This is a genomic window from Isoptericola sp. BMS4, assembly GCF_011634835.1.
GTDB lineage: Bacteria > Actinomycetota > Actinomycetes > Actinomycetales > Cellulomonadaceae > Isoptericola.
This window is the reverse complement of record NZ_SIRP01000001.1, coordinates 2,505,156-2,561,024: the sequence shown is the minus strand read 5'-3', so window position 1 is coordinate 2,561,024 and position 55,869 is coordinate 2,505,156. Positions and strand designations below refer to the sequence as shown.

52 protein-coding genes and 1 riboswitch (1 of these 53 cut by a window edge) are annotated in these 55,869 nt (G+C 75.3%); of the genes, 33 read left to right on the top strand and 19 right to left on the bottom strand.

The annotated features are described in order from the left end of the window. Positions 1 to 222 precede the first annotated feature (222 nt). The 10 genes from ruvC to EYB28_RS11425 all read left to right on the top strand — a co-directional run bounded on the left by ruvC (position 223) and on the right by EYB28_RS11425 (position 11,550). A complete protein-coding gene (ruvC, locus tag EYB28_RS11470) occupies positions 223 to 813 on the top strand; it encodes a crossover junction endodeoxyribonuclease RuvC (protein WP_166847910.1) in 591 nt (196 codons plus the stop codon). Positions 814 to 923: 110 nt separating this feature from the next. Further along, on the top strand, positions 924 to 1,574 hold the full coding sequence (gene ruvA / locus EYB28_RS11465; protein WP_166847907.1) for a Holliday junction branch migration protein RuvA: 651 nt from the start codon (positions 924 to 926) through the stop codon (positions 1,572 to 1,574). Then, complete coding sequence (gene ruvB, locus EYB28_RS11460) at positions 1,567 to 2,667, top strand: Holliday junction branch migration DNA helicase RuvB (RefSeq protein ID WP_205710897.1); 1,101 nt, start codon at positions 1,567 to 1,569, stop codon at positions 2,665 to 2,667. The genes ruvA and ruvB overlap by 8 nt, the downstream gene beginning before the upstream one ends. A 168-nt stretch (positions 2,668 to 2,835) precedes the next feature. After that, positions 2,836 to 3,282, top strand: coding sequence for a preprotein translocase subunit YajC (yajC, locus tag EYB28_RS11455; protein WP_240930514.1), 447 nt, complete (start codon positions 2,836 to 2,838; stop codon positions 3,280 to 3,282). A 115-nt stretch (positions 3,283 to 3,397) separates the two neighbouring features. Further along, the gene (gene secD / locus EYB28_RS11450; protein WP_240930513.1) at positions 3,398 to 5,530 is read left to right on the top strand and encodes a protein translocase subunit SecD; all 2,133 of its coding nucleotides are present in this window, start codon (positions 3,398 to 3,400) and stop codon (positions 5,528 to 5,530) included. Beyond that, a complete protein-coding gene (gene secF / locus EYB28_RS11445; RefSeq protein WP_166847901.1) occupies positions 5,530 to 6,627 on the top strand; it encodes a protein translocase subunit SecF in 1,098 nt (365 codons plus the stop codon). Before secD ends, secF begins: the two co-directional genes overlap by 1 nt. A 16-nt stretch (positions 6,628 to 6,643) precedes the next feature. After that, positions 6,644 to 7,270: an adenine phosphoribosyltransferase gene (locus EYB28_RS11440; RefSeq protein WP_166852235.1), complete on the top strand. Its 627-nt coding sequence runs from the start codon at positions 6,644 to 6,646 to the stop codon at positions 7,268 to 7,270. A gap of 50 nt (positions 7,271 to 7,320) precedes the next feature. Further along, the gene (locus tag EYB28_RS11435; protein ID WP_166847898.1) at positions 7,321 to 9,705 is read left to right on the top strand and encodes a bifunctional (p)ppGpp synthetase/guanosine-3',5'-bis(diphosphate) 3'-pyrophosphohydrolase; all 2,385 of its coding nucleotides are present in this window, start codon (positions 7,321 to 7,323) and stop codon (positions 9,703 to 9,705) included. Between the two features lie 55 nt (positions 9,706 to 9,760). Next, complete coding sequence (locus EYB28_RS11430) at positions 9,761 to 10,930, top strand: ATP-dependent DNA ligase (RefSeq protein ID WP_166847895.1); 1,170 nt, start codon at positions 9,761 to 9,763, stop codon at positions 10,928 to 10,930. Positions 10,931 to 11,010: 80 nt separating this feature from the next. Next, the gene (locus EYB28_RS11425; RefSeq protein WP_166852232.1) at positions 11,011 to 11,550 is read left to right on the top strand and encodes a dihydrofolate reductase family protein; all 540 of its coding nucleotides are present in this window, start codon (positions 11,011 to 11,013) and stop codon (positions 11,548 to 11,550) included. A gap of 79 nt (positions 11,551 to 11,629) precedes the next feature. On the opposite strand, the gene ligD is transcribed toward EYB28_RS11425, so the two are convergent. The 4 genes from ligD to EYB28_RS11405 all read right to left on the bottom strand — a co-directional run bounded on the left by ligD (position 11,630) and on the right by EYB28_RS11405 (position 16,056). Then, a complete protein-coding gene (gene ligD, locus EYB28_RS11420; RefSeq protein WP_166847892.1) occupies positions 11,630 to 12,706 on the bottom strand; it encodes a non-homologous end-joining DNA ligase in 1,077 nt (358 codons plus the stop codon). 9 nt (positions 12,707 to 12,715) lie between these two features. Next, positions 12,716 to 13,372 (bottom strand): hypothetical protein, encoded by a 657-nt coding sequence (locus EYB28_RS11415; protein WP_166847889.1) that lies wholly within the window; start codon positions 13,370 to 13,372, stop codon positions 12,716 to 12,718. 150 nt (positions 13,373 to 13,522) lie between these two features. Further along, positions 13,523 to 15,271, bottom strand: coding sequence for a DUF349 domain-containing protein (locus EYB28_RS11410; protein WP_166847886.1), 1,749 nt, complete (start codon positions 15,269 to 15,271; stop codon positions 13,523 to 13,525). Beyond that, on the bottom strand, positions 15,268 to 16,056 hold the full coding sequence (locus EYB28_RS11405) for a peptidylprolyl isomerase (RefSeq protein ID WP_166847883.1): 789 nt from the start codon (positions 16,054 to 16,056) through the stop codon (positions 15,268 to 15,270). Before EYB28_RS11405 ends, EYB28_RS11410 begins: the two co-directional genes overlap by 4 nt. A 126-nt stretch (positions 16,057 to 16,182) precedes the next feature. Here EYB28_RS11405 and EYB28_RS11400 point away from each other — a divergent pair, with 126 nt between their 5' ends. From EYB28_RS11400 to EYB28_RS11385, 4 genes are all read left to right on the top strand, one after another. After that, positions 16,183 to 16,944 (top strand): MBL fold metallo-hydrolase, encoded by a 762-nt coding sequence (locus EYB28_RS11400; RefSeq protein ID WP_166847880.1) that lies wholly within the window; start codon positions 16,183 to 16,185, stop codon positions 16,942 to 16,944. 77 nt (positions 16,945 to 17,021) lie between these two features. Beyond that, positions 17,022 to 18,413 (top strand): histidine--tRNA ligase, encoded by a 1,392-nt coding sequence (hisS, locus tag EYB28_RS11395; protein ID WP_166847877.1) that lies wholly within the window; start codon positions 17,022 to 17,024, stop codon positions 18,411 to 18,413. 370 nt (positions 18,414 to 18,783) lie between these two features. Then, the gene (locus tag EYB28_RS11390) at positions 18,784 to 19,368 is read left to right on the top strand and encodes a hypothetical protein (RefSeq protein WP_166847874.1); all 585 of its coding nucleotides are present in this window, start codon (positions 18,784 to 18,786) and stop codon (positions 19,366 to 19,368) included. 52 nt (positions 19,369 to 19,420) lie between these two features. Then, on the top strand, positions 19,421 to 20,482 hold the full coding sequence (locus EYB28_RS11385; RefSeq protein ID WP_166847869.1) for a hypothetical protein: 1,062 nt from the start codon (positions 19,421 to 19,423) through the stop codon (positions 20,480 to 20,482). 21 nt (positions 20,483 to 20,503) lie between these two features. On the opposite strand, the gene EYB28_RS11380 is transcribed toward EYB28_RS11385, so the two are convergent. Continuing rightward, positions 20,504 to 21,325 (bottom strand): phosphotransferase family protein, encoded by an 822-nt coding sequence (locus tag EYB28_RS11380; protein WP_205710896.1) that lies wholly within the window; start codon positions 21,323 to 21,325, stop codon positions 20,504 to 20,506. Positions 21,326 to 21,386: 61 nt separating this feature from the next. Here EYB28_RS11380 and EYB28_RS11375 point away from each other — a divergent pair, with 61 nt between their 5' ends. Continuing rightward, positions 21,387 to 22,514, top strand: coding sequence for an Rv2578c family radical SAM protein (locus EYB28_RS11375; protein WP_166847866.1), 1,128 nt, complete (start codon positions 21,387 to 21,389; stop codon positions 22,512 to 22,514). 39 nt (positions 22,515 to 22,553) lie between these two features. Here the strand turns inward: EYB28_RS11375 and EYB28_RS11370 are convergent, their stop codons facing one another. The 5 genes from EYB28_RS11370 to EYB28_RS11350 all read right to left on the bottom strand — a co-directional run bounded on the left by EYB28_RS11370 (position 22,554) and on the right by EYB28_RS11350 (position 27,022). After that, positions 22,554 to 22,847 carry a hypothetical protein gene (locus EYB28_RS11370; protein ID WP_166847863.1) on the bottom strand — a complete coding sequence of 98 codons (294 nt, stop codon included), beginning with the start codon at positions 22,845 to 22,847 and terminating at the stop codon, positions 22,554 to 22,556. Between the two features lie 50 nt (positions 22,848 to 22,897). Next, positions 22,898 to 23,728, bottom strand: a complete 831-nt coding sequence (locus EYB28_RS11365) for an energy-coupling factor transporter transmembrane protein EcfT (RefSeq protein ID WP_166847860.1) — start codon at positions 23,726 to 23,728, stop codon at positions 22,898 to 22,900. Then, positions 23,725 to 25,524: an ABC transporter ATP-binding protein gene (locus EYB28_RS11360; RefSeq protein WP_166847857.1), complete on the bottom strand. Its 1,800-nt coding sequence runs from the start codon at positions 25,522 to 25,524 to the stop codon at positions 23,725 to 23,727. Before EYB28_RS11360 ends, EYB28_RS11365 begins: the two co-directional genes overlap by 4 nt. Continuing rightward, entirely contained in the window at positions 25,521 to 26,225 is a 705-nt protein-coding gene (locus EYB28_RS11355) for an ECF transporter S component (RefSeq protein WP_240930511.1), read from the bottom strand. Before EYB28_RS11355 ends, EYB28_RS11360 begins: the two co-directional genes overlap by 4 nt. Before the next feature lie 93 nt (positions 26,226 to 26,318). After that, positions 26,319 to 26,439, bottom strand: a riboswitch (TPP riboswitch). Between the two features lie 112 nt (positions 26,440 to 26,551). Then, a complete protein-coding gene (locus tag EYB28_RS11350; protein WP_166847854.1) occupies positions 26,552 to 27,022 on the bottom strand; it encodes a PPOX class F420-dependent oxidoreductase in 471 nt (156 codons plus the stop codon). A gap of 142 nt (positions 27,023 to 27,164) precedes the next feature. Between EYB28_RS11350 and aspS the strand changes: the two genes are divergently transcribed. From aspS to galE, 3 genes are all read left to right on the top strand, one after another. After that, the gene (aspS, locus tag EYB28_RS11345; protein WP_166847852.1) at positions 27,165 to 28,949 is read left to right on the top strand and encodes an aspartate--tRNA ligase; all 1,785 of its coding nucleotides are present in this window, start codon (positions 27,165 to 27,167) and stop codon (positions 28,947 to 28,949) included. Then, complete coding sequence (locus EYB28_RS11340; protein ID WP_166847850.1) at positions 28,946 to 29,791, top strand: GNAT family N-acetyltransferase; 846 nt, start codon at positions 28,946 to 28,948, stop codon at positions 29,789 to 29,791. Before aspS ends, EYB28_RS11340 begins: the two co-directional genes overlap by 4 nt. Before the next feature lie 161 nt (positions 29,792 to 29,952). Further along, the gene (gene galE / locus EYB28_RS11335; RefSeq protein ID WP_166847848.1) at positions 29,953 to 31,050 is read left to right on the top strand and encodes a UDP-glucose 4-epimerase GalE; all 1,098 of its coding nucleotides are present in this window, start codon (positions 29,953 to 29,955) and stop codon (positions 31,048 to 31,050) included. Between the two features lie 25 nt (positions 31,051 to 31,075). On the opposite strand, the gene EYB28_RS11330 is transcribed toward galE, so the two are convergent. From EYB28_RS11330 to EYB28_RS11320, 3 genes are read right to left on the bottom strand one after another with little or no spacing between them, the layout of a single operon-like run. Then, positions 31,076 to 32,089 carry a TAXI family TRAP transporter solute-binding subunit gene (locus EYB28_RS11330; protein WP_166847846.1) on the bottom strand — a complete coding sequence of 338 codons (1,014 nt, stop codon included), beginning with the start codon at positions 32,087 to 32,089 and terminating at the stop codon, positions 31,076 to 31,078. A gap of 4 nt (positions 32,090 to 32,093) precedes the next feature. After that, positions 32,094 to 33,506 (bottom strand): HAMP domain-containing sensor histidine kinase, encoded by a 1,413-nt coding sequence (locus EYB28_RS11325; protein WP_166847844.1) that lies wholly within the window; start codon positions 33,504 to 33,506, stop codon positions 32,094 to 32,096. A 12-nt stretch (positions 33,507 to 33,518) separates the two neighbouring features. After that, on the bottom strand, positions 33,519 to 34,214 hold the full coding sequence (locus tag EYB28_RS11320) for a response regulator transcription factor (RefSeq protein WP_166847842.1): 696 nt from the start codon (positions 34,212 to 34,214) through the stop codon (positions 33,519 to 33,521). Between the two features lie 129 nt (positions 34,215 to 34,343). Between EYB28_RS11320 and EYB28_RS11315 the strand changes: the two genes are divergently transcribed. From EYB28_RS11315 to aroB, 11 genes are all read left to right on the top strand, one after another. Beyond that, the gene (locus EYB28_RS11315) at positions 34,344 to 35,735 is read left to right on the top strand and encodes a replication-associated recombination protein A (protein WP_166847840.1); all 1,392 of its coding nucleotides are present in this window, start codon (positions 34,344 to 34,346) and stop codon (positions 35,733 to 35,735) included. A gap of 219 nt (positions 35,736 to 35,954) precedes the next feature. Beyond that, positions 35,955 to 36,581, top strand: coding sequence for a 30S ribosomal protein S4 (rpsD, locus tag EYB28_RS11310; protein WP_166847838.1), 627 nt, complete (start codon positions 35,955 to 35,957; stop codon positions 36,579 to 36,581). A gap of 167 nt (positions 36,582 to 36,748) precedes the next feature. Next, entirely contained in the window at positions 36,749 to 37,144 is a 396-nt protein-coding gene (locus EYB28_RS11305; RefSeq protein ID WP_166847836.1) for a DUF948 domain-containing protein, read from the top strand. Continuing rightward, positions 37,144 to 37,566, top strand: a complete 423-nt coding sequence (locus tag EYB28_RS11300) for a hypothetical protein (RefSeq protein WP_166847832.1) — start codon at positions 37,144 to 37,146, stop codon at positions 37,564 to 37,566. Before EYB28_RS11305 ends, EYB28_RS11300 begins: the two co-directional genes overlap by 1 nt. Positions 37,567 to 37,683: 117 nt before the next feature. Continuing rightward, on the top strand, positions 37,684 to 40,383 hold the full coding sequence (alaS, locus tag EYB28_RS11295; protein ID WP_166847829.1) for an alanine--tRNA ligase: 2,700 nt from the start codon (positions 37,684 to 37,686) through the stop codon (positions 40,381 to 40,383). A 7-nt stretch (positions 40,384 to 40,390) separates the two neighbouring features. Further along, the gene (gene ruvX / locus EYB28_RS11290; protein ID WP_205710895.1) at positions 40,391 to 40,918 is read left to right on the top strand and encodes a Holliday junction resolvase RuvX; all 528 of its coding nucleotides are present in this window, start codon (positions 40,391 to 40,393) and stop codon (positions 40,916 to 40,918) included. A gap of 63 nt (positions 40,919 to 40,981) precedes the next feature. Then, a complete protein-coding gene (gene mltG / locus EYB28_RS11285) occupies positions 40,982 to 42,136 on the top strand; it encodes an endolytic transglycosylase MltG (protein ID WP_166847823.1) in 1,155 nt (384 codons plus the stop codon). Between the two features lies 1 nt (position 42,137). Continuing rightward, positions 42,138 to 43,019 carry a shikimate dehydrogenase gene (locus EYB28_RS11280; protein ID WP_166847820.1) on the top strand — a complete coding sequence of 294 codons (882 nt, stop codon included), beginning with the start codon at positions 42,138 to 42,140 and terminating at the stop codon, positions 43,017 to 43,019. Between the two features lie 141 nt (positions 43,020 to 43,160). Beyond that, a complete protein-coding gene (aroC, locus tag EYB28_RS11275) occupies positions 43,161 to 44,378 on the top strand; it encodes a chorismate synthase (RefSeq protein ID WP_166847817.1) in 1,218 nt (405 codons plus the stop codon). Continuing rightward, positions 44,375 to 44,914, top strand: a complete 540-nt coding sequence (locus tag EYB28_RS11270) for a shikimate kinase (protein WP_166847814.1) — start codon at positions 44,375 to 44,377, stop codon at positions 44,912 to 44,914. The genes aroC and EYB28_RS11270 overlap by 4 nt, the downstream gene beginning before the upstream one ends. Then, positions 44,899 to 46,041 carry a 3-dehydroquinate synthase gene (gene aroB, locus EYB28_RS11265; protein ID WP_166847811.1) on the top strand — a complete coding sequence of 381 codons (1,143 nt, stop codon included), beginning with the start codon at positions 44,899 to 44,901 and terminating at the stop codon, positions 46,039 to 46,041. The genes EYB28_RS11270 and aroB overlap by 16 nt, the downstream gene beginning before the upstream one ends. 69 nt (positions 46,042 to 46,110) lie before the next feature. On the opposite strand, the gene EYB28_RS11260 is transcribed toward aroB, so the two are convergent. Both EYB28_RS11260 and EYB28_RS11255 read right to left on the bottom strand, forming a co-directional pair. Continuing rightward, entirely contained in the window at positions 46,111 to 46,944 is an 834-nt protein-coding gene (locus EYB28_RS11260; protein WP_370459470.1) for a glycerophosphodiester phosphodiesterase family protein, read from the bottom strand. Next, positions 46,941 to 47,963: an alpha/beta hydrolase gene (locus EYB28_RS11255; RefSeq protein WP_240930510.1), complete on the bottom strand. Its 1,023-nt coding sequence runs from the start codon at positions 47,961 to 47,963 to the stop codon at positions 46,941 to 46,943. Before EYB28_RS11255 ends, EYB28_RS11260 begins: the two co-directional genes overlap by 4 nt. A gap of 109 nt (positions 47,964 to 48,072) precedes the next feature. Here EYB28_RS11255 and EYB28_RS11250 point away from each other — a divergent pair, with 109 nt between their 5' ends. Continuing rightward, positions 48,073 to 49,482, top strand: coding sequence for an MFS transporter (locus EYB28_RS11250; RefSeq protein ID WP_166847808.1), 1,410 nt, complete (start codon positions 48,073 to 48,075; stop codon positions 49,480 to 49,482). Here the strand turns inward: EYB28_RS11250 and sigJ are convergent. Further along, entirely contained in the window at positions 49,433 to 50,461 is a 1,029-nt protein-coding gene (gene sigJ, locus EYB28_RS11245; RefSeq protein ID WP_166847805.1) for an RNA polymerase sigma factor SigJ, read from the bottom strand. The two genes, EYB28_RS11250 and sigJ, sit on opposite strands and share 50 nt — an antisense overlap. A 191-nt stretch (positions 50,462 to 50,652) precedes the next feature. On the opposite strand from sigJ, the gene EYB28_RS11240 reads away from it, so the two are divergent. Beyond that, positions 50,653 to 51,171: a TIGR03668 family PPOX class F420-dependent oxidoreductase gene (locus EYB28_RS11240; protein WP_166847802.1), complete on the top strand. Its 519-nt coding sequence runs from the start codon at positions 50,653 to 50,655 to the stop codon at positions 51,169 to 51,171. Here EYB28_RS11240 and EYB28_RS11235 read toward each other — a convergent pair. Genes EYB28_RS11235 through EYB28_RS11225 form a run of 3 tightly spaced genes read right to left on the bottom strand, consistent with a single transcriptional unit; the run spans position 51,152 to position 55,096 of the window. After that, positions 51,152 to 52,558 (bottom strand): FAD-binding oxidoreductase, encoded by a 1,407-nt coding sequence (locus tag EYB28_RS11235; protein ID WP_166847800.1) that lies wholly within the window; start codon positions 52,556 to 52,558, stop codon positions 51,152 to 51,154. The genes EYB28_RS11240 and EYB28_RS11235 overlap by 20 nt on opposite strands. Positions 52,559 to 52,613: 55 nt before the next feature. Next, the gene (locus EYB28_RS11230) at positions 52,614 to 54,023 is read right to left on the bottom strand and encodes an MFS transporter (RefSeq protein WP_205710894.1); all 1,410 of its coding nucleotides are present in this window, start codon (positions 54,021 to 54,023) and stop codon (positions 52,614 to 52,616) included. After that, complete coding sequence (locus tag EYB28_RS11225) at positions 54,020 to 55,096, bottom strand: alcohol dehydrogenase catalytic domain-containing protein (protein WP_166847798.1); 1,077 nt, start codon at positions 55,094 to 55,096, stop codon at positions 54,020 to 54,022. Before EYB28_RS11225 ends, EYB28_RS11230 begins: the two co-directional genes overlap by 4 nt. Before the next feature lie 69 nt (positions 55,097 to 55,165). Between EYB28_RS11225 and soxR the strand changes: the two genes are divergently transcribed. Together soxR and EYB28_RS11215 are read left to right on the top strand one after the other, a co-directional pair. Next, positions 55,166 to 55,651, top strand: coding sequence for a redox-sensitive transcriptional activator SoxR (soxR, locus tag EYB28_RS11220; RefSeq protein ID WP_304599245.1), 486 nt, complete (start codon positions 55,166 to 55,168; stop codon positions 55,649 to 55,651). Positions 55,652 to 55,672: 21 nt separating this feature from the next. Then, positions 55,673 to 55,869, top strand: partial view of a type II 3-dehydroquinate dehydratase gene (locus EYB28_RS11215; protein ID WP_166847796.1) — the 5' end (the start) only. Its footprint extends 250 nt past the window's final position; only the first 197 of its 447 coding nucleotides appear in the window; its start codon is at positions 55,673 to 55,675; the stop codon falls past the right edge of the window.

Below are 55,869 nucleotides of genomic sequence, written 5' to 3'. Positions count from 1 at the left end.
CGAGGCACGCCATCCGCCGCTCGTTCCTCGCGGCTCCCGCCAGGCCCGACCAGCCTCTCGACACGGACCCTCCGGCACGCCCGCTTCGTCGCCTCGCGGGTGCCAGGCCTGCTCGACGAACCAGTCCTCGTGCCAGGGATGGCGCGGGGGAGCAGCTCCGGGCGCGCGGCTGTCCCGTCGTGCCTGCGGGGGAGTGTCCACGCCCCGTGAGATGGTGACGGCGTGCGTGTGCTGGGGGTGGACCCGGGACTGACCCGGTGCGGTGTCGGCGTCGTCGACTCGGCTCGAGGCCGGAAGGCTGTGCTGGTCGACGTCGGGGTGCTGCGCAGCGACCCGGGCACCAGCGTGGACCTGCGGCTGCTGGCGATCTCCGAGGGGCTCGACGCCTGGATGGACCGGCACGTGCCCGACGTCGTGGCCGTGGAGCGGGTGTTCGCGCAGAACAACCGGGGCACCGTCATGGGCACCGCGCAGGTCGCCGGGCTGGCGATGGTCGCCGCCGCCCGCCGCGGGGTGCCCGTCGCTATGCACACCCCGAGCGAGGTCAAGGCCGCCGTCACCGGCTCGGGGCGGGCCGGCAAGGAGCAGGTGCAGCGCATGGTCGCGAGCATCCTCGGCCTCGACGACCTGCCAAGGCCCGCCGACGCGGCCGACGCGCTCGCCCTCGGCGTCACCCACCTGTGGCGGCCCGCCGGGGCGCTGCAGGGCGGCGAGCGGAACGAGCTCACGCCCGCCCAGCGGGCCTGGGCGGCCGCCGAGCAGGCAGCGCGCCGCGGGTCCCACCGCGGCGCCCCGGCGAGCACCGGCCGCTGACCGCCGCGCGCCCGTCCGAGGCCCGCCCCGACGGCCGTGTCCTGGCCCCGCCTGTCGGCACCGGTTGTTAGAGTGACGGCTCGCACGGGTGTTCGACGGAAGGACCAGCGGTGATCGCCTCCCTGACAGGCACGGTCAGCCACGTGACCCTGGAGCGGGCCGTGCTGGACGTCGGCGGCGTCGGCTACCTCGTGCACGCCACCCCCGGCACCCTCGCCGGGCTGCGCGTCGGCGAGCGCGCCCAGCTGCACACCACCCTCGTCGTGCGCGAGGACTCGATGACGGTCTACGGCTTCGCGGACGCCGACGAGCGCGAGGTCTTCGAGACCGCCCAGTCGGTCTCCGGGGTCGGGCCGCGCATCGCGCTGGCCATGCTCGCGGTGCTCACTCCCGACGCGCTGCGCCGTGCCGTGGCCGAGGAGGACCTCGCGGCGCTGCGGCGGATCCCCGGCGTCGGGCCCAAGAGCGCGCAGCGGCTCGTCCTCGAGCTCGGCGGCCGGCTCGGTGCGCCGACCGGGGCCCCCGGCACGGACGGGACCCCGCCGTCGCCCGAGACGCCTCCCGGCGCGGGCGACCCGGGCCGCGAGCAGGTCGTCGAGGCCCTGGTCGGGCTCGGCTGGGCCGCCAAGGTCGCTCAGGACGCCGTCGACCGGGTCCTCGCGGACCGCCACGCCGGCGACCAGGACGGCACGTCCGGTCCGGTCGACGTCGCCGCCACGCTGCGCGCCTCGCTGCGTGCCCTGGGCGGGCACCGTGGTTGAGGACGCCGGCCCAGACCCAGCAGGGTACGGGGGAGAGCGGATCGTCTCCGGCGCTGCCGACGACGTCGAGCGCGCGGCCGAGGCCGCGCTGCGGCCCAAGAAGCTGGACGATTTCGTGGGCCAGCAGGTGGTCCGCGACCAGCTGTCCCTGGTGCTGCAGGCCGCCATGGCGCGCGACGCCGCCCCCGACCACGTGCTGCTCTCCGGGCCCCCCGGGCTCGGCAAGACGACGCTCGCGATGATCGTCGCGGCCGAGCTGGGGACGTCCCTGCGCGTCACGAGCGGACCCGCGATCCAGCACGCCGGCGACCTCGCCGCCGTCCTGTCCTCCCTCGAGGAGGGCGAGGTGCTCTTCATCGACGAGATCCATCGCCTCGCCCGCCCCGCCGAGGAGCTGCTGTACGTGGCGATGGAGGACTTCCGGGTGGACGTCGTCGTCGGCAAGGGTGCCGGGGCGAGCGCGATCCCCCTCACGCTCCCGCCGTTCACCGCCGTCGGCGCCACCACGCGCTCCGGGCTCCTGCCCGCGCCGTTGCGCGACCGGTTCGGCTTCACCGGGCACCTGGACTTCTACGAGGCGGCGGAGCTCGAACGGGTCATCCTGCGCTCGGCCGGGCTCCTCGGCGTCGAGATCGCGCACGGCGCGGCGCACGAGATCGCCGGCCGCTCGCGCGGCACCCCTCGCATCGCGAACCGGCTCCTGCGGCGCGTCCGCGACTGGGCGCAGGTGCGGGGCGACGGCGTGCTGGACCTGCGGGCCGCGCGGGCCGCGCTGGAGGTCTACGAGGTCGACCCGATCGGCTTGGACCGCCTCGACCGCGCCGTCCTCGACGCCGTGTGCCGGCGGTTCGCCGGCGGTCCCGTCGGCCTGACGACCCTGGCCATGACCGTCGGCGAGGAGCCGGACACCGTGGAGACCGTCGCCGAGCCCTACCTCGTGCGCGAGGGCCTCCTCGCCCGCACGCCGCGGGGCAGGGTGGCCACGGCCGCGGCCTGGCAGCACATCGGCATCCAGCCGCCTCCCGGGGCGTGGGGCGTGCCCGCCGCAGGCTCGCTCTTCGACGCCGCCCCGAGCCCGTCCCCGGACGCCTAGACTGGTCGGGTTCCGGCCCACCCGTGGGCGGGGACGGAACCCGACGGGCGCACGGCTCGTTGGGGCCCGTACGCGCACGACCTGCGCTCGGCGCGCCGCCCTGGCGTGCCCCGACGCTCGCCCGCTGGCCGACACCGGGCGAGCAGCGACGACAGACAAGGACGGACCGTGGACCCCACCCTCATCATTCTCTTCGTGGTGCTCGCCGGCCTCATGTTCTTCATGAGCTCGCGGACCCGCAAGCAGCAGCGCGCACAGCAGGAGTTCCGCTCGCAGCTCGCTCCCGGCCAGGAGGTCATGACGGGGTCGGGCCTGTTCGGGACCGTCGTGGAGATCGACGAGGCGAGCGACACCGTCACCATCGAGTCCACCCCGGGCAACCAGACCCGCTGGCTCCGCGCGGCGATCGCCAAGCGCGTCGACACGCCGGCCGAGGAGGCCGACGAGGTCGCCGACGAGACCGACGTCACAGAAGAGGGCTCGAAGACCGGTACGATCACCCCCGGCGACGATCCCGTCGACGTCCCCGACGACCTGTCCTCGCTGGACACCGCGCAGCGCGTGTACCGCGAGCAGCAGCGTCGGGACGACGACGAGCCCGGCGCCGGCAAGTAGCGGAACGCGAGGGCGGCGCACGAGGCCGTCCGCACTGACACCGCGCCGGTCGGGGTGACCCGGCCGGCGCCGCACGTGCCCGCCGCGGCGGGCACGCACACGGGAAGAGAAGAAGTTGGCCAACTCACGCACGAAGCGCTCGCGTCCGGTACGCACGCTCGTCGTCTTCACGATCCTGACGATCCTGCTGCCGTTCGTCGCCCTGGCCGCCGGGGTGTACTTCGACGGCAAGTCGGACGACAACCCGGACGGGGCGAGCTTCGCCCCCGGGCTGGCGCTGGACCTGCAGGGCGGGACGCAGATCATCCTCGAGCCCGTCACCACCGACGGCTCCGAGATCACCGACGAGACGGTGCCCGAGGCGATCAACGTCATCCGGCAGCGCATCGACTCCTCCGGTGTCGCCGAGGCGGAGATCACCAGTCAGGGGCAGAACAACATCGTCGTCGGGATCCCCGGTGAGGTGGACCAGGAGACGATCGACCTCGTCGCCCAGCCGGCGCAGATGCGCTTCCGCCCCGTCCTGACGTACAACGTCGGGACCCCCACGCCCGAGCCGTCCGCGGACCCGTCCACCGAGCCGAGCGAGGGCGCCGGCTCCGGCGACGGGAAGGACCAGTCGAAGGGCGACGGCTCGAACGACAAGGCGTCGAACGACGAGGCGTCGGGCGACGACGTCGACTCCAGCCCCAACGGCAAGGGCGCGGGCGGGCCGATCGTGGCCGCCACCGACGACGCCACCCCGGAGGCGACCGCGACGGCGACCGGGACGGGCGACGCGCAGGACGCGACGCCGTCCCCCGAGCCGTCCCAGGGCTCCGGCGACGCCGAGGCCACCGACCCGAGCGACCTCGCACAGATCACCCCCGAGGTCCAGCAGGAGTTCGAGGCGCTCGACTGTTCCGAGGAGAAGAACCTCGTCGGCGGCGGCGGGGACGACCCCGACAAGGTGCTCGTCACCTGCTCCGAGGACGGCTCGCTGAAGTACATCCTCGGGCCGATGGAGGTCGACGGCACCCACATCGCGTCCGCCAGCTCGGGCCTCGTGCCCGGACCCAACGGCACGGTGACCAACGAGTGGGGCGTGATGCTCGACTTCGACTCCGAGGGCACCACCGAGTTCCGCGAGACCACCGAACGCCTCATCACCCTCGAGCCGCCGCGCAACCAGTTCGCCATCGTGCTCGACGGTCTCGTGGTCTCCGCCCCGCAGGTCAACGACCCCATCACCAACGGTCAGGCGCAGATCTCCGGCAGTTTCACGCAGGAGACCGCCGCCACGCTCGCGAACCAGCTGAGCTTCGGCGCCCTGCCGATCGCGTTCGACGTGCAGAGCCAGGAGCAGATCTCCGCGACCCTCGGCTCCGAGCAGCTGCGCAACGGCCTGATCGCCGGCCTCGTCGGCATGGTGCTCGTGGTCGTGTACTCGCTCTTCCAGTACCGGTCGCTGGGCCTGCTGACGGTGGGCTCGCTCGTCGTGGCGGGCGCGATCACCTACCTGGCGATCGCGCTGCTGTCGTGGACGATGGGCTACCGGCTGTCCCTCGCGGGCGTCGCCGGACTCATCGTGGCGATCGGCTTCACCGCGGACTCGTTCATCGTGTACTTCGAACGCATCCGCGACGAGATCCGGGACGGGCGGACGCTCTCGTACGCCGTGGAGCGGGGCTGGAACCGCGCTCGACGCACGGTCCTCGCCGCGAAGTCGGTCACCCTGATCTCGGCGATCATCCTGTACTTCCTCGCCGTCGGCGGCGTGCAGGGCTTCGCCTTCACCCTCGGGCTGACGACGATCATCGACGTCATGGTGGTCTTCTGGTTCACGCACCCGATGATGGAGATCCTCACGAAGATCCCCTTCTTCGCCGGCGGCCACCGCTGGTCCGGCCTCTCCCCGGAGCGCCTGCGTGTCGGCAGCGGCCCACGGTACGTGGGCGCCGGTCGCGTGCGGACACCCGAGCCCGTCCCCGCGGGGCCCGCCGCACCGGCGGGCGTGCCCTCGACGCCGGCGGAGCCGGCCGACGAGCCGGCGCGGGAGCCCGCCACGGCGTCCGTGTCCGGTCCCGCACCGGGCACCGCGTCCGGCACCGCACCGCGGACGGACGCGAGCGGACGACGTCTGACCATCGCCGAGCGTCGGGCCGCGGAGCGCAAGGCCGCCGAGGCGGAGGCGGCCGGCACGCCGGCCGCCGACGAGCCCACGACCACCGAGCCGGTGGCCGTGGACGAGAACGAGGAGAGCCGCTGATGGCGGGCATGACCTTCGCCCAGTGGGGCAACGACCTGTACACCGGCCGCCGGTCCTACCCGATCGTCCAGCGACGCAAGCGCTGGTTCACGATCGTGGGCCTCCTCGCGATCGCGTCGATCCTGGTGCTGGGCATCAAGGGGCTGACCCTCGGCATCGACTTCCGCGGCGGCAGCGAGTTCACCGTGTCCGGTGTCTCGACCACCGACCAGGACCCCGCCGTCGAGGCGGTCCAGGAGGTGCTGCCCGGCGAGGAGCCGCGCGTGGCCGTCGTCGGCGGCAGCGCGGTGCGGGTGCAGACCGAGCAGGTCACCGGGGACGACGAGACCGCCCTCGTCGACGCGCTGGCAGGCGCGTACGACGTGGAGCCTTCCGCCGTGTCGACGTCGTTCGTCGGCCCCACGTGGGGTGCCGGCGTCTCGACGCGGGCGCTGTGGGGCACGGTCGTCTTCGTCGTCGCCGCCGCGCTGTTCATGGCCGTGTACTTCCGGGCGTGGCGGATGTCGGTGGCGGCCATCGTCGCGATGCTGTCCGACCTGCTGATCTCCGCCGGCGTCTACGCGCTCATCGGCTGGGAGGTCACGCCGTCGACCGTCATCGGCTTCCTGACGATCCTCGGCTTCTCGCTCTACGACAAGATGGTCGTCTTCGACAAGGTGCGCGAGAACACCGCGGACCTGCTGACGCAGTCCCGCAGCACGTACGAGGAGCGGGCCAACCTCGCGGTCAACCAGACCCTGGTGCGGTCGATCAACACGTCCGTCGTGGCGCTCCTGCCCGTCGCGGGGATCCTCTTCGTCGGCGCGCTGTGGCTGGGCGCCGGCACGCTGCGGGACCTGTCGCTGTCGCTGTTCGTCGGGATCGCGGTGGGCGCGGCGTCGTCGATCTTCCTGGCCACCCCGCTGGACGTCGCCCTGCGGGCACGGGAGCCGAAGATCGCCGCGCACACGCGCTCCGTCCTCGCAGCCCGCGCCGAGCTCGCGGCCGAGGGCGGGCACGAGGCCGAGCTCGCGGCGTCGGCGACCGGGTCGGCGCAGCTGATCCCTGGCAGCCACCAGGGGCAGGGTGCGCAGCCGCGACGCCGGCGCGGGAACTGACGGCGTGGCCGAGCCGATGGCGCACGACGACCGCGCAGCCCCCACGGCCGACGACATCGCGCTCGACGCGATCGTCGGCCTGGGGGAGGGCCGGGCCGCGGAGATCAGGGCGCTGATCCGCGACGTGCCGGACTACCCGCACCCGCCGGTCGTCTTCCGCGACATCACGCCCCTGCTCGCCGACGGGCCCGCGCTGGCCGACGTCGTCGAGGCGTTCGCCCGCCTCCACCTGCCCGGGCCGGACGGGACCGAGCCGCTCGACGGGCGGGTCGACGTCGTCGCCGGCATGGAGGCGCGGGGGTTCCTCCTGGGTGCCCCGCTGGCCACCAGGCTCGGCGTCGGGTTCCTGCCGCTGCGCAAGGCCGGCAAGCTGCCCCCGCCGGTGGAGCGCGTGGACTACGCCCTCGAGTACGGCTCGGCGGCGATCGAGCTGCGCACGGGAACACTGCGCCCGGGCTCGCGTGTTCTCCTGGTGGACGACGTCCTGGCGACGGGCGGCACCGCGGAGGCCGCAGCCGAGCTCGTGGAGCGGTCCGGAGGACGGGTCGTCGGCCTGGCGTTCCTGCTGGAGCTCGCGGGCCTGCGGGGACGCGACAGGCTCGCCGGACGGACGGTCGAGGCCCTGTTGCGCGTAGGGACGTAGACTTGCCGTCCCGGACGTCGAGCACGCCGCGGTGGCGGAAGGAGGCGCTGATGAGCGACGAGACGAAGGTCGCGCGCGCTTCCGACTCGCAGACGCCCGCGGCGGGCTCGCGGTCCGGTGGCTCGGGCGCCTGGATGCGCAACCGGCTGGTGCGTCTCGGCGTCCGCGGCGCCCCGTCCACGACGCCGGCGCTCGAGCCGGTGCTGCAGGCGGTGCGCACCAACCACCCGAAGTCCGACCTGGCGCTCCTGGAGCGCGCGTACGCGACCGCGGAGAAGATGCACCGCGGCCAGCAGCGCAAGTCCGGTGACCCGTACATCACGCACCCGGTCGCCGTGTCGACCATCCTCGCCGAGCTGGGCTTCGAGGGCACCACCATCGCCGCGGCGCTGCTGCACGACACGGTGGAGGACACCGACTACACGCTCGACACGCTGCGCGCGGAGTTCGGTGCCGACGTCGCGCTGCTCGTCGACGGCGTCACCAAGCTCGACAAGGTGAAGTACGGGGACGCGGCGCAGGCCGAGACCGTGCGCAAGATGGTCGTGGCGATGGCCAAGGACATCCGCGTGCTGGTCATCAAGCTCGCCGACCGCCTGCACAACGCCCGCACCTGGAAGTACGTCTCGGGGTCGTCGGCGCAGCGCAAGGCGCGCGAGACGCTGGAGATCTACGCCCCGCTGGCGCACCGCCTCGGCATGAACGCCATCAAGTGGGAGCTGGAGGACCTGTCCTTCCACACGCTGTACCCCAAGGTGTACGACGAGATCGTGCACCTGGTGGCGGAGCGCGCTCCGGCGCGCGAGGAGTACCTGTCGGTGGTGCGCGAGCAGATCACGGCCGACCTGCGCGGCGCGAAGATCAAGGCGACCGTGACGGGCCGGCCCAAGCACTACTACTCCATCTACCAGAAGATGATCGTGCGGGGCCACGACTTCGCGGAGATCTACGACCTGGTGGGCACGCGCGTCCTCGTGGACTCCGTGCGCGACTGCTACGCCGTCCTCGGCGCGCTGCACGCGCGCTGGAACCCGGTGCCCGGCCGGTTCAAGGACTACATCGCGATGCCGAAGTTCAACATGTACCAGTCGTTGCACACGACGGTCGTGGGCCCGGGCGGCAAGCCGGTCGAGATCCAGATCCGCACGCACGACATGCACCGGCGCGCGGAGTACGGCGTCGCGGCCCACTGGAAGTACAAGGAGATGGCGCGCTCGGGCCAGTCCGACGACCCGCGCGCCAACGACATGGCCTGGCTGCGCCAGCTCGTGGACTGGCAGCGCGAGACCGCGGACCCGAGCGAGTTCCTCGACTCCCTGCGCTACGAGATCGGCGGCGCGGAGGTGTACGTGTTCACCCCGAAGGGCGAGGTGATGGCCCTGCCGTCGGGGGCGACGCCGGTCGACTTCGCCTACTCCGTGCACACCGAGGTCGGGCACCGGACGATGGGCGCGCGGGTCAACGGGCGGCTCGTGCCGCTGGACTCCCCGCTGCAGAACGGCGACACGGTGGAGGTCCTCACCTCCAAGGCGGAGTCCGCGGGCCCGTCGCGTGACTGGTTGGCGTTCGTCAGGTCGCCGCGGGCGCGGAACAAGATCCGCCAGTGGTTCACCAAGGAGCGCCGCGAAGAGGCGATCGAGCACGGCAAGGACGCCATCACCAAGGCGATGCGCAAGCAGAACCTGCCGATCCAGCGCCTGCTCAGCCACGAGGCGCTCGTCGGCGTGGCCTCCGACATGCGCTACGCCGACGTCTCCGCCCTCTACGCGGCCGTCGGCGAGGGCCACACGTCGGCCCAGCACGTCGTCGACACCCTGGTGAAGTCCCTCGGCGGTGCCGAGGGGACCGAGGAGGACGCCGCCGAGGTGGCGCGACCCGGGCGCCCGGTGCGTCGTGGTCACACCGGGGACCCGGGCGTGGTCGTCAAGGGTGTCGAGGACATCTGGGTCAAGCTCGCCAAGTGCTGCACGCCCGTGCCCGGCGACGACATCGTCGGGTTCGTGACCCGCGGGGCGGGCGTGAGCGTGCACCGCGCGGACTGCGCCAACGCCGAGCAGCTGACGCTGGCCCAGCCGGAGCGCATGGTGGACGTCGGCTGGACGACGGGCGCCAACACGATGTTCCTGGTGCAGATCCAGGTCGAGGCGCTGGACCGGTCGCGGCTGCTGTCCGACGTCACCCGGGTGCTGTCGGACCTGCACGTGAACATCCTGTCCGCCACGGTGTCGACGACGACCGACCGGATCGCCATGTCGAAGTTCGTGTTCGAGATGGCCGAGCCCGCGCACCTGCAGCAGGTGCTCGCGGCCGTGCGCAAGGTCGACGGGGTGTTCGACGTCTACCGGATCACGGGGACGAAGGCGGCGGAGGTCCATCAGATCCCCGAGGCGCCCGGAGCCCCGGCGGGCTCCCGTAACGGCGCCGGCGAGGGCTGAGCGCCCGCCTGAGGTTGCGGAGGTGCGGCGCGGTCCGCCGGAGTAGGTTCGCCGCATGACGTTCCCGCTCGAGCCCCCGATCCTGCCGATGCTGGCCAAGTCGGTGCCCGACGTGCCGGACCAGCCGGACGACGGCGCCGGCTGGGTGTACGAGCCCAAGTGGGACGGCTTCCGCGCCCTCGTGTTCCGCGACGGCGACGACGTGCGGATCGACTCGCGCAACGGCCGCCCCATGCAGCGCTACTTCCCCGAGGTCGTCGACGCGGTCCGCCGCGAGCTGCCGCCCCGGTGCGTGGTGGACGGCGAGATCGTCGTGGCCCGGCCGGGCACCGGCGACGGCGGCGCCGCGGCGGCGCACCTCGACTTCGACGCCCTCGGGCAGCGCATCCACCCCGCGGACTCGCGCGTGCGCCTCCTGGCCGCCGAGACGCCCGCCAGCCTGGTCGTCTTCGACGTCCTGGCGCTGGACGGCGACCTGACGGACCGCCCGCTGCGTGAGCGGCTCGACGCGCTGGACGGGTTGCGCCTGGCCGGCCCGCACGTGCACGCGACGCCGCGGACGACCGACGCCGAGGTGGCCCGTGACTGGTTCGAGGCGTTCGAGGGCGCGGGTCTGGACGGCGTCGTCGCCAAGCGCCTCGACCAGGAGTACCAGCCGAACAAGCGCGCGCTGCTCAAGGTCAAGCACGCTCGCACGGCCGACGTCGTCCTGGCGGGGTTCCGGCTGCACAAGACCTCGACGCCCGAGCGGCCCCTGATCGGCTCGCTGCTCCTCGGGCTGTACCGCGACGCCGAGGACGACGGGGACGGCGCTCCGCGGCTCCAGTTCGTCGGCGTCGCCGCGTCGTTCCCGGCCGCGCGCCGCGCCGCGCTGCACACCGAGCTCGCGCCGCTCGCCGTCGAGCCCGGGACGGCGGACGCCGCCGCGCACCCGTGGGCCGACTGGCAGGACCCCGCCGTCGCCGACGGGAGCGCGGGGGATCGGCGGCCCGGTGCCCAGTCGCGCTGGAGCGCCGGCAAGGACCTGTCCTTCACGCCCCTGCGGGTCGAGCGGGTGCTGGAGGTGGGCTACGACCACATGGAGGGCGGCAGGTTCCGGCACACGGCTCAGTTCAAGCGGTGGCGGCCCGACCGGGACCCGGCGTCGTGCACGTACGCGCAGCTGGAGGAGCCGGTGGGCTACGACCTGCAGGGCCTGCTGCCGGGGGCGCCCGGTACCCGGTGAGGCCGCGGGCCGCCGGGGCTCCGATGAGTCGGGACGCCCGGGGCCGTCCTCAGGGGATGGGAACACTCAGGTACGGACTGATGAGCTGCTCGCTCGACGGCTACGTGGCGGATGCCGAGGGCGGTTTCGACTGGGGCGCCCCGGACGAGGAGGTGCACGCGTTCATCAACGGCCTCGTGCGGGACGTGCGCACCTTCGTCGTGGGCAGGCACATGTTCGACACGATGCGCGTGTGGGACACGTGGCCGTCGGGCCAGAGCGCGGCGGAGGACGAGTTCGCCGAGATCTGGCGCGGGATCGACAAGGTCGTGTGCTCCGACGGCCTCGACCCGTCGGCCGTCGTCGACGCGCCCCGCACGACGCTCGAGCCACGGCTCACGGCGGCCAGGATCGCCGAGATCGTGGCGGCGACGGACGGCGTCGTGGAGGTCTCCGGCCCGACGACGGCGGCCGTGGCGCTGCGGGCGGGGGTCGTCGACGAGATCGCCGTGCGCATCGTGCCGGTGGTGGTCGGGTCGGGGCTGCGGCTGCTGCCGGACGGCATGCACGCCTCCCTCGACCGCGCGGAGTGCCGGCCGCTGTCCGACGGGTCGGTGTTCCTGCGCTACACCCGCCGCTGAGGCGTCGTGGGCGCGGGACCGGCGCCGGTCTCCCCAGGAACGACGCCGACCCCGCGCCCACGACGGTGTGAGGGGGCGCTCAGCCGCCGCCCTTGCGGTCCCGGTCCCGGCTCGGCTGCACCCGCTTGGGCTCGCCGGGCTGCTTCGGGTACTCCGGGGGGTAGGGCAGGTCGCCCAGGCCGTGCTCCTCCTCGTCGCGGCGCGCGAGGGCGAGCGCCGCGTCGAGCGAGCAGTCGAGGTCGGGGTCCCGGTCGGCGCGCAGGGGCGCGAAGAGGTCGCCGCGCTCCGCGAACCGCTCGGGCACGGTGGTGACGTCGAAGTCGTCCGGGTGGACCTGGTCGACCTCGTCCCACTCGAGCGGTGTCGAGACGGTGGCGCGGCGGTTGGGGCGCACGGAGTACGCGGACGCGATGGTGCGGTCGCGTGCCATCTGGTTGTAGTCCACGAAGATCCTCTCGCCGCGCTCCTCCTTCCACCACTTCGTGGTGACCCGGTCGGGGAGGCGGCGCTCCAGCTCGCGGCCGATCGCGATCGTGGCGCGCCGGGCCTGCTGGAACGACCAGCGGGGCGCCAGGGGCACGAACACGTGCAGACCGCGGCCCCCGGACGTCTTCGGGTAGCCGACCAGGTCCAGCTCGCCGAGGAGCTCGCGCAGGTGCGGGGCCACCGCCGCCGCGTCGTCGTAGTCGGTGCCCGGCTGCGGGTCGAGGTCGATGCGCAGCTGGTCGACCGCCTCCACGTCGTCGCGCCGCACCGGCCACGGGTGGAACGTCACCGTGCCCAGGTTCGCGGCCCAGGCGACGACGGCGAGCTCCGTGGGCGCGACCTCGTCGGCGGTGCGCCCGCTCGGGAAGGAGATCGTGGCCGTCTCGACGTAGTCCGGCGCACCCCGCGGGACGCGCTTCTGGTAGAAGGCATCACCACGGTTGTCCGCCCGGGTGGCCATGACCGCGCCCTCGAAGACGCCCTTGGGCCAGCGCTCGAGCGTCGTGGGGCGGTGCAGCAGCGCGCCCAGGATGCCGTCGCCGACAGCGAGGAAGTACTCGACCACCTGCAGCTTGGTGATGCCGCGGTCCGGGAACACGACGCGGTCCGGGCTGGAGACCCGCACGGGTCGCCCGGCGGCGTCGACCTCGACGGCGTCAGCGGTGGGCATGGCCTCAACCTAGAGCAGGTCGTCGGCCACCGCACGCAGGACGTCGCGCGCCCGCGGCCGCCCGACGGCCCGGACACGGCGCTCGAGGCGCCGGCCGACGTCCGCGAGCTCGACCCCGCAGGCCCGCACGAGCGTGCCGACCCGTCGCGCGGCATCGTCGGCCGGCACCACGTGCAGGGCGAGGTCGACGGCCGTACGCACCGGGTCGGTGACCCGCACCTCCGCGAGGTCGACGACGTCGTCGGCGAGGAGCGGCGACTGCCAGCACAGGCCCTGGCCCCAGACGGCGGGGCGGTGCCCGCCCGCGCGGTAGGTGAGGTCCAGGCGGCCACCGTCGTCCGCGGCGGGGCCGGCGTGCACCCAGGCCGCGGTGCGCGCGGCGACGACGGCGCCGGACGGCACGCGGGCGCGGAGCAGACTGGCGCGCGTCGCGGGGCCGGTCGGGGCGTCCACGACGACGGCGGCGTCCTCGTCACGGCGGACCACCTCGAGGACGCCGTCACGCACCAGCACGCTCCACGCGGCGCGCCCGCCGACGTCGCGCGGGCGCACGACCCTCGACCGCACGTCGGGGCGCGGCGGGACCTCGAGCAGGTCGCCGAGCCGGCGCGCCGCGGGCGGATCGGGACACGCGACAGCGGCGGTCGGAACAGGGATCGGCTCCACGCCCGCGAACCTACCCGGCGCCGGAGCCGCGCGTGCGGGCCCTGTGGACGGCGCGGGACGGCGTGGGCGAGGCCCGCCACCGCACGACCTTCCCGGATACGCGACGGGGGCGCCGGGCCTGTCCGGCCCGGCGCCCCCTCTCGCCGCACGTCAGCCGCGGGTGTCCTCCGCGGCGCGCACCACCTGCTCGAGCCAGGAGCGGCGCGCCTCGATCGCGGTCTCGAGCTCGTCGACCCGCCGGGCGTCGCCCGCGGAGCGCGCGCGGTCGAGGTCGGCCCGCAGGCCCTCGATCGCGGTCTCGAGCTGGGCGGCCGCGCCCTCGGCACGCGCCCGGGTCTCCGGGTTGGTCCGGTCCCAGCGCGCCTGCTCGGCGTCGCGCACGGCCGACTCCACCGCCCGCAGCCGGCCCTCGACCCGCTGCAGGTCGCCACGCGGCACCTTGCCGGCCTCCTCCCAGCGCTCCTGGATGCCACGCAGGGCGTTCTTGGCGGCCGCGAGGTCGGACACCGGGAGCAGCGCCTCGGCCTCGGTGAGCAGCTCCTCCTTGACCACGAGGTTCTGCGCGTACTCGGCGTCGATGGCGGCGTTCTCGGCGTCGCGGGCCCCGAAGAACGTGTCCTGCGCGGCGCGGAACCGTGCCCACAGCGCGTCGTCGTCCTTGCGGTTGGCCCGCCCGGCGGCCTTCCAGCGCGCCATGAGGTCCCGGTAGGCCGCCGCCGTCGCGCCCCAGTCCGTGCTGTGCTGCAGGGCCTCGGCCTCCGCGACCAGCTTCTCCTTGGCGGCCTTGGCCGCCGCGTTGCGCTGCTCCAGCTCGGCGAAGAAGTGGCGGCGCTCGCGGTCGAACGCGGTCCGCGCGTGGCTGAACCGCTTCCAGAGCGCCTCCTCGGTCGGCCGGTCGATGCGCGGGCCGGACCGCTGGGCCTCCTTCCACCGCTCCAGGAGGGAGCGGAGCTCCTCGCCGGCGGGCCGCCACTGCATCTTGGCGGGGTCGGTCGCCGCGATCTTCTCCGCGGCCTCGACGATGCCGGTCCGGGCGTCGACGGCCTCGGCCTTCGCGGCGGCCCGCTCACGCTCCAGGGCCGTACGGCGCTCGGCGGCGGCGCCCCGCAGGGTCTCCACGCGCGAGCGCAGGGAGTCGAGGTCCCCGACGGCCGCGGGCTCGGCGGTCTCCTCGGTCAGCTTGGCGAGCGTCTGGTCGATCTCGCGCACCGACAGGTCGGCGCTGGTCAGCCGGGTCTCGAACAGGCCGACCTTGGCGACCAGGTCGAGGTAACGCCGCACGTACAGGCTCATCGCCTCGCGCGCGGAGACCCCCGGGAACTGGCCCACGGCCCGTTCCCCGGACGCCTCGCGCACGTAGACGGTGCCGTCCTCGGCGACACGGCCGAACTCCTCGGCAGCGGCCGTCTCGGCGGCGTCGTCCACGACGGGCGGCACGGGCACCGCGGGCGGGGCGGGCGGCGTGCCGGGCTCGGCGGCCGGCGACGTAGCGGCGGGGGCCGAGCGGGGGGAGGGGCGGCGCAGGGCCGACGGCTTGGGCGCCCCGGCGAGCGCGGACGGCTTCGGGACGCCCGGCTTCGGGGCGGCCGGCCGGGGCGCGGCGGACCGAGGTGCCTGCTCCGGCGCGGCGGGCGCCTCCGGCCCCGACGCCTCCTCGGGCGCGGGGGTGGCGGCCTCGGGGGACTCCTCGGGAGCGGGCGCCTCCGGCTCTGTCACGGCAGCCGCGGGCGTCTCCGGCTCGGGCGCCTCCGGCACCTCGGGCTCGGCGGCTCGCGGGCCGGGCGCGGGCGACGCAGCCTGCTTCGCCTCGTCGGTCTCGGGGGCAGGAGTCTCGGCCTGCTCGGTCTCGGCGGCCTCGGGCTGCTCGGGGCCGGTCGAGCCGGGGGTGCTCTCGCTCACTGGGTCTCCACTCCTTCGATGATGACGGGGCTGGCGGGGGCGCCGTCGCCGGCACCTCCCGCGACGCCCGCGTCAGCGACTGCCTGGACGGCGTCCAGGCCGGACGTGACGGTGCCGAGCACCGTGTACCCGCCCGCGGCGTCGGACGGGATGGTCGAATCCTCGTACACGACGAAGAACTGCGAGCCCATCGACGCGCCGTCGCCGCCGACGCGCGCCATCGCGATCGTCCCGGCCGGGTACACGTCGTCCTCGGGAGCGTTCTCGATCGGGCCGTACGAGTAGCCGGGACCGCCGGTGCCGGTGCCCGTCGGGTCACCGCACTGCAGCACGTAGATGCCCGATGTCGTGAGGCGGTGGCACCCGGTGCCGTCGAAGTAGCCCTGGTCCGCCAACGACACGAAGCTCGCGACGGCCTGCGGCGCCGCGGCACCGTCCAGCTCCACCACGAGGTCGGACTCGCCGGAGCCCGTGCACAGCTGCACCGTCGCGGTCCAGGAGCGGTCCTCCGCCGCGGCCGGGTCGGGCAGCTTCCCGCCGGAGCGGGCCTGCGTCGACGCCGTGGGGCAGTCCGCGGCCGCCGGGGTGGGGGTCGGGTCCGCCGCGCCGCCGAGCCCTCCTGCGACACCGCTCACGACCAGGGTGCCGCCGAACAGGGCCACGACCGCCACGACGGCGACGAGCGCGAACACCCGCCGCCGGCGGGCACGCACCTGCGCCTGCCGCCGCTCCCACTTCTCCTGTCGCTTGCGCGCCTGCTCGCGTTCGCGCTTGGTGGCCGCCACCGTCGGGGCACCTCCTTGGTCGTCCGGTCACCGCACGGCGGATCCGCGTGCGGGGGACAGTCTAAGGCGTGTCGACCTGCCCTCACGGGGCGTCGCGGACCCGTCGCCGGCCGCTACGGTGGCCGCGTGCAGATCCTCCAGGTCGTCGCCCCCGTCTTCGGCACCAACTGCTGCGTCGTCGTCGCGGACCACGACGGCGACGGACCGCGCGACTGCGTCGTGGTCGACGCCGGCGCCGGCGTCGCCGACGAGGTCGCCCGCCTCGTCGACCGTCACGAGCTCGTGCCCCGCGCCGTCCTCGCCACCCACGGGCACGTGGACCACACCTGGGACGCCGCCAGGCTCGCCGCGCGGTACGACGTCCCCGTCCGCCTGCACGCCGCCGACGCCCACCGGCTGGCGGACCCGTTCGGCACCCTCGCGCCGGCGGGCGTCCGGGCCGGCGGGGTCTCGGACGCGCTGGCCGCGGCGCTCGCGGCGACCGGGCGGGACGTCGCGGACTACCGGGAGCCCGCGGTCGTGCGACCCTTCGGCGGGTCCCTCGTCGGCGGGGCGCCGGGCCCCGGCACCCGCGAGGGACTCGACCTGGTGGTGGGCGCGGTGCGGCTGCGGGCCCTGCCGGCGCCCGGCCACACCGAGGGCTCGACGCTGTACGTGCTCGAGGGCTCCGACGGCCCGGGGACGGTCCTGGCCGGCGACGTCCTCTTCGCGGGCGGCGTCGGCCGCACGGACCTGCCCGGCGGGGACCCCGGCGCGATGGCGCGGACGCTGCGCGACGTCGTCGGCGCACTCGACCCGTCGCTGCGGGTCGTGCCCGGGCACGGTCCCGCCACCACCGTCGCCCACGAGCTCGCGACGAACCCGTACCTGCGCGCCGCGCGGCGCTGACCACGCTGAGACCACCGCCGCGTACCGGTCCCCGGGCGGGTTCCCGGACCGACCGTGCGGTCTGGGAAGATGTGCGCATGGCACGCCCCACTCCGCTCTCCGGCTTCCCCGAATGGCTCCCCGACGGCCGCGTGGTCGAGCAGCACGTGCTCGACGTGCTGCAGCGCACGTTCGAGCTCCACGGGTTCGCCGGCATCGAGACGCGGGCCGTGGAGCCGCTCGACCAGCTGCTCCGCAAGGGCGAGACCTCCAAGGAGGTCTACGTGCTGCGGCGCCTGCAGGAGGACGCCGACGACGCGGCCGAGGGGTCGGCGCCGCAGGACAAGCAGCTCGGCCTGCACTTCGACCTCACGGTGCCGTTCGCCCGCTACGTGCTGGAGAACGCCGGCCGGCTCGCCTTCCCGTTCAAGCGCTACCAGATCCAGAAGGTCTGGCGGGGCGAGCGCCCCCAGGAGGGCCGGTTCCGCGAGTTCGTCCAGGCCGACGTCGACGTCGTGGGCGCGGGCGACCTGCCGTACCACTACGAGGTCGAGCTGCCCCTGGTGATGGCGGACGCGCTCGCCGCGCTGCGCGACGTCGGCGTGCCGCCCGTGCGGATCCTCGTCAACAACCGCAAGGTCGCCGAGGGCTTCTACCGCGGCCTCGGGCTGGAGGACGTCGAGGGCGTCCTGCGCCAGGTCGACAAGCTCGACAAGGTGGGGCCCGAGGCCGTCGCCGAGCTGCTGCAGGCCGAGCAGGGCGCCACGCCCGAGCAGGCCAAGGCGTGCCTCGAGCTCGCCGGCATCTCCGGCGACGACGCCTCGGTCGTCGACCGGGTGCGGGCGCTCGCCGCGTCGTACGGCGCCGGTACCGACCTGCTCGAGACCGGCCTGGGCGAGCTCGCCGCCCTCGTCGAGGCCGCGGCCCGCCGGGCGCCGGGCGTCGTCGTCGCGGACCTGCGGATCGCTCGCGGGCTCGACTACTACACCGGGTCCGTGTACGAGACCGTGCTGGTCGGCCACGAGCAGCTCGGGTCGATCTGCTCCGGCGGCCGGTACGACACCCTCGCCTCCGACGGCAAGAACACCTACCCCGGCGTCGGGCTGTCGATCGGCGTCTCGCGGCTGGTCTCCCGCCTGCTGTCCGCGGGCCTCGTCACGGCCACGCGCGGCGTCCCGACGGCCGTGCTGGTCGCCGTCACCGACGAGGCGACGCGCGGTCACTCGGACGCGGTCGCCGCCGCGCTGCGTGCCCGCGGCATCCCCGCCGACGTGGCACCCACCGCGGCGAAGTTCGGCAAGCAGATCAAGTTCGCCGACCGTCGCGGCATCCCGTTCGTCTGGTTCCCCGGCCAACCCGGCGACGACGGCGAGGCGGACGGAGCCGACCAGGTCAAGGACATCCGGTCGGGCGAGCAGGTGGACGCCGACGCCGCGACATGGGAGCCGCCCGCCGAGGACCGGCATCCGCGCGTCGTCCCCGCCGGCTGACCGGACCCACGAGTCCTCAGGTCGGCAGTCCGTCCCCGGGTCGGCACACGTGGCTGCCGCCCCGGGGACGGACTGCCGACCTGGCGGCCTGTCGAGCCCTCAGCCCTCGGTGCCCGAGGTCGGGCCGAGCCGGCACTGCGCTCCGGCTCAGCCCTCGATGATCGCGAGGACGTTGCGCGCCGGGTCGCGGAACCACCCGATCGTCGGGCCCCGCCGCGGGTCGTCGCACGGTCGGGATGATCGGTCGGTGGCCCGCCGGAGCGCTCCGCGGGGGGTGTCCCCCGAACAACCCTGAGGAATCCCTGAGATCGCCCCTGATTCGCCCGCTGATCAGTACGAACGGGGCCCGGGCGCCGCTAGGTTGGGCACCGTGAGCGTCTACGTCGTCCTCTCTCGCAGCACCACCGTCCCGTCCCGCCTGATCCGCATGGTGACCCGGGACGAGTTCACGCACGCGGCGCTCGCGCTCGACCCTGCACTGGACCTCATGTTCAGCTTCGGGCGGCGTGGGGTGCTCAACCCGTTCGCGGGCTGCTTCAAGCGCGAGCGGTTCGACGACGCGCTCTACCGCGGCATGGACGAGCTGCCCGGCCTGGTGCTGGAGGTGCCGGTGACCCCGGCGCAGCAGGACGCCGTGCGCGCGCGGGTGGCGGAGATCCTGCTGGACGGTCACACGTACCGGTACAACTTCCCGGGCGTCCTCGCCCGCGGGCGTGTGGGGCGCGAGGACGACCGCCGGTACTTCTGCTCGGAGTTCGTCTACGACGTCCTGCGCGGCGCGGGCGTCTGCGACCTCGGCATGTCGCGGGCGAGCGTCCGCCCGCAGACCCTGCTGGACCTGCCCGGGCGCGTCGTGTTCCAGGGCAACCTCAAGGCGTACCCGCGCCGGGTGGCGACCCCCGCGCCAGTCGCACCGCTCGTGTTCGACGACGGGCGGGTGCGGGTCGCGGCCTGACCCCGCGACGCGCCTCCCGGCGAGCCGGGAGGCGCCGTGGCAGCGTGGGACCATGCCGAGGCACGTCCACCTGCACGTCGGAGCACCGAAGTCGGGCACGACCTACCTCCAGTCGCGGCTGCAGGCCAACCGCCGCTCGCTGGGCCGGCACGGCCTCCACTACCCGCTCGGAGCGCTCGCCGACCCGCGCACGCAGTACTGGGCCGCCCTCGACGTCACGGGCACCGACCACGGCGTGCCCGTGCGGCGCGTCCGCGGCGCGTGGGGCCGGCTGCTGCGACAGGTCCGCCGGACGAGCGGCGACGTCGTCCTGAGCCACGAGGTCCTCGCGAGGGCGACCCGGGACCAGGCGGCACGCGTGCTCGACGACCTGGCGTCCACGGGGGCCGAGGTCCGGATCGTCCTCACGGCTCGCGACCTCGGGCGCGAGCTCACCAGCGGCTGGCAGGAGACCCTCAAGTTCGGCGGGCGGGCGACGTACGCGCGCTACCTCGCCGGCGCGCGCGAGGGCCGGTCCGCCTTCATGGCCGGCTTCGACCCCGTGCGCGTGCTCACCACCTGGGCGCGGGACCTCCCCGGCGAGCGGGTCCACGTCGTCACCGCGCCGCCCCCCGGCGCGGCGCCCGACCTCCTGTGGCACCGATTCCTCGACGCGATCGGCGCCGACGCCGCGTGGGCGCCGCGGGAGGCGACGCTCGCGAACGAGTCGGTCGGCGTCCCCGAGGCGCAGCTCCTGCGCCGGCTCAACCGCCGGCTCGGGCAGGACGCCCGTCGTGGGGGAGAGCTGTCGGGCCTCGTCGACGGCGTGGTCGTGCGCGAGGCGCTCGCGCCGCGGGACTCGCCACGGATCACGCTCGGCCCCGACGACCACCCGTGGGTGGCCGCCCGCAGCGACGAGTGGATCCGCTGGCTCGGCGAGCGGGGCGTGCGGGTGCACGGGGACCTGGAGGACCTGCGCCCCGCGCCCCCGGGCGACGACTGGGTCGACCCGGACGCGCCGCTGCCGCGTCAGGTGACGGCCGCGGCGCTCGACGTCGCGGAGGTGCTGCTCGCCGAGGCGCACCACGGCCGGACCCGGCACCCCGTGCGCCGGCTCCTGGCCCGCCTCCGCTGACGGAGGTCAGGCTCGCCGACGTCAGCGCAGGAGCGCGAGCACGTGGCGGGCCTGCATCTCGGTGGTCCCGGGCGGGTTGCGGCGGTACCCACCGTTCCCCGGCAGAAGCATGGCGAGCCAGAACGTCGCCCACACGGGGCGGTACGCATGCCACCGGTCGACTTCGTCGGGTGACAGCCCGGTCGCATGAACCAGCGCACGCGGATCGGCGAACCTCGCGAGCCGGCCCGCGAGGTGCTCGGTATGGTCCGCGAGCTCGAAGGCGGGGTCCGTGAGCCCGCCGTCCTCGAAGTCGACGAGCCGGCACGTGCGACCGTCCCACAGGACGTTGGCCGGGTTCAGGTCGGAGATGCCGAGGGACACCAGCCGGGGGCTCGGGAGCTCGCCGCCCGCCGCCAGCCACTCGCGCGCGGCAGCGACGGCGGTGCGCACGAGCCCGGCGTCCTGGCACGGCGAGAGGTCGTGCGGGCCGGAGAGCCACCGGCCGAGCGCCCCTGGGAGGGTGGACGGTCCGTACGGGCGCTCACCGAGAGCGGTCTCGCGGACGGCCGCGAGCGGGACCGAGTAGAGCCTCCGCAGCACCCCTCCCAGAGACGCGGTCTGAGGTGTCGTGAGCGGTGCTCCACCCAGGGGCGTGCCCGGGAGCCGCTCCATCACCACGACCGGGGCATCGTCCTCGGTCTCGCGCCGAAGAGGACGGGGAGCGACTCCCGGTGCGTGAGCCGCGAGCAGGGTCAGGCATGTCCACTCGCGGTCGGCCTCCCCGCGCGACCACGAGACGTAGCGCTTGCGGACCTCGGTCTCCCCGACGGTGATCGCGTGGGTGTGGATCGAGGGCGGCACGCACTCACGCTATCGGGGAGGCGTCGTTGACGGCACGTCGAACGCGTGTTCGAATGCGTGGATGAGGTGGGACGGGCAGTCGATCGACGCCGACGACGGGGCGCTGCCGGGGCTGGAGCGGCCCGGGCTCGCGCGCCTGGGGCTGGTGCGCACGGTCCGCACACCGGAGTTCGCCGGCGTGCAGTTCCACGAGGTGATGGCCAAGAGCGCGCTGAGCAAGGTGCCGGCCGCATCGCGCATGCCGTTCCGGTGGACGATCAACCCGTACCGCGGCTGCTCGCACGCCTGCCTCTACTGCTTCGCCCGTCCCACGCACGAGTACCTCGACCTGGATGCCGGCGCGGACTTCGACTCGCAGGTCGTGGTGAAGATGAACGTGGACACCGTGCTGCGCTCGGAGCTCGCCAGGACGTCGTGGCGCCGCGAGCCCGTGGCGCTGGGCACCAACACCGACCCGTACCAGCGGGCCGAGGGGCGCTACCGGCTGATGCCCGGGATCATCGGGGCGCTCGCGGACTCGGGCACGCCGTTCTCCATCCTGACCAAGGGCACGCTGCTGCGTCGCGACCTGCCGCTGCTCGTGAAGGCCGCGGAGCGCGTCGAGATCGGTGTCGGGGTGTCGCTGGCCTTCGCGGACTCCCGCCACGACGCGGAGCTGCAGCAGCGGGTGGAGCCGGGGACGCCGACGCCCCGGGCCCGGCTCGACCTGGTCCGGGCGATCCGCGCCGCGGGGCTGCCGTGCGGGGTCATGGTGGCTCCCGTCCTGCCGTGGCTGACCGACTCGACCGACCACCTGCGGCGCCTCCTGGACGCGATCGCGGACGCGGGCGCGACGGGCGTCACCGTGGTGCCGCTGCACCTCAAGCCTGGTACCCGTGAGTGGTACATGCGCTGGCTGGAGAAGGACCACCCGCACGCGGTGCCGGGATACCGCCGGGTCTTCCGCGGCACGTACGCGCACCAGGAGTACCGGGCGTGGCTGTGGGAGCGGGTGCGCCCGCTGCTGGACGAGCGCGGGTTCGGGGCCTCCGGGCACCGGTCGGGGTCCGGCGCCACCGGCCGGTTCTCCGACGAGCTCCGCGCGCACGACGACGGCGACTATCCCGCGGGCTCGATGGTGGAGCCGGGCCCCGAAGCCGTGCCGGGGATGCCGCGCGACGCGGCGGGCGTGGACCAGCTGCTGTTCTGACTGTCCGACTGCGGGCCCTGCTCGCGGGCGGCCGTCGCGTCAGGCGACCGGGGTGCCCCGCACGATCTCGGTCCGTGCGATCGCGCGGTCACGGACGTCCAGCCGGGCGGCTCGTTCCGGGTCTGCCATGTAGGCGGCCAGCGCGTCCTCGCCGGGCATCTGGATCACCTGGACCTCGGTCGGCAGGTCGCCCGCCGGGGAGTCGGCGCGTACCCGCGAGACCACCCGCCCGCCGTGCCGCGGCACGAGCGCGAGCACGTGCGACTCGTACTCGGTCAGCAGGTCCTCGGCGCCGGGTCGCGCCCACAGCAGCACGCACAGCGTGATCGTCACGGAGTCCTCCCGGGTCGCGGCGTCGTCGAACCACACCTTACGGCGCCACGTCAGCCCGGGGTCAGGGCCGCGGGGCCCGCCAGCCAGCCGCCCCACCACCCGGCCAGGACCACCGCGCCGACGAGTACCAGCGCGCCCGCCCCGGCCACGACGTCGCCGGCCCGCAGCGGCACCGGGTGCGCCACCGTGCGCGGCCCGGCCCCGAGCCCGCGGCTCTCCAGCGCGACGGTGGCACGCTCCGCACGACGGACCGCGGCGACCAGCAGCCCGAAGGTCGCGGCGCCGAGGGCGCGTGGTGACCGGGGCAGCGGCGAGCCGGGCGTCCGACGCGGGTCCCGCACCGCCTGGGCGCACCGGATCGCGTGCCACTCGGCGGGCAGCAGCTCGACCATGCGGTGCGCGGCCAGGACGGCGTACGTGGTCGGCGCGGGCAGCCGGGCGTGCTGGTGCAGGCTCACCATCAGCCGCACCGGGTCGGTCGTCGTGAGCAGCAGCACCGAGACGGTCCCGAGGTACAGCGTGCGGGCCGCGAACGACGTCGCGACCGCGAGCGCCCCGCTCGTCACCTCCACGGGGCCGACGACGGCGAGCACGTCGCCGTCGTGCCGCAGGAGCAGGTTCGCGGAGAACACCGACACGGAGAACGCCGCGAGCGCGAGCTGTGCCCGCGCCACGGTGCCCGCGGGGACGCGGCCGAGCGTGAGCGCGGCGAGAACGGCCGCCACCCACAGGACCGTCGGGGTCACGGGGTCGGTGACGAGCATGACGGCGGCCCCTGCCAGCAGCAGCGTCCCGAGCTTGACGGTCGGGTTCCAGCGCGCGAGCGCCGAGCCGCGGGGTCCTGGGGCGGTGGCCGTGGTGCCGGCGGGGCGGGCGCTCATGCGGGTGCCCCCGTCCGGTCCGGCAGGCCCGAGCGGGCCGCCGCCGCGACGGCCGCGTCCAGACCGGTGAGCAGGCGGCGCAGGCTCGGGCGGGGGCGGGGCCAGCCCGCCCACCGTTCCAGCAGTGGCCCGCGCTCGAGGCCGGCGGCGTCGAGGAGCTCGCCGTCGGCGAGGACGTCCTCCGCCGGGCCGGTCCCCAGCGGCCGCCCGTCGTGCAGGACGAGCACGTGGTCGGCGACGCGGCCCAGCAGCTCCAGGTCGTGGCTCACCACCACGACTCCCGCCCCGTCGTCGGCCTCGGCGCGCAGGATCGCGGCCGTGTCGAGGGTGCCGGCGCGGTCGAGGCCGAAGGTCGGCTCGTCGGCGAGGACCACGTCGGGGTCGCCACCGACCGCGGCCGCGAGGGAGAGCCGCCGCTGCTGGCCGCCCGAGAGCCGGTACGGGGAGCGGTCGGCGAGGCCGTCGAGCCCGAAGCGCCGCAGCGCGGCCGCCACCGCGGCCTCGACGTCGGTGTCGGCGAGGCCGGCGCGGCGCGGCCCGTACGCGAGCTCGTCGGCGACGGTGCGGCACAAGAAGCCCTGCTCGGGGTGCTGGACCGCGAGGGCCGTGCGACCCGCGCGCACCGACCCGCCGGTGGGTTCGAGCCCGGCGAGCCCACGCAGCAGCGTCGACTTGCCGCTGCCGTTGGCGCCGACGACGCCCAGCACCCGGCCTCGCGGGAGGCTCAGGTCGACGCCGTGCACGACGTCGACCCGCCGGGCGCGGGACCACGGGCCGCCGGCCCGCCGCGTGCGGCGCACGCGCAGGCCGCGGGCGTGCAGCGCGAAGCCGCCGTCCGGGCGGCGGCGACGCGCGCCCGGCCGGTACGGGTCGGGTGTCTCGGGCTGCGTGCCGCGGCGGTCGGCGAGGTCGCGGAGCCAGTCGTCGGTGGCGGGGGTGCCGAGCGGCCCGGGCGCGCCCGCGGTCGCGAGGAGGGTGCGGGTCGGCACCCAGCACCCGCCGGCGGCCAGGCGGGCGCCGTGCTCGGCCAGGACGTCCGGCGTGGGCCCGCAGGCGAGCACCCGGCCGTCGGACAGCACGAGGGTGCGGGCAGGCAGCGGGGCGAGCGTGTCGAGGCGGTGCTCGACCACGACCGTCGTCGTCCCGCCCGCCGCGACGTGGCCGACGAGAGCTCCCACCTCGCGGGCCGCGCGGGGGTCGAGCATCGCGGTCGGCTCGTCGGCGAGCAGGACGCGTGGCCGGCCGGCGAGCGCGGCGGCGAGCGCGACGCGCTGGAGCTCCCCGCCGGAGAGCTCCGCGGTCCGCCGGTCGGCGAGACCCGCGGCGTGGGCGTCGGCGAGCGCCTCCGCGGCCGCGGCGGGGATGCGCGCCGCGGGGACCGCGTGGTTCTCCAGCACGAGCTCGACCTCCGCGCGGACGGTGTCGAGGCAGGTCTGGGCGATCGGATCCTGCTGCACGAGCGCGGCGACCCGTGCGGCGTCGAGAGGCCCGCCGGCGGTGACGTCGACCCCGGCCACCAGCGCGGTGCCGTGCACCTGCGCGTCGAGGGTGTGCCCCAGGACCCCGGCCAGGGCGCCGAGCAGCGTCGACTTGCCCGACCCGGACAGGCCGACGACGAGCAGCGCCTCACCCGGAGGCACGCGGGCGCTCACGTCGTCCAGCGCGGGGCGGGCGGCGCGCGGGTACGCCACCGTGAGCCCCGTGACGTCGAGACCGGCGTCGTCGTGCCCGGCGTCGACGCCCGCGGTCGCAGGCTCTTCGGGCTCTGCGGTCCCGACGGTCCCGTGCGCCGTCACGCGAGCCGGCCCACGGCGTAGTTGTCCAGCACGCCGGTGCGCAGCAGGGCCAGGCCGAGGACCCGGGCCGCCAGGCCGGACAGCAGCACGCAGGAGACCACGAGCACGGCGAAGCGCAGCAGGTACAGGTCCTGGCCGAGGTACCCGAACGCGAACGACTGGTAGGCGTAGGTGACCACGGCGGCGGTGACCCCCGAGAGGGCGAACGTGCCCCAGCCCCAGCGGCGGTACCGGGTGAGCGTGAACGCCAGCTCGGCCCCGACGCCCTGCACCAGGCCGGAGACCAGGACCATGGGCCCGAACGGCGAGCCGAAGACGACCAGCTCGGCGCCGGCGGCGAGCACCTCGGCGAGGACGCCGGCCCCGGGGCGGCGCAGGATGAACAGCGCGAGGGGCGCGACCACGATCCACGCCCCGCCCAGGACGGCGTCCGCGAAGCCGCCGAACGGGCCGAGCGCCAGCATCAGCGGCGCGTACACCTGGTCGGCCACCCAGAAGACGAACCCGAACACCACCGCCAGGACGGCCATGAGCACCGTGGCGTGCAGCCCGGAGCGACGGGCGCGGCCGCCCGGACGGTCCGGGCGGACCGGTGCGTCGGGAGAAGGGGCGGCGGGGTGCGGGGCGGTGCCGTGCCCGGTGGGGCGCTCGGTCTGCTGTGCGGTCCGGGGTGCGGTCTGCTTGTCGGTCGGCTCGGCCACGAGGTCCTCCTGCGTCGGGCCCCACGGTGGACACGCAGAAGACGGGCCCGCCCGGGGCCCGGGCGCCGTCGCGCGAGCACGACGACACGCGGGACGGCACGAACCGCCCTGCTCCCTTCGCTGGCACGAACCAGATCAGGTTCCACGGGTCTGCGGGTAGACGAGGTCCGTCCGGCCGCACTCTCAGCGCTCTGGCGCTCCCCGGGGGCTGTGCCCGCGACACTAGAGCCTCTGGTGGCCGCCCACAAGACTCCGAGGCGCTCGTCTCGGCAGGCGAGCCGGCGCCGTCGCCGCGCGTCGCGCACACCCGGGAGGCGACGGGCGCGTCAGCCGTCCGCCAGCCGCGCCGGGAAGCCGCCCGTGGCGACCGGCCCCCAGTCCTCCACGGTGATCCGCACGACGCTCTTGCCCTGCTCCACCATCGCGGCGCGGTACTCGTCCCAGTCCGGGTGCTCCTTCCCGGCCGCGGCGCGGTAGTACTCGACGAGCGGCTCCACGGCCTCGGGGACGTCCAGCACCTCGGCGGTGCCGTCGACCTGGACCCAGGCGTCGTCGAAGTCGTCGCCCAGCGCGAGGAGCGACACCCGGGGCCGGCGGCGCAGGTTGCGGACCTTGGCGCGCTCCGGGTAGGTCGAGACGACCACGCGCCCGGCCTCGTCGATGCCGTACGTGACGGGGCTGGTCTGGGGGCGGCCGTCCGCCCGGGTCGTGACCAGGATCCCGTGGCGCCGCGAGCGCAGGAACGTCACGAGCTCGTCGCGGTCGACGGCGGTGGTGGTGGCGATGCGGCGCGGCATGGGTCTCCTCGAGGTCGTGCGTATTTCGCTCGTGGGCAGGGTGTCGGCACCGACTAGACTCGCACAGGCGCGCCACCGGCTGGTGGGCGCCCTGCCGGCGCGAGACGACCGGCGAACCCCGACCCGTTCGAAAGGACACTCCGTGCTCCGCACCCACCAGGCCGGCTCTCTGCGGGCCGAGCACATCGGCCAGACCGTCACCCTCACCGGGTGGGTCGATCGTCGCCGGGACCACGGGGGAGTGGCCTTCATCGACCTGCGTGACGCCTCGGGCATCGCCCAGGTCGTCATCCGCGACGAGGAGGTGGCGCACCCGCTGCGCGCCGAGTTCGTGCTGCAGGTGACGGGCGAGGTCGGCAAGCGTCCGGACGGGAACGCCAACCCGAACCTCGCCACGGGCGAGATCGAGGTCGTCGCGTCCGACGTGGTCGTGCTCAACGAGTCGGCGCCCCTGCCGTTCCAGGTGTCCACGGCGCTTGCGGAAACCGAGACGATCGGGGAAGAGGCGCGCCTGAAGCACCGCTACCTCGACATGCGCCGTCCCTCCCAGGCGCACGCGCTGCGGCTGCGCTCGAAGCTGAGCCAGGCGGCGCGCCGGGTGCTGGAGTCGCACGACTTCGTCGAGGTGGAGACGCCGACGCTGACGCGCTCGACGCCGGAGGGCGCGCGCGACTTCCTGGTGCCGGCCCGTCTGGCGCCCGGGTCCTGGTACGCGCTGCCGCAGTCGCCGCAGCTGTTCAAGCAGCTGCTCATGGTCGGCGGCATGGAGCGCTACTACCAGATCGCGCGCTGCTACCGGGACGAGGACTTCCGCGCCGACCGGCAGCCGGAGTTCACCCAGCTCGACGTCGAGATGAGCTTCGTCGACCAGGACGACGTCATCGCCCTGACCGAGGAGCTGCTCGCGGAGATCTGGAAGCTCGTCGACGTGCAGGTCCCGACGCCGATCCAGCGCATGACCTACGCCGACGCCATGCGCCTGTACGGCACGGACAAGCCGGACCTGCGGTTCGGCAACCCGCTGGTCGAGCTCACCGACTACTTCGCCGACACCCCGTTCCGGGTGTTCCAGGCCGAGTACGTCGGCGCCGTCGTCATGCCGGGCGGGGCGTCGCAGCCCCGCCGCCAGTTCGACGCCTGGCAGGAGTGGGCCAAGCAGCGCGGCGCCAAGGGCCTCGCGTACGTCACCTACGCCGAGGACGGCACCCTCGGCGGGCCCGTGGCCAAGAACCTGTCCGACGCCGAGCGCGAGGGCCTGGCCGCCGCCACCGGCGCGCAGCCCGGCGACGCGGTGTTCTTCGCCGCGGGCAAGACGGCGGCGTCCCGCGCCCTGCTGGGTGCGGCGCGTCTGGAGATCGCGGAGCGCACGGGCCAGCTCGACGGGCTGGAGGGCGACGACGCGTGGTCGTTCGTGTGGGTCGTGGACGCGCCGCTGTTCAAGCCCACGGGCGAGGACGACGACGTCGCGGTCGGGCACTCCGCCTGGACCGCCGTGCACCACGCGTTCACCTCCCCGAAGCCCGAGTGGCTGGACTCCTTCGAGTCCGACCCGGGTGCCGCTCTGGCGTACGCCTACGACATCGTGTGCAACGGCAGCGAGATCGGCGGCGGCTCCATCCGTATCCACCGCCGCGACGTCCAGGAGCGCGTGTTCGACGTCATGGGCATCGCTCCGGACGAGGCGGCGGAGAAGTTCGGCTTCCTGCTCGAGGCGTTCAAGTTCGGCGCCCCGCCGCACGGCGGCATCGCGTTCGGCTGGGACCGCATCGCGGGCCTGCTCGCGGGCGCGCCGTCGATCCGCGACGTCATCGCGTTCCCGAAGTCGGGCGGCGGCTACGACCCGCTCACGGACGCACCGGCGCCCATCACCCCCGAGCAGCGCAAGGAGGCCGGGGTCGACGCCCCACCGGAGGCGCGGCAGGCGTGACCGCCGCGCACGGCGCCGGGAGCGTCGCCCTCGCCGGGGTGACGCTCCCGCCGCGGTGGGCGCGCCACCCGGTGGTGGCCGCCGAGAACGTGCGGCCCGGGTGGGACGCCAGCCACGTCTGGTTCGACGACGACGCCCTGCTGGTGCGGCTGCGCTGGCGCGAGCGTACGGACGCCTGGCGGTGGAGCCAGCACACCCTCGCCGTGGAGGTCGACGACGCCGGCCACAGCCTGCTGGCGGTCGGCTCACCGGCCGGTGCGGCGCGCCTGCTGCTGCAGGCCGCGGACCGGCTCGCCCCCGTGGTGCGCACGTCGGTGCCGCGCGGCACCCACGCGGCCGTGCGCCGCGCGGCGGCCGAGCACGGGCTCGCCGTCCCCGCGCCGTTCCTGCACGACCCGGTGAACTCCTGGGACTGGTTCTCCGTGTCGGAGCCCGTGCCGGTGCCGGACGGCGGCGAGCGGGTCACCGAGCTGGTCGGCGACGCCGGCCGGTCGGTCGCCGCCGACTGCCTCGCCGTGGCGAACCCGGGCGGGGAGCTCGACCCGGACGAGCCGCGGTCGCGCTGGTGGGGCTGGCTCGACGACGACGGCCGGGCGCGCGCGGTGTGCGGTGCGTCCCGGCGGGTGCCCGGGCAGCCGTGGGTGCTGGGCTCCATCGGCACGGACCCCGCGTGGCGCGGCAGGGGCCTGGCGGGGGCGGCGACCGCGGTGGCGGCCCGCGCCGGCGTGGCCGAGACCGGCGCGGTCACCCTCGGCGTGTACGCGCACAACGCCGCCGCCCTGCGCGTGTACCGGCGCCTCGGGTTCGTCCTCGGGCAGGACTTCGAGAGCTGGCGCGCCTGAGCCGGCCCGTCCGGGCCGCACGGCCGGCTTCCTCTGGTCCACCTCAAGTCGGTGTCGCCCGGCGCACCGTTCCCGCCATGATGGCGGTGCGACGACGACGTCGGGGGGCGTCGTCGTCGGCGGACCGGTCGGTCGAGGTGAGTTGAGGTGAGAGGTCGACGATGCGCATCCTGGTGACCGGAGGCGCGGGGTACGTCGGGTCTCACACGGTGGTGGCGCTCGCGCAGGCGGGGCACGACGTGGTGGTGGTCGACGACCTCTCCACGGGAAGCTCCGCCGCGGTGTCGCGGGCCGAGATCCTCACCGGGCGCCGGATCCCGCTGCACGTGGCCGACGTGGCCGACATCGACGCCCTCGAGCGGATCTTCGACACCGAGCGTGTGTCGGCGGTCGTGCACCTGGCGGGACGTCGGCCCGTCGGCCACCGTGCCCACGGCCCGCTCGACTACTACGAGACCAACCTCGGCGCCACGTTCACGCTGCTGCGCTGCATGGTCTGGTACGGCGTGCGGCGGCTCGTCGCGGCGTCGTCGTCGGCCGTCTACGGTACGGCCGCCGAGGTGCCGTCGGCCGAGGACCACGGCCCGGGGGCGCAGTCCCCGTTCGGCCGGACGGCCCTCATGACCGAGCAGGTGCTGGCGGACGTGGCGCGCTCGCAGCGGGGCATGCGGGTCGGCGTGCTGCGCTGCTTCACTCCGGCCGGGGCGCACCCGTCGGGCACGATCGGGGAGCACCCGGTGCGGACCGGGAGCCTGCTGGGCATGGTCGGGCAGGTCGCGCTCGGGCTGCGGGACCGGCTCGACGTGCACGGCGGCGACCACCCGACGCCCGACGGCACGCCGATGCGGGACTACGTGCACGTGGACGACCTGGCCGAGGCGTTCGTCGCCGCGCTCGACGTCCTCGGCGAGCCCGGCCCCCCGTTCTCGGTCTGGAACGCGGGCTCCGGGCGCCCGGTCAGCGTGCTCGAGCTGGTGCGCACCTTCGAGTCCGTCTCCGGGCGCCGTGTGCCGTTCCGGCTCGCGGAGGCCCCGGACGACACCGTGGCGGTGGCGTACGCGGACCCGTCCCTGGCGGAGGACGAGCTCGGGTGGCGCCCGGCACGCAGCCTCGTCGACGTGTGCACGGACCATTGGCGCTGGCAGGTGCGCAACCCCACCGGCTACCCGGGCACCCTGGGCACCGAGCGCCCGTGGCGCGGCGGGGTCGGTCACCGGCTGCGCCTCGTGGGCGCGGCCACGCAGCCCTACGGGGCGTGACGCGGGGCCCCGGCACCGCGCCGCCTCACTCCTTGGTCTCCCGGTAGTACCGCAGCGCCCCCGGGTGCAGGCCGACGGGCTCGGTGAAGATCGCCCGGGCCCGGTCCAGGTGGGCGGCCGCCGGGACCGTGCGCGCCACCTGCGAGCGGGCGTCGAAGAGGGTGGCCACGAGGGTCCGCGCGACCGGCTCCGGCATGTCGGTGGGGACCACGAGGAAGTTCGGCACCGCGAGGGTCGCCACCTCGTCGTTCGCGCCGTACATGCCCTGCGGCACCATGCCGTGCCGGTAGCCCCCGCCGTGACGCTCGCGCATCGCCTCCACGAGGTCGCCCAGCGGGACCAGGCGGATCGGCGTCTCGGCCGCGAGGTCGGTGAGGCCCGGCGTGCGCAGGCCGCCGGACCAGAAGAACGCGTCGACGTCGCCGGACCCGAGGGCGGCGATCGACCGGCCGAGGTCCAGGTCGCGGACGTCGATCCGGTCGACGGGGACGTCCGCCACGTCGAGGAGGCGGTGGGCGATGAGCGCCGTGCCCGACCCCGGCGCGCCGAGGGACACGGTCCGCCCGCGCAGGTCCTCGATGGACCGGATCGACGAGCCGGCCGGCACCACGAGGTGCACGAAGTCGTCGTAGACACGGGCCAGGGCGCTCACCTCGACGGGCTCGTCGAAGCTCCCGCGGCCCGCGACGGCGTCCGCGACGGCGTCCGCGGCGCTGAACGCCACCTGCGCCGAGCCGTCCGCGAGCCGCTGCAGGTTCTCGACCGAGCCGCCCGACTCGGCGATCTCCACGGGGATGCCGTGGCGCTCCGTGAGCACGTCCCCGACGGCGACGCCGTACCCGTGGTAGATCCCGGAGGTGCCGCCGGTCGCGATCGTCAGGCGCTCCGGCGCTGCGCCCTCCCAGGGGTCGTCGTGCCGGGCGCCGAGGGCTCCGGAGACCACCAGCACGGCGGCGACCGCGACGGCCAGGGCCGCGGCGGCGAGCGTGACGAGCCGCGCCCGGCGCGGGGCCGGCCGGCGGGACGGGGACGGTGGCACGGGGTCAGCCCTCCAGGGGGTGCGGGTCGTCGGTGGGCGGGTGCAGGTGCGGCACCCGCAGGCGCACCCGCAGGCCGCCGTCGTCGGGCAGCTCGAGGCGGACCTCGCCGTCGCCGGTCGCGAGCAGCTCGGAGGCGATCGCGAGCCCCAGGCCCGACCCGCGCACGGCCGAGTGCTCCGGCCCGCGCCAGAACCGCTCGGTGAGCAGCGCGAGCTGGCCCGGAGGGACGCCGGGGCCGTGGTCGCGCACCGCCACCTCCACGACGCCGTCCGCGCGCTCGTCCGCCCGCCCTGCCGGCGGCCCGGAGACGGACACCTCGATCGGCTCGCCGGGGGGCGCGAACTTCACGGCGTTGTCGATCACGGCGTCGACCGCGCACTCGAGCGCCGTGCGGTCGGCCCTCGCCCACCGCGCCGCGTCCGGGGAAGTGAGGACCAGGGGATGGTCGGGGGCGAGCATGCGCCACGAGTCGACGCGGCGCGCCACGAGGTCGGCGACGTCCACGGGGCGCACCCCGGAGCCCTGGTCCACGTCGTCGGCCAGGAGCAGCAGTGCGTCGAGGATGCTGCGCATCCGAGCGGCCTCGGCCCGCACGTGCGCGACCTCGTCGGCGTTCTCCGGCGGCACGGTGAGGGAGAGGTCCTCGATGCGGAGCATGAGGGCGTTGAGGGGGTTGCGCAGCTCGTGCGACGCGTTGTGCACGAAGTCCTGCTGGCGGTGCATGAGGTGCTCGACGCGTGCCGCCATCTCGTTGAACCGTGCCACGACGGCACGCAGCTCCGGCGGGCCGGTGGCCGGGGGGATGCGGGCGTCGAGCCGCCCGGCGCCGATCTGGGCCATCGCGGCGTCGACGGCGCCCACCGGGCGCAGCACCCACCCGGCGGTGCGGTGGGCGACGACGACCACCAGCAGGCACAGCACGAGGCCGGCCGCCACGAGCACGCCCCAGCTCAGCCACACCCCGCGCGAGAGGTCCTGGGAGTCCGACACGGTGACGACGGCACCCACGAGGTCGCCGCCGTCGAAGACGGGCTCGGCCACCACCACCCGTTGCACCGTCCACGGCAGCAGGCCCGTGCGCAGCTCGCTGCGCCGCCCGGCCAGCGCGGCCACGCGCTCGTCGACCTGCGCGACGTCCAGCCCGTTGGTGGCCCACGTGGTGCCCGCCTGGTCGAGCACCGCCGCGTCGATCCCGTAGACCTGCTGGTACCGCCCCAGGTCGCCGGACACGATGGCCGGGTCGTCGGCCGCGAGCGACTGGCGCGCGGTGATGGCGAGGTAGCTCGTGTCCGCCAGCCGGTCCAGGTAGACGGCCTGCTGGTCGGCGCGCGCCACGCTCACCGCGTAGGCGGCGCCGACGACGGTCAGCACCAGCAGCAGGGGGACGTACAGGATGACGGCGAGCCGGGTGCGCACGAGCGGGCCCCCTCAGCGCGCCGCGGAGACGCGGTAGCCCACGCCTCGCACGGTCTGGACGACGTCGGACCCGCCGGCGGCGGCGTCGGCGAGCTTGCGCCGCAGGGAGGCGACGTGCACCTCCAGGGTGCGCCCGAGGCCCTTCCAGCTCGACCCCCACACGTCCCGCAGGATCTGCTCGCGGGGCAGGGCGACGCCGGCGTTCCGGGACAGCAGCGCGAGGAGGTCGAACTCCTTGAGCGACAGGGGGACCGGGGCGCCGTCGGGGCCCCGGACCTCCCGGGCCGCGAGGTCGACGGTGAACGGGGGCACGTCCACCCGGGGGGAGTCGCCGTGCGCGTCCCGCTCGCGCGCCCGCCCGCGCCGCAGGACGGCGTCGATGCGGGCGAGCACCTCCGGCAGGTCGTACGGCTTGGTGACGTAGTCGTCGGCCCCCATGCGCAGGCCGCGGACCCGCGCGTCGAGCTGGGTGCGTGCCGTCACCATGATGACGGGGACCTCGGAGACCGCGCGGATGCGGCGGCACACCTCGAACCCGTCGAGGTCGGGCAGCGCCAGGTCCAGCAGCACCAGGTCGGTGCGCGGCCCGAGAGCGCCGATCGCGGTGGCGCCGTCCGGGGCGTGCACGACGTCGAACCCGTGGCGGCGCAGCACCGAGACGAGGGCAGCGGCCACGTGCTGGTCGTCCTCGACCACGAGCAGCTGCACGTGTCCCACCTCACTCTCGACGCGTCCGCCACGCGAGAGTAGCGGAGGTCCGGCGCGCGGTCGCGTCACGTCCGCGCCGGCCAGGCCCGTGTCGCAGCGCTGTCGTACCCGGTCCGTAGGCTGGGGACCATGGACCTGTTCGAGACCGTGACCACCGGTGAGCACGGAACCCCGGTGACCACGCGTCCCGGTCCGGGAGCCCCGCTGGCCGTGCGTATGCGGCCCGCCACCCTCGACGAGGTGGCCGGTCAGGAGCACCTGCTCGTGGCGGGCTCGCCGCTGCGGCGGCTGGTGCAGCCCGCGGACGAGGCCGCCCGCCGCGCGGCGCCCGGGTCGGTCATCCTGTGGGGGCCGCCGGGGGTGGGCAAGACGACGCTGGCCTACCTCGTCGCCACCGCCTCCGGCCGCAGGTTCGTGGAGCTGTCCGCGGTGACCGCCGGCGTCAAGGACGTCCGGCAGGTGGTCCAGGACGCACGCCGGCGGCTCGTCGGCGGCGAGGAGACCGTCCTGTTCATCGACGAGGTGCACCGGTTCTCCAAGACGCAGCAGGACGCCCTGCTGCCGAGCGTCGAGAACCGGTGGGTGACCCTGGTCGCGGCCACCACGGAGAACCCGTCCTTCTCCGTCAACTCGCCCCTGCTGAGCCGGTCCCTGCTGCTCACCCTCAAGCCGCTGACGACCGACGACGTCCGCGCGCTGGTGCGCCGTGCCGTGGTCGACGAGCGTGGCCTGGGCGCAGCGGTCGAGCTCGCGGCCGACGCCGAGGAGCAGCTCCTGCGCATGGCAGGCGGCGACGCCCGCAAGGCGCTGACGATCCTCGAGGCCGCGGCGGGGGCCGCGCTGGCCGACGAGCCGTCGGGGGGCGGCGGGGACCCCGTCACGCTCGACCTGGACACGATCGAGCGGGCGGTCGACGTCGCCGCGGTGCGCTACGACCGGGACGGCGACCAGCACTACGACGTGGTCTCGGCGTTCATCAAGTCGATCCGCGGCTCGGACGTGGACGCGGCCCTGCACTACCTCGCGCGAATGGTCGCGGCGGGGGAGGACCCGCGCTTCATCGCCCGCCGGCTGGTGATCTCCGCGGCCGAGGACGTCGGGATGGCCGACCCGTCGGCGCTGCAGACCGCCGTGGCCGCGGCGCAGGCCGTCCAGCTGATCGGCATGCCGGAGGGGCGGATCGTGCTCGCCGAGGCCGTGGTCCACCTCGCGACAGCCCCGAAGTCGAACGCCGCCTATCTCGGCGTGGACGCCGCCCTGGCCGACGTGCGGGCCGGCAAGGCAGGCGTCGTGCCCCCGCACCTGCGGGACTCCCACTACTCCGGCGCGTCGGCGCTGGGGCACGGTGACGGGTACCGGTACGCGCACGACGCCCCGCACGCCGTCGCGCCGCAGCGGTACCTTCCCGACGAGCTGGACGGGCGGCGCTACTACGCGCCGAGCGACCGGGGCTTCGAGCGCCAGGTCGGCGAGCGGCTGGACCGGATCCGGGAGATCCTCGCGGACGCACCGCGGACGTGAGGGCCGGGCCCTCGACGCCCCGCCGATGCGGTAGGATGCTGCGGTTGCCGTTTCGCGGCTACCGCCTGGGACCTCGGCCCCGCGGGCGTTGGCGTGCCACCTGGAGTGGACGCGCGAGCGCCCCGTCGGCTGGTCCCGCACCCGACCTCCGGTCCGGCCCGTCCGGTCCCGGTCGCCTCGGGTGTGACCTCATCCATCACCACAGGACAGGAAGCAACAGTGACCGCTGTCACCAAGTCGCGCCGCCAGGTTCGCCTGAGCCGCAAGCTCGGCCTCCCGCTCACGCCGAAGGCCGTCCGCCACTTCGAGAAGCGCCCGTACCCGCCGGGTGAACACGGCCGCGCCCGCCGTCGCACCGAGTCGGACTACGCCGTCCGCCTGCGCGAGAAGCAGCGCCTGCGCGCCCAGTACGCGCTGCGCGAGAAGCAGCTCGTCAAGGTGTACGAGAACTCCCGCAAGCACCCGGGCCTGACCGGTGAGGTCATGGTCGAGGACCTCGAGACCCGCCTCGACGCCCTCGTGCTGCGCGCGGGCTTCGGCCGCACGATCCTGCAGGCCCGTCAGGCCGTGACCCACCGTCACATCCTGGTCGACGGCAAGATCGTGGACCGCCCGTCGTTCCGCGTGAAGCCGGGCCAGACCATCCAGGTCAAGCCGAAGTCCCAGGCCACGACCCCGTTCCAGGTCGCCGCCGCGGGTGCGCACCGCGACGTGCTGCCGGCGGTCCCGGGCTACCTGGACGTCAGCCTGGAGAAGCTGTCGGCCACGCTGACCCGCGCGCCCAAGCGCGCCGAGGTCCCCGTGACCTGCGACGTGCAGCTCGTCGTCGAGTTCTACGCTCGCTGACGCGCCGTCGAGGCTCCCCGGACGCCCCGTCACCCGCTGTGCGGGGGGCGGGGCGTCCGTCGTCCCTCGTCGGGCGCGTCGGGGGCGGGGCGTCGTGGCTTCCGGCCTGGCCGGTCGGGATAGGGTGACCAGGGTCTTTCGCGCCCGAGTAGGAGGAGTGGATCTTCATGAGTGTGGGTGACGTCGCCGGGCTCATCGCGGCCGTGGCGTTCGTGCTGCTGGTGGGCCTGCTCGCCGTCCCGCTGGTGAAGCTGGGGCGCGTGTTCGACGAGGCCACCCGCAGCATCCGCGAGGTCACCGAGCACTCCGTGCCGATCCTGGACGAGGCCGCCACCACCGTCTCGTCGACGAACGACCAGCTCGTGAAGGTCGACACCATCACGACGTCCGCCGCGCAGGTGAGCGAGAACGTGTCGGCGCTCACCGGCCTGTACGCCGCGACGCTGGGGCGCCCGCTGGTGAAGGTCGCGGCGTTCTCGTACGGCGTCCGCCAGGCCTTCGCGGGCGCCGCCCGCCGCGCGCGCGGGGGAGCCGACGGCGCGGCGAGCGGGACGGACCGCTGATGCGCCGGCTGTTCTGGGTCGGCGTCGGCGCCGTGGCGACCGTCGTCGTCGTCCAGCGGGGCCGCAAGGTGCTGCTGCGCTACACCCCGCAGGCGGTCGTCGACCGTGCCGAGCGCGCCGCGCAGGACGCCGGCCGTACGGCCGAGACGTTCCTGGGCGCCTTCCGGAGCGAGTTCGTGCGGGCGCGCGACCGGCGCGAGGTCGAGCTGACTGCCGCCCTGCTGGCCGAGGGGCAGCCGGACCCCGACGACGTCCGCGCGAGCGGGCTGCGGCCCGGCGACGTCACAGGCGGGCGCGGCGCCCGTCCCCGGCACGCGGCCCGGCCCGACGCCTGGCGCGCGGTGCCCGGCGACAGGCGCGACCACACGGACGTCGACAGGGACGCCGACAACGACGAGGCACGGCTCGGCTACTCGTTCTGAGCCAGCATCCCTGAGCCAGCACCGCGAATTCCGTTCAGACCAGCTCCCCGAAGGCGGGAGAATGGGAAGGGACCGGACACCGGCCGGCCCCGCCCGTCACACCACACGAAGGACACCATGCGCACCGCCGAGATCCGTCAGCGTTGGCTCGACTACTTCGCCTCCAAGGACCACGAGATCGTGCCGAGCGTGCCCCTGGTCTCGCCCGACCCCTCGATCCTGTTCACCATCGCGGGCATGGTGCCCTTCATCCCGTACATCCTCGGCACCGAGCAGGCGCCGTGGCCGCGCGCCGCGAGCGTGCAGAAGTGCATCCGCACGAACGACATCGAGAACGTGGGCCGCACCACGCGCCACGGCACGTTCTTCCAGATGAACGGCAACTTCTCGTTCGGCGACTACTTCAAGCGCGAGGCCATCGACTTCGCGTGGGAGCTCCTGACGACCGAGCAGGGCGCCGGCGGGTACGGGCTCGACGGCGACCGGCTGTGGGTGACGATCTGGGAGCAGGACGCCGAGGCCTACGAGGCGCTGACGAAGGGCGTCGGGCTCGACCCGAAGCACATCGTGCGCCTGCCGCGCGAGGAGAACTTCTGGGACACGGGCCAGCCGGGCCCGGCCGGACCGTGCGCCGAGTGGCACTACGACCGCGGGCCCGCGTACGGGCCGGAGGCGGCCGGCGGCACCGTCGACCCCGGCGGTGACCGGTACCTCGAGATCTGGAACCTCGTCTTCGACGAGTTCGTCCGCGGCGAGGGCCAGGGCAAGAGCTACCCGCTGCTGGGCGAGCTCGAGCACAAGAGCATCGACACGGGCGCCGGGCTGGAGCGGATCGCCTACCTGCTCCAGGGCAAGGAGAACCTCTACGAGATCGACGAGGTCTACCCGGTCATCGCCCGCGTGGAGGAGATGACGGGCAAGCGCTACGGGGCGGACGCCGAGGACGACGTGCGCATGCGCGTGATCGCCGACCACGTGCGGTCGTCGCTCATGGTCATCGGGGACGGTGTGCGCCCGTCCAACGAGGGCCGTGGCTATGTGCTGCGCCGGCTCATCCGCCGGGCCGTGCGCGCCGTGCGCCTGCTGGGGGTCGACGCCGTCGCCCTGCCCGAGCTGCTGCCCGTGTCGAAGGACCTCATGAAGGCCTCCTACCCGGAGCTCGACGCCGAGTTCGGCCGCATCAGCGACGTGGCGTACGCGGAGGAGGACGCCTTCCGCCGCACCCTGGCCGCCGGCACCACCATCCTCGACACGGCCGTGCGCAAGGTGCGCTCGGCCTCCGAGGGCGGGACGCCGGTGCTCGCCGGGGCCGAGGCGTTCCGGCTGCACGACACCTACGGCTTCCCGATCGACCTCACGCTGGAGATGGCCGGCGAGCAGGGCGTGCAGGTCGACGAGAAGGCGTTCCGCGACCTCATGGCGGAGCAGAAGCAGCGCGCCCGCGCGGACGCCCTGGCCAAGAAGACGGGGCACGCGGACCTGCGCGCCTACGAGACCCTGTCGAAGGACCTGACCCGCGAGGTCGAGTTCCTCGGCTACACCGACACTCAGGCCACGGTGCGGGTCGCGGGCCTCCTCGTGGACGGCGGGCCCGCCCCGGCCGCGACCGCCCCCGCCGCGGTGGAGGTCGTGCTCGACCGGACGCCGTTCTACGCGGAGGCGGGCGGGCAGCTCGCCGACCAGGGCACGATCGTGCTCGACGGTGGCGCCATCGTCGAGGTCGACGACGTGCAGCGCCCGATCAAGGGGCTGTCCGTGCACCGCGGGCGCCTGGTCGAGGGCACGGTCGCGCTCGACGACAAGGGCCTGGCCAGCATCGACGTCGACCGGCGCGTGGCCATCAGCCGCGCCCACTCGGCGACCCACATGATCCACAAGGCCCTGCACGAGATGGTCGGTCCCGACCGCACGCAGGCCGGGTCCGAGAACGCTCCGAGCCGCGTGCGGTTCGACTTCCGCTCGCCGACCGCGGTCGACTCCTCCGCGCTGGGGGAGATCGAGGAGCGGGTCAACACGCGGCTCGCCGAGAACCTCGAGGTGACGGACGCCGTCATGTCGCTCGACGAGGCGAAGGCGCAGGGCGCGATGGCGCTGTTCGGCGAGAAGTACGGCGACCGCGTGCGCGTCGTGTCGATCGGCGGTGACTGGTCGCGCGAGCTGTGCGGCGGGACCCACGTGGGGGCGACCGGCGAGGTCGGGCGCGTCGCGCTGCTCGGCGAGTCGTCGATCGGGTCCGGCGTGCGGCGCGTCGACGCGCTCGTCGGCGACGGCGCGTACGGGTTCCAGGCCAAGGAGCACGCCCTCGTGGGCCAGCTGACCGGCCTGCTGGGCGCCCGCCCGGACGAGCTCGCCGACCGTGTGGGGTCGCTGCTGTCGCGGCTCAAGGAGACGGAGAAGGAGCTCGCGGGCCTGCGGCAGGCGCAGCTCCTCGTGGCCGCCGGTTCTCTGGCCGCGGAAGCGCCGCGGGTCGGTGACGTGCGCGTCGTGACGCACGACGCCGGCGAGGTGGCCTCGGCCGACGACCTGCGCGCCCTCGCGCTCGACGTGCGGGGCCGTCTCGGCGACGCCGACCCGGCACTCGTCGCCGTCGGGGGCGTGGCCGGCGGGCGGCCGCTCGTCGTCGTGGCGACGAACGCCGGCGCCCGGGATGCCGGCCTGCGTGCGGGCGACTTCGTGAAGAGCGCGGCGAAGGCCCTCGGCGGCGGGGGCGGCGGCAAGCCGGACCTCGCCCAGGGTGGCGGTACCGACGCGGCCGCGCTGCCCGGGGCCCTGGCCGGCGTCGTCGACGGCGTCCGCGCGGCGCGTGCGGGGGCGTGAGCCGGCGGTGAGCACCGCGGTGGAGGACCTGCCGCGCGGTGCGCGCCTCGGTGTGGACGTCGGCAAGGCCCGGATCGGGCTGGCCGGCAGCGACCCGGACGGGCTCGTGGCGACGCCGGTGGAGACCGTGCCGCGCGTGCTGGAGGTGCCCGCGGGCACGGCCGGCGCGCCGGCGGTCACGGCCGACGTCGCCCGGATCGCGCAGGAGGTCTCCGAGCGGCTCGCGGCCGTCGTGTACGTGGGGCTGCCCCGGCACCTGTCCGGCTCGGAGGGCGCGGCGACCGCCGACGCCCGCGAGTTCGCGGGTCGCCTCGCGGCGGCGGTGGCGCCGGTCGAGGTGCGTCTCGTGGACGAGCGCATGACGACGGTGTCGGCGCACGCCCAGCTGCGCCAGGCGGGCCGGAAGACGAAGAAGCACCGGTCTGTCGTGGACCAGGCCGCAGCCGTTATCATTCTGCAATCTGCACTCGACGCGGAGCGGGCGGCCAGGGAGCGCGCCGGTGAGCTCGTCGAGGTGCGTGAGGCGGGACGATGACCCCCGCGACAGCGACCGACCCCGTGACCACCACACATGCCCTCGGACAAGGATGATTCCGGCGTGACGGACCTCTTCGAGCACCCCGCCCTGCGGCAGGCCGAGTCGCCGCCGCCCTCGCGGAGCCGCTCGTCGGCGAGCCGCCGGGCGAAGGCGAAGCGCCGGCGCCGCCGCCGGCAGCGCACCGCCGTCGTCATGGTCGTCGTCCTCGGCCTCGTGGGCGCGGGCGGCTATCTGCTCTGGGACCGGCTCGGCGACCTGGCCGGCGACCTGCCGTTCCTCGGCAGCCAGGCCGAGGACTATCCCGGCCCCGGTGGCGAGCCCGTGCAGGTCGTCATCCCCGAGGGGGCGACCGGCGGGCAGATGGCGACCGTGCTGGCGGAGGCCGACGTCGTGGCGAGCGCCGAGGCGTTCACCCAGGCCTTCGGTGAGAACCCGGCCGCCGCCGGCATCCAGCCGGGCACCTACCAGCTGCTCAGCCAGATGAAGGCGTCCGACGCCGTGGCCGCGCTCGTGAAGAACGAGAAGGTCCAGACCGACGTCACGATCCCGGAGGGGTACACGGTCGAGCAGATCGTGGACCGCGTCGCCTCCGTCACGCCGATCACGCGCGAGGAGCTCGAGGCCGCCCTGGACAAGCCGAAGAAGATCGGCCTGCCGAAGTCGGCCGACGGCGACGCCGAGGGCTGGCTGTTCCCCAAGACGTACAGCGTGCAGCCCGGCGACGGTGCGGTCGACCTGCTGTCGGCGATGGTGAAGCAGACGAAGACCGAGCTCCAGGACGCGGGGGTGCCCGAGTCGGACTGGGAGAGCACCTTGATCGAGGCCTCGCTCGTGGAGCGTGAGGGCAAGCACGACGAGGACCGCCCCAAGATCGCGCGGGCCATCGAGAACCGCCTCGACTCCGACATGCCGCTCCAGATCGACGCCTCGGTGGCGTACGGGCTGGGGATCTCCGGGACGGAGCTGACGCGGGACGACACCAGGGACCCGGAGAACCCGTACAACACGTACGTGCACGAGGGGCTCCCGCCGGGCCCGATCGCCAACCCGGGGGCCGCGTCCATCGAGGCGACGGCCGCCCCGGCCGACGGCGACTGGCTCTTCTGGGTGACGGTGAACCTCGAGTCGGGCGAGACCAAGTTCGCGTCGACGTTCGGCGAGCACCAGCAGAACGTCGAGGAGCTCCGGGCGTGGGAAGAGGAGAACGGGTACTGAGATGACCGTCTCCCGACGCGCCGCGGTGCTGGGCCACCCGGTGGCGCACTCGCTGTCGCCCGCGCTGCACACGGCCGCCTACGACGCGCTCGGCCTGGACGGCTGGCGCTACTCGGCGATCGACACTACCGTCGAACAGCTCCCCGCGCTCGTGCGGGGGCTGGACGCCGGCTGGGCCGGGCTCAGCGTGACGATGCCGCTGAAGCAGGCGATCATCGACCTGATGGACCACGTGGACCCGCTGGCGCGGGCCGTCGGCGCCGTGAACACGGTGCTCGTCGGCACCGCGCAGCACGGCGTGAGCCTCACCGGCACGAACACGGACGTGTACGGCCTGGTGGCCGCCCTGCGCGAGGGGTTCGTGGCGCAGGGCCGCGGGCCGGAGGCCACGGCGGCGAGCGCGGTCGTCCTCGGCGGCGGCGCGACGGCGTCCTCGACGCTCGCGGCGCTCGGGGAGCTGGGCTGCACGGCGCCGCGCGTGCTCGTGCGCTCGCTCGGGCGCACCGGCGCGCTGCAGGAGGCGGCGGCCCGCATGGGCGTCTCGCCGCGGTTCGAGGTGCTGGACGCCACCGCCTCCCTGCGCGTCCTGCAGGACGCCGACGTGGTGGTGTCCACGATGCCGGCCTACGCGGCCGACCCCGTGGCTGCGGCGCTGGGTGCGCGCGGCGCCACGCCGTCGGGCGTGCTCCTGGACGTGGTGTACGACCCGCGCCCCACGGCGCTGTCCCGCGCCTGGGCGACGGCGGGCGGCGTCGTCGTGGGCGGCGAGCGGATGCTGCTGCACCAGGCGGTCGAGCAGGTGCGGCTGATGACGGGACGGCCCGCACCGGTCGCGGCGATGGACGCCGCGCTGGCGGGCGAGCTCGCGGCTCCCGCGGCGTGAGGCCCGCGGCTCGCCGGCGTGCCGGGTCCCGCCCGGCCCGCTGACCTGCCCCCGAGGCCCGCGCGTCGGGCGTGCGGGGGTGTCGTCCGTACTGCGGCCGCACGGTCCGGGGCCCGCCGCCGGCGTGGAACAATCGGACCCATGCTGCGCTGGATCACGTCGGGGGAGTCGCACGGTCAGGCCCTGGTCGGGGTGATGGAGGGGCTGCCCGCCGGGGTGGAGCTCGTCACCGCCGACGTGCAGGACGCGCTGGCACGGCGCCGGCTCGGCTACGGCCGGGGCGCGCGGATGAAGTTCGAGAAGGACGAGGTGCGCATCCTCGGCGGCCTGCGGCACGGTGTCACCCAGGGTGGGCCGCTGGCCATCGAGATCGGCAACACCGAGTGGCCCAAGTGGACGGACGTGATGTCGCCCGACCCGGTCGCGCGCGAGGCGCTGCTGGTGGACGCGGGCACGGGCGACGAGCGCGAGATCGCGCGCAACCGCCCGCTGACGCGCCCGCGCCCAGGGCACGCGGACCTCGTGGGCATGCGCAAGTACGGTTTCGACGACGCCCGCCCGGTGCTGGAGAGGGCGTCGGCCCGCGAGACGGCGACGCGCGTCGCGCTGGGTGTCGCCGCGGCGAAGTTCCTCGAGCAGGCGCTCGGGGTGCGCCTCGTCTCCCACGTGGTGGCGATCGGGCCGGTCGAGGTGCCCGAGGGCGCGGACCTGCCGCGGCCGGAGGACTCGGCCGCGCTCGACGCGGACCCGGTGCGCTGCTTCGACGCGACGACGAGCGCGGCGATGGTCGAGGAGATCGACGCCTGCCGCAAGGACGGCGACACGCTCGGCGGCGTGGTGGAGGTCCTCGCCTACGACGTGCCGTCGGGGCTCGGGTCCTACGTGTCGGGCGACCGTCGGCTCGACGCCCGGCTCGCCGCCGCGCTCATGGGGATCCAGGCGATCAAGGGCGTCGAGGTCGGCGACGGCTTCCGCACGGCGCGTCGGCGCGGTTCGGCCGCGCACGACGAGATCGAGCGCGACGCCCACGGGCGGATCACCCGACGGTCCAACCGGGCCGGGGGCATCGAGGGCGGCATGTCGAACGGCGAGGTGGTGCGGGTGCGGGCGGCGATGAAGCCGATCTCGACCGTGCCGCGCGCGCTCGCGACCGTCGACGTCGCGACGGGCGAGGCGGTGACGGCGCACCACCAGCGCTCCGACGTGTGCGCGGTGCCCCCCGCGGCCGTGGTCGCCGAGGCGATGGTCGCGCTCGAGCTCGCCCAGGCCGCCGTCGAGAAGTTCGGCGGCGACTCCGTGGCGGAGGTGCGGCGGAACGCCGAGGCGTACCGGGGCGCGATCCCGGAGCTGCTGCGATGACGGCCGGGACGCCCGTGGTGGTCCTCGTCGGCCCGCCCGGCAGCGGGAAGACGACGATCGGTCGGCTGCTGGCCGACCGCTGGGACGTGGCGTTCCGGGACACCGACGCCGACGTCGAGCAGACGGCGGGCAAGTCGGTGCCGGAGATCTTCGTGACCGACGGCGAGCCGGCGTTCCGCGCGCTCGAGCGGGAGGCCGTGACCACGGCCCTGGCGCACCACGCCGGGGTGCTCGCGCTCGGCGGCGGCGCCGTCATGGACCCCCACACGCAGCGCGCCATCGAGGGGTACGCGGCGGCCGGCGGGGTGGTCGTGTTCCTCGACGTGTCGCTGGCGCACGCGGCGCCGCGCGTGGGGTTCAACCAGTCCCGCCCGCTGCTGGTCGGCAACCCCCGGGCGCGCTGGGCGGAGCTCATGGCGGCCCGGCGCCCTACCTACGAACGGTTGGCCACGGTCCACGTGGTCTCCGACGAGCGCGACCCGCAGCAGGTCGCCGACGAGGTTCTTCAGGAGGTACAGGCATGCCGGTCCGCGTGACCGTGAACGGGGACGCCCCGTACGACGTGGTGGTGGGCCGCCACCTGCTCGGCGAGCTGCCGGGCATGCTCGGCGACGGCGTGCGGCGGGTGCTGGTGATGCACCCCGCGTCTCTGTCCGCCACGGGCGAGGCGGTGCGCGCCGACCTCAAGGAGCAGGGCTACGAGGCGTTCGCCGTCGAGCTGCCGGACGCCGAGGAGCAGAAGACGGCGCAGGTCGCGGCGTTCTGCTGGCAGGTCCTGGGGCAGGCGGACTTCACCCGCTCGGACGCGGTCGTGTCCGTCGGGGGCGGTGCGACGACGGATCTCGCCGGGTTCGTCGCGGCCACGTGGCTGCGCGGCATCCGCGTGGTGCACATGCCGACCACGCTGCTGGCGATGGTCGACGCCGCCGTCGGCGGCAAGACCGGCATCAACACGGCCGAGGGCAAGAACCTCGTGGGGGCGTTCCACCCGCCGGCCGGTGTGCTGTGCGACCTCGCGGCGCTGGAGTCCCTGGACCGGTGGGACCTGGTCGCGGGCATGGCGGAGGTCGTCAAGACGGGCTTCATCGCGGACGAGCGCATCCTCGAGCTCGTCGAGGAGCACGCGGCCGAGCTGCACGGCTGGCAGGGCGCGGACGCGGCGGAGGCCACGTGGGACGTCGTCGCCGAGCTCGTGGAGCGCTCGATCCGGGTCAAGGCGCGCGTCGTGGGGGAGGACCTCACCGAGCAGGGGCTGCGGGAGATCCTCAATTACGGGCACACGCTGGGCCACGCCATCGAGCTCACCGAGCGGTACCAGTGGCGCCACGGGGCCGCTGTGGCCGTGGGGATGGTCTTCGCGGCGGAGCTGGGGCGCCTGGGCGGCAAGCTGGACGACGCCGTCGTCGCCCGCCACCGCGCGATCCTGGAGTCGCTGGGGCTGCCCACCACGTACCGCGGCGACCGCTGGGACAAGCTCGTGTCCGCGATGCGGCGCGACAAGAAGACGCGGGGCGACCTGCTGCGTTTCGTGGTGCTGGACGACGTGGCGCGGCCGGTGCGGCTGGAGGGCCCCGACCCGACGCTCCTCGCGGCGGCCTACGCGGAGATCTCCACCGAACCGCCGACGGGCCGGCCCGGCGTGCAGGTCCAGCTCGGCCTCTGATTGCTGCTGTGGGTACGAAGATGGCGTGGATCCGGGCGAGATCCACGCCATCTTCGTACCCACAGCGGTTCAGTCGGCCCAGAGGCCTCGCTCGCGCAGCACGTCGCGCAGCACGTCGGCGCGGTCGGTGACGATCCCGTCGACGCCGAGGTCGAGGAGGCGCCGCATCTCGGCGGCGTCGTCGACCGTCCACACGTGCACGGCCCGGCCGACGCGGTGCGCGGTGGCCACGGTCGCGGCGTCCGCGACGGTGAGCGCCCCGGTGACGACCGGCACCTGCAGGGCGTGCACGTCCCGCAGCGCGGCCCGGACGAGGGCGTCGGCGCGCAGGCGGGCACCCGCCAGGAATCCCGCCACCTCACGCCGGCCCGCCGACGTCGCGACGGGGCGGGTGAGGCGCGCGAGGGTGGCGCGCCGCCGGCGGGCGTCGAAGGACGTCACGCACACCCGGTCGTGGGCCGCGGTGCGCTCGATCGCCGCCGCGGTGGGCGCCACGCCGGACTCCTCCTTGACGTCCACGTTGACCCGCAGGTCCGGCCAGGTGCCGAGCACGTCCTCGAGTCGCGGGACGGGTTCCACGCCGCCGATGCGGGCTTGCCGCACGCGCGACCACGGCAGCTGGGCGACGAGCCCGGTGCCGTCCGTGGTCCGGTCCAGGGAGGCGTCGTGGAGTGCCACGGCGACGCCGTCCGTGGTGCCGTGCGCGTCCGTCTCGACGTACCGGTAGCCGAGGGCGACGGCGGCCGCGAACGCCGTCATGGAGTTCTCCAGGCCGGTGTCGACGCCACCGGGGCGGGCGAACCCGCGGTGGGCGAGCGCGGCGACCCGGCGCGGCGCCCCGGGCGGGTGGGGCGGTCGGAAGTACGGCGGCAACGCGTCGGCCCCCCGCGGGGCGCGGGTCACGACGCCTCCTCGACGCCCGCGGCGAGCCGGTCGCCGACCCAGCGGAGCATCCGGTCGAGGTAGTCGGCGCGCGGCCCGTCGGCGGACAGCGTCAGGTCGTGCACCCCGCCGTCGACGACGAGCTCGGTGACGTCCGCCCCGAGCCGCGGTGCCAGGGCGGCGATGCGCGCGACGTCCAGCACGGTGTCCTGGGCGTCCAGGTGCGGGTTGCCGGGGCTGTCGGGGCCGGACGCCGCGCTGCGGGCCACGAGGACGGGGCTCTCGATCGCGAGACCGCGGGCGACGGCGAGCTGGGCGTGCCGCACGGCGCGCAGCCACCCGGCCCGGGCGGGCAGCCCGTCGGGCCGCTTGAGCGTGGTGTCGAACCGCCACCGGCCGCCCCCGTCGGCGTGCTGGTGCTCCGCGTACACCGAGGGGCCCGTGCTGACCACGGCCAGCGGGTGGGTGCGCCCCAGCACCTGCAGCGCCAGCGTGCGCGCCGTGCGTGAGACCCACGAGCCCTGCAGGTCGAGGAAGGGCGAGTCGAGGACGAGCAGGTCCGGCCGCACCCAGGGGTCGGCGCGCACCGCGTGCGCCCACACCGCGGCCGTGAGACCGCCCGTGGAGTGGGCGTGCACCACCAGCGGCAGGGCCGGCTCGGCGGCGCGCAGCGCACGGGCCGCGGCGCTGAGGTCCGCACCGGGCTCGCGCAGGCTCGTCACGTAGTGCGCAGGCAGCCGGGACGGGTTCGAGCGGACCGCGTGCGCCCTCTGCGTGGCGCCGGGCCGGCGCGTCGAACGGCCCGCGCGGCGCAGGTCGACGGCGTAGAACGCGAGCCCGGCGTCCACGCAGACCTCGGCGAGGTGCGACTGGAAGAAGTAGTCGTTGTACCCGTGGACGTGCAGGACCACGCCCCGGGGCCCACCGCAGGGCCGTCGCGTCGCCCGCACGAGCGTGGCAGGGCCGAGCGGGGCCTGGGCGAACCCGTCACCCAGCAGCGGATCCGGCTCCCAGCGCAGGTCGGTGGTCGGGTGCGGCACGCTCGGATCGTACGCCGGACCGTCCGAGCGTGCTGGTCCGCCTGCCGGTTCACCTCCTGGTCACCGACGGTCCGCCCGACGGCGGGCGTCGTGCGGCAGACTCTCGCCCATGAGCGACACGACCGCCTCCTCGACGCCGCCGTCGGACCGGCCCACCGCCGTCCACCCGGACGGCGACGGCCCCGGCGGCGCCAGCGGGGGCACGCCCCGCCAGGTCGTGGCGTGGGCGCTGTGGGACTGGGCGACCCAGCCGTTCAACACGGTCATCGTCACGTTCGTCTTCACGGCCCTGTACCTCACGAGCGACGCGTTCCTCGAGCCGTCCGTCGCGGTACTCGGCTCGGACGACCCGGCGAAGGAGCGGGCGCTCGCGGGGCTCACCAGCGGGCTGGGCGCCTGGGTCGCCGTGGGCGGCGTCCTCGTCGCCCTGCTCGCGCCCGTCCTGGGCCAGCGCGCCGACGCGGGCGGGCGGCGCAAGGCGTGGCTCGGCGGGGCGACGCTCCTGCTCGTGGCCTGCATGCTCGGGATGTTCGCCGTGCGGGCCGACCCGGCGTACTTCGTGCTGGGCGCCGCGCTCGTGTCGCTGGGCAGCGTCGCGAGCGAGATCGCGGGCGTGAACTACAACGCGATGCTGGTGCGGGTGTCCACCCCGCGCACCGTCGGGCGGGTCTCGGGGCTCGGCTGGGGGCTCGGCTACCTCGGCGGGATCGTCGCCCTCGTGCTCGTGATCGTGGCGACGGAGGCCGACTGGTGGGGGATGCCCACCGACGACGGCCTCGCCTACCGCGTGATCGCCGTCGGCTGCGGGCTGTGGGCCGTCGCGTTCGCCTGGCCACTGTTCCGGTACGTGCCCGAGGCGCCCCCGGCGGCCGACCGCCCGCGGGTGGGATTCTTCGCCGGGTACGTCGTGCTGTGGCGCGACGTCGTCGCGCTGTTCCGCAGCGCGCGACCCACCTTCTGGTTCCTGGTCGCCAGCGCCGTCTACCGTGACGGGCTCTCGGCGGTGTTCACGTTCGGCGCCGTGATCGCCGCCGTCTCGTTCGGCTTCGGCACCCAGGAGGTGATGGTCTTCGGCATCGCCGCGAACCTGCTGGCCGGACTGAGCACGATCGTGGCCGGCCGCCTGGACGACCGGTTCGGGCCCCGGGCGGTCATCATCGGCTCTCTCACCGGGCTCGTCGTCTGCGGCCTCGCGGTCGTGGCCCTGCACCCGCTGGGAACCATCGTGTTCTGGGCCGCCGGCCTGGCGCTCACCTGCTTCGTCGGCCCCGCCCAGGCGGCGTCCCGGTCGCTGCTCGCCCGGGTCGCCCCGCCCGGGCGGGAGTCCGAGATCTTCGGCCTCTACGCCACCACCGGCCGCGCGGTGTCCTTCCTCGCGCCCTCGCTCTGGGCCCTCGTCGTCGCCCTCACGGGCGCGACGATCTGGGGCACGCTCGCCATCGTCGCGGTGGTCATCGCCGGGCTGGGGCTCATGCTGGTGGTTCCTGCGACGACCGGCGCCGCCGCCCGGCGTCCTTGACGGCGGCGGCCATCAGGTCGAGGTCCGCGAGCCGCCCGAGGTGGCGCAGCTTGTCGGGGTTGATCACGCCGTACACCGCCGTGATCCGGCCGTGCGCGGTCGCCACGGAGTAGGCACCGACGATCCCGCCACCGATCGCCGGGTCGGCGTGCACCACCATCCCGGGCAGACCGTTGACCGTCGCCGGCTCCAGGTGGGCGGGGGCGGAGCGGCGGGCGAACCCGACCAGCAGCTTGGCGACGGCGTCCCGCCCGGCCACGGGCCGGGTGATGGAGAACCCCGGGGGGACGTTCCCCCCACCGTCGCCGGCGATGACCACGTCGTCCGCCAGCATGCCGATCAGGGCGTCGACGTCGCCCTCCTCGGTCGCGGCGATGAACCGTGACACGAGCTCCGAGGCGTGCGGGTCGCTGCGGGCGCCGGACCGCACGGCGAGAGCCTCGTCCCTGGCGGCGTCGATCCGCCGCCGGGCACGCGACGCGAGCTGCCGGGCGGCGAGCTCGGTCGTGCCGATCACCCGGGCGGACTGGCGGTGCGGGTAGCCGAGCACGTCGTGCAGCAGGAAGGCCGCCCGCTCGGCGGGGGTGAGCTTCTCCAGCAGCACCAGGAAGGCGGTCGACAGGTCGTCGGCGAGCTCGGCGTGCCGGGCCGCGTCCCGCCCTGGCACGGGCGCGACGACGTCGCCGACCAGAGGCTCGGGGATCCACTCGCCCACGTAGCTCTCCCGCCGCACGCGGGCCGAGCGCAGCACGTCGAGCGCGATCCGGGTCGCGACCGTCGTGGTGTACGCCTCGGCGTTGCGCACGTCGGCGGGCAGCCGCCCCTCCGGGGCGACGCGCAGCATCGCGTCCTGCGCGACGTCCTCCGCCTCCGTGACGCTGCCGAGCATCCGGTAGGCGGCGCCGAACGCGACGCGTCGCAGGGCGGCGAGGTCGACGGTGCGGTCGCGGGTCTCGGTGGGCGTCGTGGGGGGCGTCATGGGGACATCCTTCCTGAGCGGCGGTCCGCCGGCCTCCGCCGGCGCGCGGTGTGCTCGGCACCGTGCCTGGCCCCGTGCCTGACACCGTGCTCGACACACCGACGACGTGGGCCGGCGGGACGTGACGGGCCCTCGACCCGGCCCCGGCGCGTGCCCGTGCGGGGGAGCGAGGCGGCGACCACCATGGCGCCATGGACGGCACCGGGACTGACGGCACCGGGACGCGCGGCGGCACCCGCCTGCCGGCAGGCGAGTGCCGCGCTCGCCTGCGCGCGGCGCGGCACGGCTACCTGGCCACGACCGGCAGCGACGGGTGGCCCCACGTCGTCCCGGTGACGTTCGCGCTGCTGCGCGCGCCGGGCCCGGGCGGTCCGCCCGGGTGGGACGTCGTGTCCGCGGTCGACCACAAGCCGAAGACGACGACCGCCCTGCGCCGGCTGCGCAACCTCGCCGAGAACCCGCGCGCCGCGGTGCTGGTCGACGCCTACGACGACGACTGGGACCGTCTGTGGTGGGTGCGCGTCGACGGGACCGCCCGGGTCGAGCACGCCGACGGGCCCGACCCGGCGGCGTTCGAGGCGGGCCTCGACGCGCTCGCGGACCGGTACCCGCAGTACGCCGCGCGCCGCCCGGACGGCCCGCTGGTGCGGCTGCGGGCCGTCCGGTGGCGCGGCTGGTCGGCGCAGGGCGCTACGCCGGCGGCACGTTGACGTTGCCGGTGAACACGTTCTGCGGGTCGTAGGTGCGCTTCACCTGCCGCAGGCGCTCCCAGGTGGCGCCGGGGTAGGCGGCCCGGGCGACGTCGAGGCCGCCGTCGAGGGCGAAGTTGACGTACGCGCCCGGGTGGTCGCCCCGCAGGCGCGCGGCGAGCGCCTCGACCCAGGGCGTGTACCCCGCGGCGGCCTCGGCGGACGGCGCCACCGCGGCGACGTTGCCCAGCACCCGGGCGCCGCGGTGCGGGTAGGCGGTCGCGCCCGGGTCGACGTCGGCCACGGCGCCGCCGAGCACCCGCAGCTGCGCGGCACGCATCGGCGCGTCGACCGACTCGAGCTGGGAGAGCAGGTGCGTGGCCGCGTCCAGGTCGAGGCCGTCGGTGAAGAACGCGCGCCCCGTCGCGACCATGGCGCCCGGCGGCGGACCGCCCTCGAGCAGCCCCGCGTAGGGGCCGGTGCGGACCCCGTCGACGATGGCGCCGCCCGCCCGGGCGGCGACGTCGCGCACCGGCGCCATCGCGGCGTCGGCGTCCTCGGGGCGTCCGGACCAGCACAGGTTCGCCATGACGACGAGACGGCCGTGCCACTCGGCGGGGATGAACGGCACGGGCGGCGCCGACATCACCATGAGGATCACGGTGAGCCCCCGAGGGGCGGCGTCGGCCGCGGCGACGATCCCGGCCACGCTCTCGGGGGTCGCGGGCAGCATGAGCATGCCGCCGACGACCTCGGACAGCTCGGTCAGGGCGAACCGGAAGCGGGTGACGACGCCGAAGTTGCCGCCGCCGCCGCGCAGGGCCCAGAACAGGTCGGGGTGCTCCTCGGCGTCGACGTGCAGGACCTGGCCGTCGGCGGTCACGACCTCCGCGCCGAGCAGGTGGTCGATCGTCATGCCGTGGGCGCGCGACAGCAGGCCGACCCCGCCGCCGAGCGTGATGCCGCCCACGCCGACGCCGGCCGTGTCGCCGAACGGGGTCGCGAGCCCGAGCTCGCCCACCGTCTGCGAGTAGGCGCCCGCGGTGACGCCGCCGCCGGCCCACGCCGTCGGCGGGCCGGTGGACGTGTCGACGTCGACCGCGTCGAGGCCGCGCAGGTCGATCGTCAGGGCGCCCGTGCCGCGGCCGAGGCCGAACACGGAGTGCCCGCCGGAGCGCACGGAGACCTCCGCGCCGGCGTCGCGGGCGAGGCGGACGGCGCGGGCCACGCCCGCGGCGTCGGTGGGGCGCACGATCGCAGCCGGGCGGAGCTCGACGCCGCCGGGCTCGATCGTGCGCGCGTCCTCGTACCCCGGGTCGTCGGGCACGAGGACGGCCGCGGCGCCGTCGAGCGCGGAGCGTACGGCGCCGGGGGACAGCCGGCCGGACGGTGCGGGGTCTGCGGTCATGGTTTCCTCCGATGCGGGCTGGGGGTGGTGCTCGGACGGATCGTGGCGGTCGCGCTCAGGACGGGGCGGCGCTCGCCGGCCGCCGGAGTGTCGACCCGGGTGTGACGTGATTCTCATCGGTGCCACCGACATGCCCACCGACATGCCCACCGGCATCCTCACCGGGATGGGCGCCGGCGGGCTCCACGACCCTCGACGGGCCGGGCCCGGCGGACGTGACGGCCGTACGGCCGGCCAGCGCCGCGACCAGCAGCGCGAGGGCGGCCGCCAGGCCCAGGCACACGGCGTAGGCCGTGAGGCCGACGACGTCGTGCAGGGCCCACAGCAGCGCCCCCGTGCCGGCCAGGGCGGCAGCGGCGGCGACCGCGTCGGAGACCTGCAGGGCGGAGGCCGCCGTCCCCTGCACCTCCCGCGGGGCGAGGTCGAGCACGAGCAGGCTCAGGGTCGGGTACGTCAGGCCCATGCCCAGCCCCGCGAGGACCCAGGGTGCCGCCGCGACCGGCAGGGGCACCCCGGGCAGGGCGAGCATCACCGTCCCCCCGACGCCGGCCGCGAGCAGCGCGCCGCCGAGCCGGACGAACCCCTGGTGCGACAGGCCGTGCAGCCCGCGCCCCCGCAGCCAGGAGCCAGCCTGCCACCCGAGCACGTGCAGCGTCAGGACGCTGCCCGCGACGGCCGGGGACACCTGGTGCTCGTGCACGAGCACCAGCGGCAGCAGCACCTCGGCCCCGGCGAACGCGGCCGACGCGCAGGCCCGGACCCGCACCACGGTGCCCAGGCCCCGCTCGCCCCGCAGCACCGGGACGAGCACCCGCCGCAGCGCGTCCGACCCGCCGGTCCCCGCCGTCGTGCCGCCGCGCGCGGAGCGTCGCACCGCCACCAGGCCCGGGTACAGGGCCAGCAGCGCTGGCAGCGCCAGCAGCGGCACCCCGAGGAACACCCATCGCCAGCCGAGGTGCTCGGTGACCAGCCCGGCCAGCAGCGGACCGACCACGCCGGGGAGCACCCACGCCGCGGCGAACCACGCGAACACGGCCGCCCGCCGCTCGGCCGGGAACACCCGCGCCACCACGACGTACAGCGCGACCCCGGACAGGCCGGACCCCAGCCCCTGCAGCGCCCGCCCCGCCAGGAGCACGGGCATGGACCACGCCAGGCCCGCGACGCCGAGCCCGGCGAGGAACAGGCCCACGCCGGCCCACATCGGCGCCGCGGGACCCGTCCGGTCGGCCCAGCGGCCCGCCGTCAGCATCCCGACCACGCTCGTGGCCGTCGTCGCGGCGAACGCGAGCGTGTACAGGCCGAGCCCGTCCAGCTGCGCCGCCGCCACCGGCATCGCCGTCGAGACCGCCAGGGCCTCGAACGCCCCGACGGCCACGTACGCCACCATGCCCACCAGGACGACCCGCTGCGTCCCTGGGCCCAGCACCTGCGCGGCGTCCGCCCGCGCGTCGTCGCCGCTCACACCAGCACGACCTTGCCGGTCGTGCGCCGCTTCTCGAGGTCCCGGTGCGCCCGCGCCGCGGCCGCGAACGGCACGCGGTACGTCAGCACGCGCCACCGCCCGGACGCCGCCCGCTCCAGCGCCTCGGCCTGCAGGGGGCGCAGGTCCGCGGGCGCCGCGGAGCCGGGACCGACGACGGGCACCACCCGCACGCCTCCCGGCGCGCGGTCCCCGTCGGCGGCCGCCGCGACCCGGTTCGGGGCGCCCGCCGCCCAGCCGTGGACCACGAGCCTGCCGCCGGTGCCGAGCAGCTCGGCGGCCGCGGTCCCGACGTCGCCGCCCACCCCGTCGAGGACCAGCGTGGCGCCCGGCCCGTCGGTGTCCGCGTCGCGGCCGCCGTCGTGCCCGTCCGGCCCGGGCCGCCGGTCCCGCCCGGCGGCGAGCCGCCGCACGGCCGCACGCGCCGCGTCCTGCCACCCGGGGCCCGAGGTCTCGACGGCCGCGACCCGCTCGCCCGCGTCCGGCACCAGCGAGCGCACCGCGCGCACCTTCCCCCGCGAGCCGACCAGGGCGACCACCCTCGCCCCCTGCTCGAGCGCCGCCTGGACGAGCAACGAGCCGAGGCCGCCCGCCGCCGCGGTGACCACCACCACGTCCTGCCGCGTGACGGCGGCCGCCCGCAGCACCAGCACGGCCGTGCGTCCCGTGCCGACCATCGCGACCGCGTCGGCGAGGGCGAGCGCCTCGGGGACGGGATGCAGGGCCTCCACGTCGACCGCGGCGAGCCGGGCGTAGCCGCCGCCCGAGGCCGTGCGGCCCAGGTGGGCGACCACTCGGCGGCCCACCCAGGCGACGTCGACGCCCGGCCCCACCGCGGCCACCGTGCCGGCGACCTCCCGGCCGGGCACGGCGGGCAGGGTCGGCAGGGGGAGCGGGCCGTCGTCCTGGCCCCGGCGCAGCGAGGCGTCGAGCAGGTGGACGCCGTGGGCGCTCGCGGCGACGAGCACCTGCCCGGGGCCGGGCTCGGGGTCGGGGACCTGCTCGACGACGAGGTTCTCGGGAGGGCCGAAGGCGTGCAGTCGGATGGCGTCCATGCCGGTAGGGTGTGACCTCAACCGAGGTTGAGGTCAAGCGGCCCGTGCGGCGGGCAGGAGGGAGCGCCGGTGGTGGCACCGACGCCGGGCCCCGTGGCGGGCGACCACGACGAGCTGACGGTGGGGGAGGTGGCCGCCCGCAGCGGCGTCGCGGTCTCCGCCCTGCACTTCTACGAGCGCGAGGGCCTGCTGACGAGCCGGCGCACGTCCGGCAACCAGCGGCGCTACCGCCGCGACGTGCTGCGTCGCGTGGCGTTCATCCGGGTCTCGCAGCGCGTCGGGATCCCGCTCGCCGCCATCCGCGAGGCACTGGCGTCCCTGCCGGACGACCGCACCCCGACCGCGCGCGACTGGTACGCCCTCTCGGCGGCGTGGCGCGAGGACCTGGACGCACGGATCGAGCAGATGCAGCGCCTGCGTGACCACCTCACCGACTGCATCGGCTGCGGCTGCCTGTCGCTGCGCCGGTGCCGGCTGACGAACCCCGACGACGCCCTCGGCGCCGAGGGGCCCGGCCCGCGCCGCCTGCTGGTCGACGACGGCCCGGGGGAGTGAGGTGACCGTACGCTCGGGGCCATGACTCAGGTGCTCATCCTCAACGGCCCCAACCTCGGCCGGCTCGGCGTGCGCGAGCCGGAGATCTACGGGCACGCGTCCATGGTCGACCTCGAGCGGGAGGCGGCCGCCTGGGGCGACGCGCTCGGGCTGTCCGTCGACGTGCGGCAGACGGACGACGAGTCGACCCTGGTCGGCTGGCTGCACGAGGCCACCGA

Excerpts from the sequence above, each read along its gene's own strand:
- secF (WP_166847901.1), top strand. The coding sequence starts at position 5,530 with ATGGCGGGCATGACCTTCGCCCAGTGGGGCAACGACCTGTACACCGGC.
- EYB28_RS11440 (WP_166852235.1), top strand. The coding sequence starts at position 6,644 with ATGGCGCACGACGACCGCGCAGCCCCCACGGCCGACGACATCGCGCTC.
- EYB28_RS11435 (WP_166847898.1), top strand. The coding sequence starts at position 7,321 with ATGAGCGACGAGACGAAGGTCGCGCGCGCTTCCGACTCGCAGACGCCC.
- EYB28_RS11430 (WP_166847895.1), top strand. The coding sequence starts at position 9,761 with ATGACGTTCCCGCTCGAGCCCCCGATCCTGCCGATGCTGGCCAAGTCG.
- EYB28_RS11425 (WP_166852232.1), top strand. The coding sequence starts at position 11,011 with ATGAGCTGCTCGCTCGACGGCTACGTGGCGGATGCCGAGGGCGGTTTC.
- ligD (WP_166847892.1), bottom strand. The coding sequence starts at position 12,706 with ATGCCCACCGCTGACGCCGTCGAGGTCGACGCCGCCGGGCGACCCGTG.
- hisS (WP_166847877.1), top strand. The coding sequence starts at position 17,022 with ATGGCACGCCCCACTCCGCTCTCCGGCTTCCCCGAATGGCTCCCCGAC.
- EYB28_RS11385 (WP_166847869.1), top strand. The coding sequence starts at position 19,421 with ATGCCGAGGCACGTCCACCTGCACGTCGGAGCACCGAAGTCGGGCACG.
- EYB28_RS11375 (WP_166847866.1), top strand. The coding sequence starts at position 21,387 with ATGAGGTGGGACGGGCAGTCGATCGACGCCGACGACGGGGCGCTGCCG.
- EYB28_RS11365 (WP_166847860.1), bottom strand. The coding sequence starts at position 23,728 with ATGAGCGCCCGCCCCGCCGGCACCACGGCCACCGCCCCAGGACCCCGC.
- EYB28_RS11350 (WP_166847854.1), bottom strand. The coding sequence starts at position 27,022 with ATGCCGCGCCGCATCGCCACCACCACCGCCGTCGACCGCGACGAGCTC.
- galE (WP_166847848.1), top strand. The coding sequence starts at position 29,953 with ATGCGCATCCTGGTGACCGGAGGCGCGGGGTACGTCGGGTCTCACACG.
- EYB28_RS11315 (WP_166847840.1), top strand. The coding sequence starts at position 34,344 with ATGGACCTGTTCGAGACCGTGACCACCGGTGAGCACGGAACCCCGGTG.
- EYB28_RS11305 (WP_166847836.1), top strand. The coding sequence starts at position 36,749 with ATGAGTGTGGGTGACGTCGCCGGGCTCATCGCGGCCGTGGCGTTCGTG.
- EYB28_RS11300 (WP_166847832.1), top strand. The coding sequence starts at position 37,144 with ATGCGCCGGCTGTTCTGGGTCGGCGTCGGCGCCGTGGCGACCGTCGTC.
- alaS (WP_166847829.1), top strand. The coding sequence starts at position 37,684 with ATGCGCACCGCCGAGATCCGTCAGCGTTGGCTCGACTACTTCGCCTCC.
- EYB28_RS11280 (WP_166847820.1), top strand. The coding sequence starts at position 42,138 with ATGACCGTCTCCCGACGCGCCGCGGTGCTGGGCCACCCGGTGGCGCAC.
- aroC (WP_166847817.1), top strand. The coding sequence starts at position 43,161 with ATGCTGCGCTGGATCACGTCGGGGGAGTCGCACGGTCAGGCCCTGGTC.
- EYB28_RS11270 (WP_166847814.1), top strand. The coding sequence starts at position 44,375 with ATGACGGCCGGGACGCCCGTGGTGGTCCTCGTCGGCCCGCCCGGCAGC.
- aroB (WP_166847811.1), top strand. The coding sequence starts at position 44,899 with ATGCCGGTCCGCGTGACCGTGAACGGGGACGCCCCGTACGACGTGGTG.
- EYB28_RS11250 (WP_166847808.1), top strand. The coding sequence starts at position 48,073 with ATGAGCGACACGACCGCCTCCTCGACGCCGCCGTCGGACCGGCCCACC.
- sigJ (WP_166847805.1), bottom strand. The coding sequence starts at position 50,461 with ATGACGCCCCCCACGACGCCCACCGAGACCCGCGACCGCACCGTCGAC.
- EYB28_RS11240 (WP_166847802.1), top strand. The coding sequence starts at position 50,653 with ATGGACGGCACCGGGACTGACGGCACCGGGACGCGCGGCGGCACCCGC.
- EYB28_RS11235 (WP_166847800.1), bottom strand. The coding sequence starts at position 52,558 with ATGACCGCAGACCCCGCACCGTCCGGCCGGCTGTCCCCCGGCGCCGTA.
- EYB28_RS11225 (WP_166847798.1), bottom strand. The coding sequence starts at position 55,096 with ATGGACGCCATCCGACTGCACGCCTTCGGCCCTCCCGAGAACCTCGTC.